Raw genomic sequence first — 57,395 nt, forward strand, 5'->3', positions numbered from 1 at the left:
TGGGTGCTCAACTGGATCACGGCAAATGGCGCCTATACCGCCCAGATCGACAATGCGCCGATCCAGCGGCAATTGCGCGCCGCCTTCGCCGCCGATGCGAATTTCGTGCAACTGACCGATCAGCGTCGCCAGCGGCTGGCCGAAAACTACATGCTCAATTTCCTGATCGAGCACGCGGCGCTCAATCAGGCCGTCGCCGCGCGCGATCTCGACCTCTTGAACAAGCTGGCGGCGGCGGCCGTGACCCGCTTCCAGCGCAATATGGGCGTGAACCTTTTGGCGCTGATGCCGAGCGCGGAAGGCTTTGCCCCCCGCCCTCGCGACTGATCAGCTGGATTTGCCGCTGACGGCGGCACTATCGAAGGTCGCCATATTGTCGTGCAGATGCAGCGCGGTCTTGGCCATTACCGCCGCCAGTGCCGCGCCGCTGCCCTCGCCCAGCCGCATGCCGAAATCGAGCAGGCCGGTCTGGCCCATGCGCTCGAGCACACGCGCATGCGCACCCTCCGCCGATACATGGGCGAACAGGCAATGGTTGATCGAGGCCGGGTTGACCGCATGGGCGATGGCGGCAGCTGCGCTGGCCACATAACCATCGATGATCACCGGCACTTTCTGGTGCCGCGCTGCCGTCAGCGCGCCCAGCATGGCGGCGATTTCCCGCCCGCCCAGGCGGGCCAGAATGGCCAGCGGATGATCCAGTTTCCCGTCGTGATGCGCCAGCGCCCGATTGACCGCGTCAGCCTTGCGCGCGAGCCCCGCATCATCGAGCCCGGTGCCCCGGCCCACCCAGTCCTCGCCCTTGCCGCCATAGAGCGCAGCATAGATCGCAGCGGCAATCGTGGTGTTACCGATACCCATTTCCCCGATGCAGATCAGGTCCGGCTTGCCGGCGACCGCTTCCATGCCATAGGCGATGGTGGCGGCGCACATCTGATCGTCCAGCGCCGGCTCCTTGGTAATGTCGCCGGTGGGCAATTCCAGCGCCAGCTCGAACACCCGCAGATTGATTTCGTGCAGCCCGCAGATTTGCGAAATCGCCGCACCGCCATTGGTGAAATTGGCGACCATCTGCGCGGTGACCTCACGCGGAAAAGCCGAGACGCCCTGATCGGTCACGCCGTGATTGCCGGCGAAAATGGTAACCATGGGATTGCCGAGGCGCGGCTTGGCGCGATGCTGCCAGCGCGCGAGAAATTCCACCAATTCTTCCATCCGGCCCAGCGAGCCGGGCGGCTTGGTCAATTGCGCGTCCCGCTGGCGTACGGCGGCAACGGCTGCTTCGTCCCCATCCGGTACGGCCACGAGAAGTTCGACGATGTCGGAAAAGGCAGGGTTGAGTGCGGGCATGGAAAATCCAGCATGCTATGATAGGGAGGGGCGCGACCTTGTTGCCCATTACGGAGCGAATTGCAATTGACGCAAAAGGCGCAGGAAGCCGCCCCCGAGGACAAGATCGACCCCGCCCTGCGGGATGAGTATCGCCCGTCGCCGCTCCCGCCGGGAATGGGGCTCAAGGACGATCTGGTCATGGCCCTGCGCTTCTTTTCGCGCTTGCCCAGCGGTGGATCGGCCCACGAAAAACCCGATCTGGGCCGCATGGCCATGGCCCTGCCCCTCGCCTCGGCGATCATGGGCATCCTCCCGGTCCTGCTCCTCGTCGGCGGCGTCTGGGCGGGCCTGCCGCCCTATTTCGCCGCCGCGCTCGCTGTCGCCGCCATGGTGCTGGTGGGTGGGGCAATGATGGAAGATGCGCTGGCCGACGCGGCGGATGGCCTGTTCGGCGGATCGACCCCCGAGCGCCGGCTCGACATTCTCAAGGACAGCCGTCATGGCACCTATGGGGTCGCCGCGCTCTGCCTGTTTCTCTTGTTGCGTGTCACTGCCCTGGGCAGCGTGGCGACGATCAATCCGCTTGCCGCCGCCGGGCTGTGGCTGGCGGCCAATATAGCCGGGCGCTCGGGCGGTCTCTGGGTGGCTTTGGCGCTGCCGCCAGCCCGCAAGGACGGCGCTTCGGCGGCAGCAGGCACCCTCCCCACCTCCAGATTTTGGGTCGGGGCCGCGCTGGCGAGCTTGCTCGCTTTGCTCATCGGCGGGCCGGCATCGAGCCTGCTTGCCATTGTTGCCGCGCTGGTCGCGGTGATGCTGGTGGCGCTGGGCTGGAGCGCCTTGTGCCGGCGTCTCGTCGGCGGGCAAACCGGCGACCTCATCGGCGCGGCGGGGGCGCTGGGCGAAATCGCGGCGCTCGCCCTGTTGCTTATCTTCAGCTAACGCCTTGAATTAGCCGTTCCCTCTTCCTTAATCGAAGGCTTGAGGACGGTGCGGAAGGACTGGGACAGCATGATTTTCATCGGCATCGCGCTGCTCATCGCCATTGGCATCGCCCTGATGATCAATGCCGATGCGGGCAGCCTTGTCGGGCTCAGCCAGGCGCAGACGGCGCAATTGGTGCCACTGGTCATCATTCTCATCATCTTTGCCGGCGGCATGTTCGCGCGGCGCCATCGCGCTTCCGAACTGGTTGGGGGGCTAGCGCTCTGGGTTGGCATCTTTGCCGTGATCATGGTCTCCTATGCCTATCGCGACGAGATCATGGGCGTGGTGGGGCGCGTCGCCGGAGAAATGCAGCCCGGCGTGGCGCTGGTGGACAGCGAGGCGGGCACGGCGACTTTCCGGCGCGGCATGAACGGCCATTTCGAAGTCCGGGCCAGCCTCAACGGCCACGATACGCCGATGGTGTTCGATACCGGCGCCAGCGCCGTGGTGCTGACGCTGGGCGACGCCGCTGCGGCGGGCATAGACACCGAAGGGCTGCGCTATGTGGTGCCGGTCTCTACCGCCAATGGGCGGGGCCTCGCAGCGCGGATCAGGCTCGACAGCATCGTCGTGGGCGGTATCGAGCGGCGCAACATCACCGCTTTCGTCACTGCGGAAGGCAATCTCGAAACGAGCCTGCTCGGCATGACCTTTCTTGAAACGCTGAGCCGCTATTCGGTAACGCAGAACGCGCTGGAACTGGTGGATTAGTGCGTTTCCAGCAAAAGTGAAAACGGTTTTGCGGTTCGGAAACGCGAAAAAACAAGGGCCTAGATCATTTCACCGTTTCCATGAAACGGTGAAATGATCTAAACGGCTTCGGCGCGGTCTTCCACCGCCGCCAGCGCCCGCATGAACACTTCCGGCCCGGCCTGCGGGCGGCAGGCATCGACACTCATGATCTGGCGGAAAATCCGCGCGCCGGGACGGCCATTGGCGAGGCCCAGCATGTGACGGGCGATGCCGTTGAGCCGCACGCCGCGCCCCAATTGTCCCTCGGCATATTCGGCCATCGTCGCCATGATCGCGGCGAGATCGGGCACAGGGCGATCATCGCCGAAAATGCGCGCATCGACCTCGGCCATCAGCATGGGATTGTGATAGGCGGCGCGACCCAGCATCACCCCATCCATCTGCGCCAGATGCGCCTCGGCCTGGTCCAGCGTCTCGATGCCGCCATTGATCATCATCGACAAAGGCGAAAGCCGCTGGCGCAAACGATAGACGCGCGGATAGTCGAGCGGCGGGATGGTGCGGTTTTCCTTGGGGCTCAGCCCCTGCAACCAGGCCTTGCGCGCATGCACGTAAAGCGCGGCGACACCGGCCTCCACCATGGCGTCGGCGAAGCGGTCGAGGCTTTCCTCGATGTCCTGATCGTCGATGCCGATGCGGCATTTGACCGTGACCGGCATGTCCGTCGCCCCGCGCATGGCGCGCACGCATTCGGCCACCAGTTCCGGCTCGGCCATCAGGCAGGCGCCGAACTTGCCCGATTGCACCCGGTCGGACGGGCAGCCGACATTGAGATTGATTTCGTCATAACCGAAGCCCGAGGCAATGCGCGCCGCCTCGGCCAGTTCCGCCGGATTGGAGCCCCCGACCTGTAACGCAATGGGGTGCTCCACCGCATCGAACCGCAAATGCCGCTCGGCATCGCCATGCACGATCGCCCCGCTATTGACCATTTCGGTGAAGAGCAGGCCATGGCGGGTCAACAGGCGATGAAGGACACGGCAATGGCTATCGGTCCAGTCCATCATCGGCGCGACGGAAAAACGGCGCGATGCGGCGAGGCCGGGACGCATCTGCGTTCCACCGGCGGTCACGTCACCAAGAGATGCCTGTCGCTGCGCTTCTGTGTTCATCGGAGCCTGTTCGCCATGGCCCATAGGCGGCCATGGGCCTATCTGGCGCAGAACAATCAGGGGTGCAAGGGCCGGCAGCGCCGGGCAACCATGCGCGATTAGCTGGCGAACACGCCGACAAAGCCGATGGACGTCGCCAGGGCAATGGCGACGATCAGCGCCCAGAGGGTGATTTTTTCCGCATCCATGGCCGTGCTTTAGGTCGATACAAGCCCGCCGGCAATTGCGGGAAACGTCGCACCTCTCCTCACCCCGACCGGTTCCTGCGCCGCATCAGCAGAATGAAGAACAGCCCGCCGACCAATCCGGTAATGATGCCGATGGGAACGTCGAGCGGGGGAATGATCACCCGCGCCACCATGTCGGCGGCGACGATGAAGATCGCCCCGACCAGCGCCGATAGCGGCAGCACCCGCCGGTAATCGCCGCCCACCGCCATGCGCACCAGATGCGGGATCATCAGGCCGACAAAGGAGATGATGCCGGAAAAGGCCACGGCCGCGCCGGTCAGCAGGGCGCAGACGACAAAGACTACGGTGCGGAAGCGCGCCGCTGGCAGACCGAGGGTCGTCGCCGATTCATCGCCCAGCGTCATGGCGTTGAAATTGCGGGCATTGAAAATGAGATAGGCGCCGCACAGGATCAGCGCCAGCAGCGGATAGGGCAATTGCGCCCATTGGGCGAGCCCCAGCCCGCCCAGCATCCAGAACACCACCGTATGGGTGGCGCGCGGATCGCCGAGGAAAATGCCCAGACTGCCAAGCGAAGTGATGACGAAGGAAATGGCCACGCCGGTCAGCACCAGCCGGCTGGCATCGCTGGAATGGGTAAAGCTGGCGACACCGACGACGATTGCCGTAGTCAGCAGCGCCCCGCCAAAGGCAAAGAGCGGCACGGTGATGAGGCCGAGGAACATGCCAGTATGCAGCAGCACGATGATGGCACCGAAGGCCGCGCCCGAGGAAATGCCCAGCAGGTGCGGGTCGGCCAGTGCATTGCGCGTCACCGATTGCAGCGCCGCCCCGACCAACGCCAGGCTGGCCCCCACGATGGCCCCCAGCACCACGCGCGGCAATCGCACTTCCCACACGATATTGTCCCGGCCCGGCGACCAGGTCTGTTCGACACTGCCCGGCGCAAGATGATTGACGATGACGCTCCAGACGATGTCGAGCGGAATGCCCACCGCGCCAACGCTGACCGCCATGATGCAGACGAGACCGAGGACGATTACCAATCCGGCCATGAGCAGCGGCATGGCGTGGATCAGCGCATGGCGCGGTTCGCCGACGAGATGCTTGTGGGACATGAGCTTTCAGGGACCGGCAAATCCGATCCCCTCCGTTAAAGATTGAACAATTCGGCTCGGCCTCGCCGCAGAAGCGGGCTCGATGGCTCCCTGATGGCGTTCAGATCGTCACCTTCTGGCAACCGCCCCAACTAGTCGCGAAACGCGGCGGCGAGGGCCTTGATGGCACCGATATTGCGGGGACCGGGCGTGGCCTCGACATAGGGCAAGACCACGAAGCGGTCGTTCTGCACCGCCGGAATATCCTTGAAGGCCGGGTTGTTGCGCATGAAATCGGCCTTCTCCCCGGCCGTGACGCTGCCATAGTCGACAATGACGATCACATCGGGATTGCGCTCGATCACCGGCTCCCAGCCGATCTCGACCCAGCTCGAATCCACATCGTCCATGATATTGACGCCACCTGCGGCCTCGATCAGGGCGCTGGGCATGGCATAGCGCCCGGCGGTGAAGGGCTTGGCTTCGCCCGAGTCATAGACGAAAACCGTCACCTCGTCGGCGATTGCCGGCAGGCTGGCGGTGAAATCGGCCAGTTCCTGCTTATATCCGTCCACCAGCGCCTGCGCCTTTTCCTCGACGCCGAAAATGCGCCCCAGATTGAGCAGGTCGGCATACATATCGTCGATGGAAGCCTTGGGCTTGGTCATGACATGGATGCAGCTCTCGGTCAGTTCATAGACCTTGATGCCGAATTCGCCGAGGGTTTCGGGGGTGACTTCGCCACCCACCCGCATGCCGTAATTCCAGCCGGCAAAGTAGAAATCGGCATCGGCGCCGAGCAGCACTTCCTTGGTCGGATAATTGTTCGACAATTCCGGCAATTGGCCGATGCCCTCGCGCAATTGCGCATCCAGCGTCTTCCAGTCCGAGACGCCCGTATAGCCGGCCATGCTCTCATTGAGCCCCAGCGCCAGCATCATTTCGGTGAGGTTGACGTCGTTGGAAATGGCGCGGGTCGGCGCCGCCTCGAAGGTGACCTCGCGGTCGCAGCTCTGGATGGTGACGGGAAAACCCGAGGCCGAGGCCGCGCTGGTCAGCACGGCGGTCGAGATGGCGATGATCGGCAATAGACGCATGGATAAGCTCCTCATGATTTGGAAGGGTCGAGATGAAAGGAAAAGCGTGGACGCCCCGTCGCCGGATGCGCGTCGATCAAAGCCTCGACCGCAAAGGTCCGGCGGATATTTTCGGGGGTCAGCGCGGCGAGCGGCGGGCCGAATTGCACGCTGCGTCCGCCTTCGAGCACCAGCACGCAATCGGCATGCGCCGAGGCCAGGGCGAGATCGTGCAGCGAGACGATGATCGTGGTCGGCAGCCCGGCCAGCAGGTGCAGCACTTCCAATTGATGGCGGATGTCGAGATGATTGGTGGGCTCGTCGAGAATGAGCAGGTCCGGCTTCTGCACCAGCGCCCGGGCGATCATCACCCTCTGCTTTTCCCCGCCGGAGAGCGAGGCGAAATCGCGGGAGGCGAAGGCGGTGAGGTTCATCAATTCCAGCGCATCTTCGACCGGGCCATAGGCCGGACCGCTCCATTGATCGAGATGAGGGGTCAGACCCAGTTCGACGATCTCGGCGACGGAAAGGCCGAAATCGGACGCCGATTCCTGCAACACCGTAGCGACGCGCCGCGCCAGCGCCCTGGATTGCATCCCCCTAATATCGACGCCATCGAGCGCCACCGAGCCCGAGGACGGGCGGTGGAAACGGTAGAGGCATCGCAACAGGCTGGATTTGCCGGCGCCATTGGGGCCGACCACGGCCAGCATCTGGCCGGGCTCCACCGAGAAATCGAGGTCGTGAATGATGCGCGGGCCGCCCGGCGGTCCCCAGCTCAGGCCGGAGACGGCAATGCGGGCCGGATTAGTGCCGACAAGACGCCGTGCAAGCTCCATCGGGGCCTCCGCCAAAAAGGCACGGAGGCGCGGAAGAACCGTTGAGGCAATATGCTGCGATGTGGTCGTCGAGCGCCATCTTCGTTCCCCTCGGCACACCCCGGCCGGGTTTCGTGGATGTCGCGGGCAGGTCTCCTGGCTCGCGGGTCATGGCGCTTCCGACCTTCCCGGCCTTGAGGCCAGTGGTATTCCGGAAGAACTCACCGCTTACAGTTGCGGGGGCAGCCACGGTCTTGGTCCCTGTTGGGTACGCCTCACCGTGTTCCCTTTTGATCCCTTAAAGCTGCCGCTCGCCGGGAACCTTCGACACCGCCTTATGGCCGCGAGTCATCGGCGATGTCAATCTCGGTGCGCCGGCGCGAGAAAAATCCGGGTTCGGGATTGCCGCCGTCCGGCATTGGGTATCTGCTGCAATAATGATCTGGATCAAAGCGCTTTGCGGCGCTTTGCTTCATGATCGGCAGGATTTCAGCTCAGCGGGGAAAACATCAAAATGTACGACATTATCGTTTGCGCCATCGACGGTTCGGAGCTCAGCAACAAGGCGCTGAAGCAGGCATTGGCGCTCGCTGCCAAGACAGGTGGCAAGATCACCGCCGTCACCGTCACCGAGCCCTCCGTCATCGTCTCGCCCGGCGCCGAAATGATGATGATAGATACCAGCGAAATCATCGCCAATCTCGACGCCGCCAAGGCCGAATCCGCCAAGACGACCTTGGCGGAAGCCGAGGCCCTGGCCTCTGCCACGGGCGCGACCATTGCCAAGCTGCATGTCGCCAACAGCACAGCCGCCGACGGCATCCTGCATGCCGCCAAGGAAATCAAGGCCGACCTCATCGTCATGGGCTCGCATGGCCGCCGCGGTCTGGGCCGCCTGCTCCTGGGCAGCCAGGCCGCCGAAGTGCTGTCCCATTCCGACCTACCCGTGCTGATCGTCAAATAGACGGAGGCCGTTGCCCCCGCAAACTCGATATCCTCCCTCCCCCATCGAGGGGAGGGCCGCGGGTGCCCAGCCCCAGACCCAACTAACATGTCAGTTCTGGCGCATTGCGCCGAAATCCGCTAAATCCCGGTCCGAACCATTCGGGCCCGGACATGACGCATTCTCTCCCCCGCCATATCGCCGTCATCGACATCGGCAAGACCAATGCCAAGGTGGTGCTGATCGACAGCGGCACCCGCCAGCAGCTTGCCGCCGAGGGCATGCCCAACCTCGTGCGGCGCGAGGAGCCCTATCCGCATGCCGATGTCGAACGTTTATGGAGCTTCATTTCGGGCTGCCTGAAACGCCTTCATGCCGCGCATGGGATCGAGGGCATTTCCATCACCACCCATGGCGCAACCGGCGCGCTGCTCTCCGAAACCGGCCTGGTTCTGCCGATCCTCGACTATGAAAGCGACGCGCCCACGGCGTCGGAGGAAGCCTATGACCGGGTGCGCCCAGCGTTCTCTGAAACGCTGTCGCCGCGCCTGCCCAATGGCCTCAATTGGGGCGCGCAGCTCTTCTGGCAATCGCGCGCCTTCCCCGAGGATTTCGGCGAGGTCAGGGCCATCGTGCCCTATCCGCAATATTGGGCCTGGCGGCTGACCGGGGTGCTGGCCAGCGAAGTCACCTCGCTGGGTTGCCATACCGATCTATGGTCGCCCGATAGCGGCGATTTTTCCAGCATGGTCGATGAACTGGGCTGGCGACACCTCTTCCCCCCGATCCGGCCCGCCGCCTCGATCATCGGCACCCTTTTGCCCGCGATTGCCGCCGAAACCGGCTTGCCGCAAGACACGCCCGTCACCTGCGGCATCCATGATTCCAATGCCTCGCTGCTGCCGCATCTTGGGCGGCGCGAAACGCCCTTCACCATCATTTCCACCGGCACCTGGTCCATCCTGATGTCGGTTGGCGGCGATACCGGCGCGCTCGATCCGGCCCGCGACAGCCTTGCCAATGTCGATGCCAATGGAAACCCGGTCCCCACGGCGCGCTTCATGGGCGGACGCGAATTCGATGCTCTGGTGCCCGAAATCGTCGAGCCCAGCGCGGCCGATATTGCCCATGTCATCGCCCATGACATTCAGGCCCTGCCCAGTTTTACGCCGGGCACCGGCCCCTTTCCCGGCAAGAAAGGCCGCTGGACCTGCGATCCCGAGCGCCTGACGCCGGGCCAGCGCAATGCCGCCGCCTCGCTCTATCTGGCCCTGACGGCGCGGGCCTGTCTTGACCTCTGCACGATAGGCCGCCCGATCATCATCGAGGGACCGCTGGCGCGCAATCGGCTTGTCGGCGCGGCGCTGGCGCGGCTGACCGGCGTGCCGGTCCATGCCTCGGGGGATGCGACCGGAACCAGTCTGGGCGCCAGCCTGTTGTTCGGGGGCAGCCTGCCCGCAGCGGAGGGCAGCCTTGCATTCGCCCCTCTCGATGTTCCGGGGCTCGACGCCTATATTGAGAACTGGCGCCAGCGGGTCGAGAACTAGCCGCGCCCGGCGCCTACCGGGAGAGCGCCATGGCCGTCCGCAAGCACCGCATCGTCATCGTGGGTGGCGGGTTCGGCGGCTTGGCGGCGGCAAAGGCGCTGCGGCACGCGGATGCCGACATCGTGCTCATCGACCGGCGCAATCATCACCTCTTCCAGCCCCTGCTCTATCAGGTCGCCACCGCCGCGCTCGGCCCCTCGGAAATCGCCTGGCCCATCCGCCATCTGCTGCGCAAGCAGAGCAATGTCCGCGTATTGATGGCAACAATCGTTGGCGTGGATACGGACAAGCAGGACGTATTGCTCGAAGACGGCAGCGCCGAGCCCTATGACAGCCTCGTCCTCGCCACCGGCGCCCAGCACGCCTATTTCGGTCACGACGAATGGGAAGCCTTCGCGCCCGGCCTCAAGACGGTGGAGGACGCCACTGCCATTCGCCGCAAATTGCTGCTGGCGCTGGAGGCCGCCGAGCGCGAGGCCGACCCGGCGCGGCGGCGGGCCCTGCTCACCTTCGCCATTATCGGGGCGGGCCCGACCGGCGTCGAAATGGCTGGGGCTATTGTTGAACTGGGCCATGCCAGCATCAGGGGCCAGTTCAACACCATTGCCCCCCACGACCTGCGCGTGGTGCTGATCGAGGGCGGCGAGCGGGTCTTGCCCAATTTCGACCCCGAACTGTCCCGGTACACGCTCGAAGCGCTCCGCCGCACCGGCATCGAGGTGGAAATGGGCCGGATGGTGTCGTCCATCGACGCCGATGGGGTGAGTTTCGGCGACCGGCGCGTGGACGCCAGAACCATCATCTGGGCCGCCGGAGTTGCTGCCTCGCCGGTGGCACGCTGGCTCGGCATCGAGGGTGACCGGGCGGGGCGCATCAGGGTCGCGCCGGATCTTTCAGTGCCCGGTCTTCCGAATATTTTCGTCATCGGCGATGTGGCCAGCATCATTCAGGCCAATGGCAGGCCGGTGCCCGGCGTCGCACCCGCCGCCAAGCAGGCGGGCCGGCATGTCGCCCACGTCCTCCGGGACCGGCTCGCAGGCAAGGACGCATCCCTGCCCTTCCGCTACCAGCATGCCGGCGATCTGGCCACGATCGGCAGGAGTTCGGCGGTGATCGATTTCGGCCGCGTCAAGCTCAAAGGCTGGATCGCCTGGTGGGTCTGGGGCTTTGCCCATATCTATTTTCTGGTCGAGACGCGCACCCGCATCTTCATCACCCTGAGCTGGCTCTGGATTTACCTCACCGGCCAGCGCAGCGCCCGGCTGATCACCCATGGCATGGTGCCCGAGAACAAGCCGCTCGAAGCGGGCGATGAGACCTGACGATCATCGGGTTTGATTGGAGACCGCTCTCTCCCCTTGCGTCACCACCCGGCTCGTTCGGGTGGTCCATACGATTTACCGGCACACTGGATTGCCCCGACAAGCCGGGCAATGAAGATGGAGTGAAGGCCCGTCGCGGCCCCTTCGAATAGCCGAAACCGCCTAGTGCTCAGTCGCAACTGCGTTGAGGGGCCGGGCCAATTGCCGCTCGCGCAGCCAGATATAGAGGCCGCTGGCGATGACGATGGGCGCACCGATATAGAGCCACATATCGGGCGGCTGGTTGAAGATCAGCCAGCTTGAGCCGGCGAGGAAGAAGATCTGGAAATAGGCGAAGGGGGCCAGCACCGTGGCCGGGGCGAAACCGGCGGCGACGGTGATCAATTGGTGGCCGACAAAGCCGAACAGACCGACGGCGAAAAACGCGATCCAGCCATCCGTGCTGCTCGGCCAGGACCAGAAGAACGGCACGATGGGCAAAAGGCAGATCGTGGCGAAGATGCCGACATAGAACTGGCTGGTCGCGGCGCTGTCGATGCCAGAGACACGCCGTGTCAGCAGCATGTAGAAAGCGGTGCTCAGCGCCGCCAGCAGGCAGAGCAGCGTGGCGGGATGGAAGGCGTCGGTGCCGGGCCGCACGATGACGAGGATGCCGATCAGCCCAACGCCGATCGCCACCCAGCGCCGCCAGCCGACATGTTCGCCCAGCAGCGGCACCGACAGCGCACAGATCAGCAGCGGCACAGTAAAACCTATCGCCCCGGTGACGGTCAGCGGCAGATATTGCACGGCGAGGAAATTGCAGGCCGTCGCCCCCATCAGCGCCAATGCCCGCAGTGCCTGCAATTTGACATTGCCGCTGCGCACCAGCGCCCGCCCATGGCGCGGCAGATGAATGGCCGCGACCAGCAGCAGGTGGAGAAAATAGCGCAGGAAAACGATCTGGATGAAGGAAATGCCGACCAGACCCAGCCATTTGGCGGAGCTGTCGATGCCCGTAAACATGAAATAGCCGATAAGCGTCAGGCCGATGCCGAGAAGGCGGCGTTCGGCCGGCGGAACGAAAGGAGCAGGCATTGACGATCCACAACCACAGGGACGAGCGGCCCGATGAGGGTCGGGGAAAGCCGGGCCGAAGTCAACACTTGTATGGAAGCTGGACCGCTATCAGGCTTCGCCTCGCCGCATCGCGATCTTTCAGCTTCGCCCCCTGCGCGTAACCCCTTGTTTTGGCGCCGGTCTTTGTCCCGAAACCGGGGCCACTTTCGGAAGACAAGCGCTAGAATGTCTCCGCCAGATGCCGCAGGGTCAGTGAATCCGCCAATGCCGCCACGCTCACCTCGGCGCCATGCCGGGGCTGGAATGTCAGTTCCACCGGCCGGCCCGGCAAGAGGGTCAGCGCATTGTCCGAGAAATAGCCCGGCACATCGACTGAAGCCGTCGCGAAGAAGACCGGCTTGTCCGTCTCCAGCTTCAGCACCGCCTGCCCGCCCCGCTCCGACCAGCTGGTCGAAATCCGCGCGTCCACCAATTCATAGGCCTTGTAGGGTTTCGGGAAATAATCATTCTCGCCCAGAGCATTGCCGCTCATATCGGTCCAGGCGAAGAACAGGAATTCATCGGGCGCAAGATCGGCGACTGCAATTTCGGTCGCCGTCAATGCCGCGTCCGGGCCCACATCGGCATGTCCTGAAAACAGCACCCGGCTTCCGCCCGCGACCTTCACCGCCTTCACCTCCAGGGTGATGGCTACCTGACTGCCTGTATCGTTGATGGCCCGGAGCGCGATGGTGGAATTCTCCACATCGGGCACGGCGACCACATTGACCAGCTTATAGAAGCGTCGCGCCATGTAATGCATCAGCTTCCACTGCCCGCCATAGTCGAGGCTCGACCAGCTCGCCACCGGCCAGATGTCATTGATCTGCCAATATAGGGTGCCCATGCAGCGCGGCTTGGTCGAGCGCCAATATTCGATGGCGGTCTTGATGGCCAGCCCCTGCTGGATCTGGCTGAGAAAGACCATCTGGTCGAAATCGCGCGGGAAGCGGAAATAGCGGTTCATCGTCTCGATGATGCGCGCATTGCCGCCATTGTTGCGCTGGTGGTTTTCCATTACCGGCGATGAGGGATTGCGGTCCTTTTCCTCGGTAAAAGTCTCGATGACATTCATCGAGGTGAAAGACTGGAAACCGAATTCGGAGGCGAAGCGCGGATTGATGCTGCGATAGGCGTCAAAGCTCTTGGCCGAATGCCAGACGTCCCAATAATGCAGGTCGCCGCGCGTATCCGAATGCCAGCCATCGGAAAAATCGAGATAGCCGAGCGATGGCGAGGACGGCCAGAAGCGGCGCACCGGGTCTTCGTCTTCCACGATGCGCTGCAGCAGGGAATTGAGGCGGTCGTAATTGGCGATATAGCGTCCCATATCGGCCCGCGTCTCGGGATACCAGGTGAGCGAGCCGATGACCTCGTTATCGCCGCACCACAGGGCGATCGAGGCATGGTGGCTGAGGCGGCGCACCTGCTGGGTGATTTCGGTCTCGACGGAAGCCAGGAATTTCCGGTCCGAAGGATAGCTCATGCACGAGAACATGAAATCGTGCCAAATCAGGATGCCCAGCTCGTCGCAGAGGTCATAGAACCAGTCCGGCTCATATTGGCCGCCGCCCCAGATGCGCAGCATGTTCATATTGGCGGCCTTGGCGCTTTCCAGCAGGTCGCGGACGATCGCGGGCGTCGCGCGCGAGGGAATGGCGTCGGCGGGAATCCAGTTGGCGCCCATCATGGTAATGTCGCGGCCATTGATCCGGCATTTGAAGGAATGGTCGATCTCGTCCTTTTCGATCACCCATTCCAGCTTGCGCAGCCCGATCTTGCGGGTCGTGACCTCGCCGTCGAGATTGGTGATCAGTTCATAGAGCGGCTGCGCCCCCTGCCCCGATGGCCACCAGATTTGCGGATCGCTAATGGTGATGGAATGGGTGACGACATTTTCGCCCTTCTGCACTTCGATCCGCTCGCCGACGACCTGCCCGCCGATCCGGTGCTCAAGCGCCACCTCGCCGACAGCAAAGGCGAACAGCCTTGTCCTGATCGAAAGCTCGACCCCATTTTCACCGTGAACCTGATCGACCTGCACGCTGTCCTGCCGGGCGATCCGCGACCTGCGCAGGCGCATCGTGCCATAGATGCCGATGGGCATGGTGCAGATGCCCCAGTCCCAGCCCGCATGGCAGGCCGCTTTGCGGATGAAGTTCATATGGATGCCCTTCAGCCCATTGGTCTGGTAATTATAGGTGAAGGGAATGGGGAATGGATGGGCCTCGGCGCGGGCCTTGGCCACGTCCGGCGCAATGTCGAAGTCCACGCGCAGCGAATTCTCGCCCACGCGCACTTTGCCGGTCACGTCGATATCGTTGCGCACGAAACTGTTGTCGGTGCTCGCGACCTCCTCGCCATTGAGGAAAATAGTGGCGATGCAATCCACTTCGGCAAGGGTCAGGGTCAGATAGCCCTCGACGTCCTGGGCACTCGCGGTGAAGCCGCGCTCCATCGTCCAGGCCGTTTCGTTCACCCACATCACCATCTTTTCGTTCTCGCCGAAATAGGGATCGGGGATCAGGTCCGCCGCCAGCAATGCGCCATGCACGTCGCCCGGGAGATCGATATTGGCGGCGAGGTCGCGGCCCGGCGCGCGAAGACTGTAGACGCCGCTCAGATCAAGGGCGGAATTGCCGGAAACATTGGCCATGAATACTTCTCCTCAGCCGGATCCCTCCGGCGCACCTGATCCGAAAAGAACCAGCGAAATCGATTTCAATGCTCCTTCTAGCGGGAATGAGCGACACTTCCAATGGGTAGGAGCCGCTTGAAATCGTTGCCCGGAGGCAAATTCATCGTGTCAAAAGGCTAGAGAAAGCCGAAAATCTTTTACGACTCTATTAGTGTATTTGCCCCTACGGTCGCTTGGGGGAAGGAGTCCGCGTTGCATGTCTGTGCGCCGGTACATTCGGGACTTGTTTACGCGCCAGCCAGACGGGCCCGAACTGGCAATGGCACAATGGCGCGCGCTCAGCCGGCAGATACCGCTGCTTTACGCCATGCTGGTCGCGAACACGCTGATCGTGGCCTGGACCCATGTGCATGTCGCGCCGGCAGAGCTCACCATCTATATTCCGGCCGTGCTGACCTTTCTCTGCGTGGTGCGCACCATAGGCTGGTGGCGCAGCCGCAACGCACAACTCTCGGTGGGCCAGGCGCGCAGCCGCCTTCTCGCCATGGTATGGATGGCGGCGGGTCTGGCGGTAGGCTTCACCGCCTGGAGCCTCAGCCTCTTCCCCTTCGGCGATGCCTATATGCGGTCTCAGATCGCGTTCTACATGGGCATTACCACCATTGGTTGCATGTTCTGCCTCATGCATGTGCGCGCTGCCGCACTGGTCGTGGGCATTTTGGTTTTGTTCCCCTTCACCCTGTTCTTCATCACGTCAGGCCAGCCGACCTTTATCGCCATAGCGATCAATATGGCGCTGGTGATCACGGCGCTGCTCATCATCCTCTTGGGAAACAACAAGGATTTCGCCGAATTGGTGGAATCGCGCAATGCGATGGTGCAGCGCCAGCTCGAAACGCAGCGCCTGCTCGACGAGAACCATCGCCTCGCCAATATTGACAGCCTGACCGGCCTGCCCAATCGGCGCAACTTCGATCAGCGCCTGGCTGCCGCCCTGGCCGAAGCGGAAATCACCCATTGCCCCATTGCAGTAGCCCGGTTCGATCTCGATGACTTCAAATCGGTGAACCAGATTTTCGGACATTCTACCGGCGACCGCGTGTTGATCGAAGTGGCACGGCGCATCAATGCTCTGCGCCGGCCCGACACATTCGTCGCCCGTCTCGACAGCAATAGTTTCGCGCTGGTCATGCAGGGACCGGTCGATGAGACCAGCATGGCCGATTGTGGGGAGAAATTGTGCGCCGCGATGCGCAAGCCCTTCGACATGCCCGCCGGGCCGATCCGGCTGTCCGCTTCGGCGGGCTTTGCCGCCTCCTGCCCGGGAGACACCGCTCATAGTCTTTTCGACCGCGCCGATTACGCAAATTCGGCAGCCAAACGCAATGCACGGGGCGATGCGGTAGTATTTCTGGATCAGCATGCCAGCGAGATCACCAAGGTGCGCCGCATGGAGCATCTGCTGCACACGGCAAAGCTGGACGACGAAATCTATATCCTGCTGCAACCGCAATTCGATGTGGCGCTGGGCGTTACGACCGGCTTCGAGGCTCTGGCGCGCTGGCGCAGCCCGGTTCTGGGCGAGGTTTCGCCCGCCGAATTCATCCCCATGGCCGAGCGGACCGGGCAGATTTGCAGGATCACCCAGATCGTTCTGGGCAAGGCCCTCGCCGTCAGCGAGCTGTTGCCGGCAAAAATGCGGCTATCGGTCAATCTCTCGGCCAATGATATCGGCTCGGCCACCGCCATCGAACAGATCGTCGCGCGGGTCAGTGCGCATTCCAAGCCCTGCCGGCTCGATTTCGAGATCACCGAAACCGCCGTCATGCGCGATCTGGACCAGGCCAATCGGTCGCTGCTGGCGCTCTTGAACCTCGGTGCGCGCATCGCGCTCGACGATTTCGGCACCGGCCATTCCAGTCTCACCCATGTGCAGAAACTGCCGCTGCACCGGATCAAGATCGACCGCTCCTTCGTCATGGAGGTCACCAGCGATCCGGCCAGCCGCGCCATCGTCAAGACCATGGTGGACCTGTGCCGGAACCTGGGCATTTCCTGCGTCTTCGAAGGCATCGAGACCGAGCAGCAATTGGAGGCCCTGGTCTCGCTCGGCGGGCAGGTCATGCAGGGTTATCTGTTCGGCCGCCCGATGCCGCCCGAGGAGATCGAGGCCTATCTCGCCCGCGAAACCAAGCTTCGCCAGCTCGAAGCCCGCGCGGTGGGCTGAGGCCGGCGCGCGTCGCCGGGCCGTCACCCCAAACCTGCCTTCGTCCCCCAAATTCACTGCCCGTCCCCCTCGGGCTCGACCCGAGGGTGTTTGCGACAAATGCCATAAACAAGGAACCCTCGGGGCTTGCCCCGAGGGTGACGACTTGTTGGCGATGAAAGGGCAGACCGCTCGGTCCGCCTCCCCTTGATCAATGCGCGGATTCAAGATCGAGGAAACCGCCGGACTGGCGTTCCCAGAGCATGGCGTAATGCCCGCCCGTGGCGAGGAGCTGGGCATGGGTGCCCTCTTCCACGATCCGGCCTTTTTCCAGCACGACCAGCCGGTCCATCGCTGCGATGGTGGAGAGACGGTGAGCGATGGCGATCACCGTTTTGCCGGCCATCAATTGCGTCAATTGCTCCTGAATGGCCGCCTCGACCTCCGAATCCAGCGCCGACGTCGCTTCGTCCAGCACCAGGATCGGCGCATTCTTGAGCAGCACCCTGGCGATGGCGACGCGCTGGCGCTGGCCGCCGGAAAGCTTCACGCCCCGCTCGCCGACATGGGCATCGTAGCCCCTGCGGCCCTGCGGGTCGGAAAGCCCCATGATGACGTCATGGATATTGGCCTGTTCGGCGGCGCGGATCATCTCCGCATCCGTCGCGTCATGGCGGCCATATTTGAGGTTTTCCCGCACCGAGCGGTGCAGGAGCGAGGTATCCTGGCTGACCAGCCCGATAGCGGCCCGCAGGCTTTCCTGCGTCACCTCCCTTACATCGTGCCCGTCGATGCGGATCGATCCTTCCTGCACGTCGAACATGCGCAGGGCCAGGTTCACCAGCGTCGATTTGCCGGAGCCGGACCGTCCGACCAGCCCGATCTTCTCGCCCGGCCGGATCGCCAGGCTGAACTCGTCGATGACCGAGCCCTCTTGGCCGCGCCAGTAATTGAAGCTGACCTTGTCATAGTCCAGCGCACCGGCCTTGACCGGCAAGGGCTCGGCGCCCGGTGCATCGAGCATGGTGAGGGGCTGGGCGATCGTATCCATCGAATCCCGCGTCGTGCCGATCTGGCGGAAGATGTTGGAGCCGATCTCGAGGATCCAGCCGCTCATATTCATGATCTGGAGGGCAAACGGAATGGCCGTCGCCACCGCCGCGGCGCTGAGCGTGCCATTGTTCCAGCCGGCCAGAGCCAGCCAGGTGACCGATACGACCAGACCCGCATTGAGCAGGAACAGCACCGACCACATCGAGGTAAAAACCCGCATCAATTTGCGGAACTCGATGGCGTGGTCCATGACGCTGTCGGCGACATATTTGTCCTCATGCCCGCCGGTGGCGAAGGTCTTGAGCGTCTGGATATTGGTGTAGCTGTCCACGATCCGCCCGGTCATCACCGACTTGGCTTCCGAGAGCGTTTCGGAATAGCGGGCGATGAGCGGCATGGTCATGGTGAACAGCACCGCATAGAGCAGCATCCACACCCCAATGGGCACCAGCAGCACCGGATCGAGCCCGGCCAGCACGATCACCGCCACCACCACGAAGACCAGCGCATACCAGGCAGCGTCGATGGTCAGGTTCACCCCGATCTCGATGGCCTCGCCGGCCTGGATGATCTTGTTGGCGATGCGCCCGGCAAAGTCGTTCTGGAAGAAGGTCCAGCTTTGGCGGATCACGTGCCAATGGCTTTGCCAGCGGATGAGGTCCACCAGATTGGGCACGATGCCGTGATTGCGGATCAGCGTATCCATGAGGAAGGCCGCGGGCCGCACCAATACGACGACGACGATCATCCAGAGCAGGGTCGTGCCGTGCTGGTCGAAAATGGCGCCGGGATTGGTCGTCGCCAGCATGCCCACGATCAGCCCGACAAAGACGGGCATCAGCGCATCGGCGACCGAGCCGATGGCGACGAGGACGATCCGCAGCGCGAAAGCGAGGCGGAACTGGCCGACAAAGTAGGAAACGAAGGCTTTGAGGCCCATTGGCGGCTGGCCGTTCTCGGCCAGTGCAACGGGCGAATAGAGATTGTCGAAATAGGAAACGACGCGGTTGAACATGGTTCTGCTCTTTGAGTGAGCCGCGCCTGACGCTGTCTTTTGGTTCGTCAGGTTCGGTATCGGTCCGATTGGGTGCATTTGGCGGCCATGGCGGCGCCGGGCTGGGAAGTGGTTCGGATCGTGATGATGTCACCCATCTGGGTTCTCCTTGGTTGGTCTGTTGTTCCCCTCCCCCGAGGGGAGGGAATTGATCGAATAGGGGCGATGTTCGCCCTATTCCGCCGCGTTCTCGCTTTCGTCGGCGTCGATGAAGCCGCCGGACTGGCGGTGCCAGAGCTGGCTGTAGATGCCGCCGCTATCGACGAGCTGGGCATGGCTGCCCTGCTCCACGATCCGACCCTTGTCGAGCACCACCAGCCTGTCCATCATGGCCATGGTGGACAGGCGATGGGCGATGGCGATCACGGTCTTGCCATGCATCAGCATCTGCAACTGGCCCTGGATGGCGGCCTCGACCTCTGAATCCAGCGCCGACGTGGCTTCGTCCAGCACCAGGATCGGCGCATTCTTGAGCAGCACCCGCGCGATGGCGATGCGCTGCCGCTGCCCGCCCGAGAGTTTCACCCCCCGCTCGCCGACATGGGCGTCGAACCCCTTGCGGCCCTGCAGATCGGTCAGCGTCGCGATGAAATCGGACGCTTCGGCCTGCTCGGCGGCGGCAAGCATCATCGCGTCAGTCGCATCGGGGCGGCCATAGATGATGTTCTCGCGCACCGAGCGGTGGAGAAGCGAGGTATCCTGCGTCACCACGCCGATATTGGCGCGCAGGCTGTCCTGCGTCACCCCGGCAATGTCATGCCCATCGATCAGGATGCGCCCGTCGGCCCGATCATAGAAGCGCAGAAGCAGGTTGACGATAGTGGATTTGCCGGCGCCCGAACGCCCGACCAGCCCGATCTTCTCGCCCGGCTGCACATGCAGGTTGAGCCCTTCGATCACGCCCTTGTCCCTGCCATAATGGAAGGAGACGTTTTCGAACCTGATGTCGCCATTGACCTTGGGCAGCGCCTTGGCCTCGGGCTTGTCGGCGACGACACGCGGCAGCGAAATCGAGGAAATGCCGTCCTTGACGGTGCCGATATTCTCGAACAGCGAGGACATTTCCCACATCACCCACTGGCTCATGCCCTGGAAGCGCATGACCAGGCCCAGCGACACGGCGAGCGAGCCGGGGCTCATCAATCCGCCCATCCACAGCCAGATGCCGGTCGCGCCCACCGAGAACAGCAGCAGCGCATTGGACCACAGCACCAGCATGTTGAGCACGGTGAACAGCCGCATCTGCCGGTAGACCGTATCGAGGAAGCCATCCATGGCCTCCTTGGCGTAGGTTTCCTCGCGATTGGAATGGCTGAACAGCTTGACCGTGGCAATATTGGTGTACGAATCCACGATCCGCCCGGTCATCATCGAGCGGGCATCGGCCTGTGCTTGTGAAATCCGGCCCATGCGCGGGATGAAATAGATCATCATCGACACATAGGCAGCGAGCCAGACCAGGAAGGGGATGGCCAGCCGCCAGTCCGCCGACGCCGCCAGGATCACCGCGCCGGTGAAATAGACGACGACATAGACCAGCATGTCGAGCAGCTTCATCACCACTTCGCGCACGGCGAGCGAGGTTTGCATCAGCTTGGCGCCGATGCGGCCGGCGAACTCGTCCTGGAAATAGCTCATCGACTGGCGGATCAGGTAGCGATGGGCCATCCAGCGGATGCGCTGGGGGAAATTGCCCAGCAGCGTCTGGTGCATGGTCAGCGTCGAGATCAGCGCGATGCCCGGCACGATGAAGACGATCATCGCCCCCATCATGGCGAGCTTCCAGCCGTCGGTCGCGAGGAAGGTATCGGGGTCCGCCCCTGCCAGCCAATTCACCACGTCGCCGATAAAGCCGAAGATGATGATTTCGCCAATGGCCACGCCGGCGGCGGCGGCCGCCATCAGCCCCAGCCAGCGCTTGGCCCCGTGGCTGTAGTGCAGGCAGAAGTCCAGAAGCCCCTTGGGCGGCTCGACGGGATCGCCCTTGGGGTAAGGGTCAAGCCGGGATTCAAACCAACGCAACATTACAATCATCCTTGTTCAGTCGGGCAACGGGTGCTCCGGGGCCACGACCATGCTCGCGCCCACAAGGGCGGAAAGCTGGCTTTCGGGCCGACGGGCACAGCCGTGCGGAAATTCTGGAACCGACGCTCATGCAGGCCCTTGGGGCGCAGAGGAGCATCGCGCAGACAGCTTCACAGCGACTCCTCCCCCACACCGTCGCAAGTGACGGCAAAGAGTCAGGCCATGCAGCCAACAGCCGCACAGAATACACGAGAACGACGAATCTGCTGTTACCGGACAGACACAGGTCGGCTTGATTGCTGCACTCGTCCCGTCCCCCAAAACTCCCCTCCTCACATACCCCCACGGCCCCCATCCCCCACAGTCCCATCCCCCACAGCCCCACCCCCTCCATCGTCATTGCCCGGCTTGTCCGGGCAATCCACCTCTCCCCGCCCGTCCCAACTCCCCGTGGATCACCCGGACAAGCCGGGTGATGACGTTCGGGGGAGAGATCGCACGTCCAACCGCCCCCAAAGCTCCCGCCTCCCCAAATCACCTCCCCCCCACGGCCCCCTCCCCTCCACGGCCCCCTCCCCTCCATCGTCATTGCCCGGCTCGTCCGGGCAATCCATTTCCCTCCGCCATCGTGACACCGCACTTTCCGTGATAGCTTTCGCCCGCCGCGCAGGAATGGCAGTGTGGCGTCCAAATCGCTCCACGATGCGCCTAACCACTCTTATTGGACCAATTGATGCGTACCGAATCCGAACAGACCATCCACCTCAAGGACTATGCCCCGACCCCGTACAGGATCGTGTCAGTAGATCTGGATTTCCGCATCCTTGAAGAAAACACCCGCGTGCGGGCGCAATTGACCATCGAGCCGCGCGAGGGCACCGCGCCGGGCACGGCGCTGGTTCTGGACGGCGACGAACTCAAGCTCGATTCCATCGCCATCGACGGTGCGCCGCTGGCCCTTGCCGCCTATCTCGCCGATGCAGATAGCCTGACCGTGGTGGAGCCGCCGTTGCGCCGTTTCGTGCTCGACACCGAGGTGACGCTGCTGCCGGCGTCCAATACCAAGCTCATGGGCCTTTATCGCTCCAGCGGCACCTGGTGCACACAATGCGAGCCGGAGGGCTTCCGCCGCATCACCTATTATCTCGACCGGCCCGACATTCTGGCCCCCTTCACCGTGCGGATGACGGCGCCCGTGGCGCTGGCCCCGGTGCTGCTCGCCAACGGCAATCCGATCGAGAGGGGCGATGCCGGAGACGGCATGCATTATGCCGTCTGGCACGACCCCTTCCCCAAGCCGGCCTATCTCTTCGCGCTGGTCGCAGGCGATCTCGGCTCGATCAATGACCATTTCACCACAATGAGCGGTCGCCGCATCGATCTGGCGATCTACGCGACCCATGGCAAGGAAGGCGAATGTCATTACGCCATGGACAGCCTCAAGCGCTCAATGGCCTGGGATGAGCGCCGCTTCGGGCGCGAATACGATCTCGACATCTTCAACATCGTCGCCGTTTCCGATTTCAATTTCGGCGCCATGGAGAACAAGGGCCTCAACATCTTCAATGACCGGCTGGTCTTCGCCAAGCCCGAGACCGCCACAGACGCCAATTATCACGGCATCGAGCGGGTCATCGCCCACGAATATTTCCATAACTGGACCGGCAATCGCATCACCTGCCGCGACTGGTTCCAGCTCTGCCTCAAGGAAGGGCTGACCGTTTATCGCGATCAGGAATTCACTTCTGACGAGCGCAGCCGCCCGGTGCAGCGCATCCATGACGTACAAAATCTGCGCACCAGCCAATTTCCCGAAGATGGCGGCCCCCTGGCCCACCCGCCCCGGCCCGACCAATATCGCGAGATCAACAACTTCTATACGACGACCATCTATGAGAAGGGCGCCGAGATCGTGCGCATGCTGGCCACGCTTCTGGGCGAAGCCGGCTTCCGCAAGGGCATGGACCTCTATTTCGAGCGCCATGACGGCGAGGCGACCACGATCGAAGCCTTCATCAAGGTGTTCGAAGACGCGAGCGGAACCGATCTCAGCCAGTTCATTACCTGGTATCTGCAAGCCGGCACGCCACAGGTCAGCGTGTCCGACCATTATGACGAAGCCAGCCAGACCTATAGCCTGACCCTCACCCAGAAAGTCGATCCCACGCCCGGCCAGACGGAGAAGCAGCCCTTGCTCATTCCGGTCCGCTTTGGCCTGATCGGCCCCAATGGCAGCCCGATGGGCTGGAGCGGCGTCACCGGCGGCAGCGTCCGGGACGATCTGATCATTCTCGATGCGCCAAGCATGACCCTCACCTTCAGCGGGGTCGCCAACCGGCCCGTGCCGTCGCTGTTCCGGGAGTTTTCCGCCCCGGTCAAGGTTTCGACCGGCCTGACCCAGGACGATCTGCTGTTCCTGGCCCGCCATGACAGCGATCCGTTCAACCGCTGGGATGCGTTGCAGACCGTTTCCACCACCTTGATCGCCGAGGCGGCACAGGGCCGGCGCTGGGCGGAAGCCGACGCTGATGCGCTGCGTCAGGCTTTGATCGATACGCTGAACAATCCCGATCTCGACCACGCCTTCAAGGCGCTGGCCATCGCCATGCCCAGCGAACCGGTTGTGGGCCGTCATATCGGCAAGGACGTCGATCCCGATGCAGTGGCCCGGGCCCGCCACGACCTGCTCACCACGCTGATCGGCCCCATCGTCGAACAGCTGGAACGTCATTACGACGCCCTGACCGTTCCCGAGCCCTATAGTCCCGATGCGGCGCAAGCCGGTCGCCGGTCGCTGCGCAATGGCCTGCTCAGCCTGTTGACCGCCGGTTCGGATCGCGGGGCGGCCCTGGCCGCAGCCCAATACAGTGCCGCAGCCAACATGACCGACCGTTATGCCGCCATGGCTATTTCGGCGCATTACTGGACCGACCAGGCTCAAGCCCTGCTCGGGGACTTCCGCACCAGCTTTGCCGGCGACCCGCTGGTTTTCGACAAATGGCTCACAGCCTCGGCCCAGGCGCCCGACGATGGCATCATCGAGCGGATGCGCGCCATCCTCGCGGCCCCGGATTTCCCCCGGACCAATCCGAACCGGCTGCGCTCCCTGCTCGGCGCCTTCGTGATGAGCAATCCAGTGCAGTTCGCCCGCAAGGACGGCGCCGGCTTCCGTTTCGTCACCGAAGCCGTTGCGGAAATCGACAAGGTCAATCCGCAGGTCGCCTCGCGCATCCTCACCGGCTTCCGCATCCTGCCCACGCTCGAGGCCGCCCGCCGCGATACCGGCAAGGCGGCGCTCGAAGCACTCAAGTCGCAGCATCAGCTCAGCCGCAATGTGGGCGAAATTCTCGACCGTATCCTGGCGGGCTGATCATCTGTTCGGGGGGAGCCTGATCGGCTCCTCCCGATCCGCATTCCGGCAGCGGCAAATGTTAGCGATGCGCTGGCGAATTTGCACGAGATGCGAACACATCGTGGACAGGGCGGCATGTCCAAAAGATTGGAAGAATTTTTCTTCACCGCTAAGTGATTCAGCCGACTCCGCTTTTTGCCGTCGCCGCCCGACCCGGCAAAAAGTGCCTATGGACAGGCGCACCCGACCTGATTCATATCTCGTTAAGAGCTGAATGGTTCGAGGCTAAACCTCTACCCAAACTGGAGATTTTTATGCGGTCGTCGGGGGCATCCGGCGCCGGCGCGCTTGGATTGCGCTCTGGCAAAGGTCACGCAATAGGGCGCTTCTCCCAGGTGAGCGTCAGTGTCGCCTTCACCGCCTTTCTCGCCGCCACCCTCTTTGTCGTTTATGACGCCGTACGCAGCTTCGAACAGGTCACGCATTTGGTGGCGGACACAAAATTCATACCAGTCAGCGCTTTAGGTGGATTTGACCTCGTTTCACGCGCCAGCCTGATCGGTGAAAATTTTGCGGAGAGTGGCGCGGCATCCGGCGAGCAGAATTTCATTCCCGAGGCGCATGCAGCAACGATTGCCAGCATTGCCGGGCGCGGGGCTCTCGCCTTTGCACTGGCGGGCTTCATCACCATCTCCGCCTCGCGCCGCCGTGGCAATGCCGCACCGGACGCGGACTTTCTTGAAAATATCAAGCAGGAACAAAGGCTTCTGGCTCGCCAATATCATGAAGAAAAACTCAAGGCCGAGGCGGCGAGCCGCGCCAAGACCAATTTTCTCGCTCATGTCAGCCATGACATCCGCACGCCGCTCAACCACATTATCGGTTTTGCCGAGCTCATGGAGCATGAAGCCTACGGCGCCTTGGGCGATCCGCGCTATCGCGACTATATTCAGTCGATCAAAACCTCCGGCCAGCACCTGCTGAATTCCTTCGCCACCATTCTCGACCTCGTCGAGATGGAGAGCGGACAGAAATCCTTGAGGAATGACATAGTCTTACTGGACGAAGTCATGGAAGGCGTGGCGCAACGCTTCCGCGGCCAGATGCAGCGCGCCGGGCTCGATTTCCGCATGGGCGCCCCCACCGGCGCCGTCCTGCGCGGCGACCGCCTGGGCCTCACCCGCATGATCGGCAACATGATGGACAACGCCATCCGCTTCACTCATGCTGGCGGCACCATCACTTTATCGACCTATGCCGCCGACGATGGCGTGGTGATCGAGATCAGCGATACCGGCATCGGCATGAGCGAGGAGCGTCTGGCCAGCCTCAGCCAGCCCTTCGCCCTTGGCGACGCCACGTTCAGCCGCGATGGGCAAGGTCCCGGGCTCGGCATCTCCATCGCCCGCGCCATCGCGGCGTTGAGCGGGGGGGCACTGGCCATCGATTCCGCGCCTTCGCTGGGCACCACCGTCGCTATTTCGCTCCCGACCGAGCCAGCAGCGGCCGATCTGGCAGCCTGACTACATCTGGGCCAGCTTGGCATACCAATCCCGCGCCGCCGCCTCGACCTCGCCCTGCATCTGCACGACATCCAGTTCCAGTCGCGCGAAATCGGGATAGTGCGACAATTGCGCCAGCAAGTCCTTGAAGGCAGGCGTCCATGCCTCCTCCCGGAATGGGCTGATCAGCGCAGAACTCATCACCTGCAATATCGTCGAATAGAGGCCATGGATTTCGGCGAGCCGCTGCCCGGTCGCAACCAGACCGATTTCGCCCAGACGAGAGAGCACATGCGCCGTTGACGCCTGCGGCCGCCCGATCTGCTCGCCAACGATCAATTGCGCGGACTGGGCGATGAATTCGAGATCAACAAGCCCGCCATTGGCCAGTTTGAGATCGAAGGCATGGCGCGGTTTGCGTTCACGAGCCATCAATTCGCGCATGGAAACAACGTCTTCCACCGTCTTGGCAGCATCGCGACGGCGGACCATGACTTCGGCGATTTTTGCATTCACCTTGTCGCCGAGCGATCCGGTCGCCGCCAAGACCCGCGCCCGACTGAGCGCCAGATGCTCCCAGGTCCAGGCATTGTCCTTGTGATAGGCCTTGAAGCCCGCAAAGCTGGTTGCCAAGGGCCCGGCATTGCCCGAGGGCCGCAACCGCATGTCGGCTTCATAGAGGACGCCCTCGGCCGTAGGAGCCGAGACGGCGGCAATAAGGCGCTGCGTCAGCCGGGCGAAATAATGTGACGTGGAGAGGGGCCGCTCACCATCGGACTCGGTTTCGGGCGCATCATAGAGCAGGAAAAAGTCGAGATCGGAGGTGAAGGTCATCTCGCCGCTGGCCATCTTACCGAAGGCCAGGAGGGCCATTTCCGCGTCGGGAATGCGGCCATGCCGGAGAGCGAATTCTTCCTGAACCTTGTCGAACAGGCGGTGCAGCAGGGTTTCGGCCAGGGCGGTAAACTGCTCCCCTGCCCCGATAGCGCTGACCGTGCCCGAGAGCAGGCCTGCCGCGATGAGGAATTTCTGCTCCTGCCCGATGATGCGGGCGCGGTCGATCAGTTCTTCATAGGAGCGTGCATCGGCGAGGAAGGCATCGACCTTGGCCACCAGAATATTGCGATGGGTAACATCATTGGCAAAGGCCGGATCGATCAGGCCATCCATGACATGGGCCCGGTGGATGACCGCCTCGGCCATGCGCGGCGCCGAAGCCATGAACTGCACCAAGAGTGTGCGCAATTGCTCATGATTGCGCAGCAGCGCGAAAAGCTGCACCCCGGCTGGCAGACGAGAGAGAAAATCATCCATGCGCGCCAGCGCTTCGTCGGCATTGCCCGCCCGGCCAAGCGTTTTCAGCAAGGATGGCAGCAATTCGGTGAGATGGGCGCGGGCGACCGCGCTGCGGGTCGCGGCATAACTGCCGTAATGCCATTTGCGTACGGTCTCTATGACCCGATGCGCATCGGCAAAGCCCATGGCCGTCAGCGTCTCTAGGGTTCCCGGATCGTCGTCGCTGCCGGTGAAAACCAGATTGCCCTCGCCCGAGCCGAGCGTTTCGCCCTCGGTGAACAATTCGGCATAATAGCGCGCCACCAATTCGAGCGCCGCACGGTAGTCGCGCTTGAACCGGCTCGGGTTGGACTGGCCCATCAAGCGACCGATGGCGGCCACGCCTTCCGCACTGTCGGGCATGACATGGGTCTGCTCGTCGCGCAGCATCTGCAGGCGATTTTCCACCGCGCGCAAATACCAATAGGTTCGCGTCAATTCTTCGGCCGTTTGCGGGCTGATCCAATTGGCTTCGGCCAAGGCAGCGAGCGCCTGGGCAGTGGGGCGCACACGCAGCGATTTATCGCGGCCGCCGGCGATCAATTGCTGGGTCTGGGCAAAAAACTCGATCTCGCGGATACCACCGCGGCCGAGTTTGACATTGTGCCCCTCGACGCGAATATCGCCGACCTTCTTGGACACATTGATCTGCCGCTTCATCGCCTGAATATCGGCAATGGTGGCGAAATCGAGATGCTTGCGCCAGATATAGGGCGCCAGTTCCTTGATGAAGGCGTCACCAACCGCCTTGTCCCCGGCACAAGGCCGCGCCTTGATCCAGGCGGCGCGCTCCCAGTTCTGGCCACGCACTTCATAATAGGCGATGGCGGCATCGACGGACAACGCCACCGGGGTCGAGCCCGGATCGGGGCGCAGGCGCAGATCGGTGCGAAACACATAGCCGCCCAGTTGCTGATCCTGCATCAGTCCGACCAGCTTCTGCACCAGGCGGGAATAGAACCGCGTGGCTTCGCTCGGATCGGCCAGCATGGGCTTTTGCGGATCGAAGAAGGCGACGATGTCGATGTCTGAGGAATAATTGAGCTCGCGGCCCCCATGCTTTCCGAGCGCGAAGAGGGCAAGGCCGGAATTGGCCGGGCGCGCTTCATCCAAGGGAATGCTCAATTGCCCCTTCCCGGCGGCCTGCCGCATCAGGAAGGTCACGCAGGCATCCAGCGCGGAATCGGCCAGGTCGGACAGGGCCTCGGTGGTGCGCGCGGTAGTCCAGGCGCCGCCGGTTTCTGCTATGGCCGCCAGCAGCGCCGTGCGGCCCTTGGCCATGCGAAGGGCCTGACCGATTGTGATTTCATCCTCGGCCCTGCCGGCTGCGGCCACCCCCTCCAGAAGCGCCGCGAATCCTCGGTCCATATCGCCGCCCAGCAGGTCCGCCAGCCAGATGGAATGGTCGCGAGCCAAGCCGAGCAGATAGGGCGCGGCCTCCAGCAGCGGCCCGAGCAGCGGTGCGCCGGCCCGGAAGGTCGTGGCGGTCTCGGCGGGCAATTCCGCCAGAAGCGCATCGAAATGCGGATGATCGACACGCGGCAGGGGCGACAGAATGATGCTCATTTCCGAGGCATAGCTTGGCGTGGGAAGGCCCGCAAGACTCGTCCGCTAGGCGGCGGGAAGTTCCAGCGCGGCCCGCACACCGGGCCCATTGTCCTGGATGCGAAGCTCCCCCCCATGTAGGCGCGCCACGGCATTGACCAGCGACAGACCAAGCCCCGAACCGGGCTCGGAGCGGCTTTGTTCCAGCCGCACGAAGCGCTCAAGCACCCGTTTCCGATCCGGCTCGGGAATACCGGCGCCATTATCGGCGACAACAATGCGCACCAAATTTTTGTCGCGGCGGAGTTCGACGTCGATTCGACCGGCACCACTTCCCTCGGGCTGCGCATATTTCACCGCATTTTCGAGAAGATTGACCATGGCCTGGCCGATCAGTTCCCGATTGGCCTTGAGCATCACATTCGGTTCGATCGTGGTGGCAATCTCGATATTGGCATCTTCGGCCACCGGACCATAAAGCTCGGCCAGATCGGCAACGACATCACTGACATTGACTTCGGACAGCATTCCCGAAGGCGTGCCGGCCTCGACGCGGGCGATCAGCAGCAGCGCATTGAAGGTCTGGATCAGCCGGTCGCTTTCACCGATGACGGCCTCGAGCGCATCCTTGCGCATCTCGTCGGTGGCGGTGTCGCGCAAAGCGGATTCGGCCTTGTTGCGCAGACGGGTCAGCGGGGTTTTGAGGTCGTGCGCGACATTGTCGGTCACTTCCTTGAGGCCCTGAAGCAATTGTTCGATCCGGTCGAGCATAGCGTTGAGATTGGTCGCCAGTCCGTCGAATTCATCATTGCGGCTGGTGACGGGAACACGTTCGGACAGATTGCCCGACATGATCTTGGTCGAGGTATCACGGATCGTATCGATCCGGCGCAGCACGCGCCGCGCAGTTATGCCGCCGGCGATGACGGAGAACAGAATGATGCCCACAACGCCAGCCAGAAAACTCTGGAGAATGATGGCGGAATAGCCGCGCCGCTCGACCACGTCGCGGCCGACAACCAGCCGCATTCCATTGCTTAATTCGATTGAGCGCACCACGGCGACACCGGAGCGCTGCGGCATGTCGGCGTTGGCCTCGTCCCCTCCCCAGGGATCAGGCCGCTCATAGTCGAAGCTATAGACACCAGGATCAATCAAGACCTCAGCCGGCACGTCGTTGAGATTACCCAGCAGCATCAGCCCCGAGGAATCGCCCAGAAAATAAAGGCCCGGCCCAGGCTGGGAGGATACGCGGTCGACGGCAAATGCCAGCGCCCTTATGCCTTGGCGCGCCTCGATGCGTTGAAACTGGGCCACTTCACGCTCGATGTCGTTCGCCTGCTGACGCTGGATCGACAGGCTCGACTGCCAGCCGATAAAGGCAAGCAGCAGGATGGCGAAAACGACGAAGATAGCGATAAAGGTGACGGTCAGGCGAACGGTGGACGTGCGCCAGACCTGGACAAGCTGGCTCATGGCCTAGTCCCGGATCATATAGCCGGCGCCGCGCACCGTATGCAGGAGCGGTACGGCATAGCCCTTGTCGATCTTGGACCGCAGGCGCGACATATGCACGTCGATGACATTGGTCTGCGGATCGAAATGATAATCCCAGACATTTTCCAGCAGCATGGTGCGGGTCACCACCTTGCCTGCATGCTTCATCAGATATTCGAGCAGTCTGAATTCGCGGGGCTGTAACAGGATGTTCTCGCCATCGCGCTCCACCTTACGGCTGAGCCGGTCCAATGACAGCCCGCCCACAATGTAGCTGGTGGCCGCTTCGGAAGGGCTGGAGCGGCGAGCCAGAACCTCGACACGCGCCAGCAATTCGGTGAAGGCATAGGGCTTGGTCAGGTAGTCGTCACCGCCGGCGCGCAGGCCGGTGACGCGGTCATCCACCTCGCCCAGAGCCGACAGGATCAGCACTGGCGTCTTGTCGCCCTCGGCTCGCAGGCTTTCGACAATCGAGAGCCCGTCGCGGCGGGGCAACATGCGATCCACGATCAGCACGTCGTAATCCATGCCAGAGGCCATGGCATAGCCGGTCTCGCCGTCGGCAGCATGGTGGCTTATATGGCCCGCCTCATCGAGCGCCTGCACGAGATAGCTGGCCGCTTCGCGGTCGTCCTCGATCAGCAGAATTTTCAATGCCGGACGCTCCAGTTGAAACGGCCCCGGAACCATGGCTCCGGGGCCGACGCATATTACTCGGTGATCGGCAGTCCGATGAAGCGGGCTTCACCGTTGCGGGCCACCTTGACCAAGGCCGTATTGAGGCCCTTTTCCTGCACTGCAGCAATGGCCTGATCGAAGTCGCCGGCGGTCTGCACCACCTTGTTGTCGACTTCCAGAACCACATCGCCGGTGGCGATGCCGCGCTGGCTGGCAGCGCTGTCGGCCTCGACATTCTGGACCAGCAGGCCGCCCGATCCGTCACCGTTTGGCACCAGGGTCAACCCGAGGCTGGTCGTGGCTTCCGGCAATACCTCAGGAGGCATCGGGGATTGCGGATTGGCCTGCGCCGTCTCATCGAGCTGGACGAGCTGCACCGAAATGGTCGTTTCGGCCCCATCACGCCACAGCGTCAGTTCCACGGTCGAGTTCGGAGCCTTGCCGGCAATAGTGCGGCTGAGATCGAGCGCATCGTCGATCTGATCGCCATCGACCTTGAGGATGATGTCGCCCGACTTGACGCCGGCAGCACCGGCAGGGCCATCTTCGGTCGGCTCACGCACAATGGCGCCACGGGCATTGGGCAGGCCGACACCAGCGGCAATGTCCTTGCTGACGTCCTGAATGGAGACGCCAAGATAGCCGCGCGTTACCGTGCCGTCCTCGATCAGCTGGCCGATGATCTGCTTGACCGTGTGGGCTGGGATGGCGAAGGCAATACCGACATTGCCGCCATTGGGCGAGTAGATGGCGGTATTCACGCCCACCACTTCACCATTGGTATTGAACGCCGGACCGCCCGAATTGCCGGTATTGACCGCCGCGTCGATCTGCAGGAAATCGCCATAGCTGGAGCCGCCAATATTGCGGCCGGAACCGGAAATGACGCCGACAGTGACGGTGCCACCGAGACCGAATGGATTGCCGACGGCAACCACCCAATCGCCCACGCGGCTGGCTTCTTCCTCAAAGGTCACGAACGGCAGATCCTGCCCATCGATCTTGAGCACGGCCAGGTCGGTACGCTCGTCAGTGCCGACGATTTTCGCCACCTGCTCACTGCCGTCCTCGAACACCACTGTGACCTTCACCGCATCTTCGACGACGTGATTGTTAGTCACGACATAGCCGTCTTGAGATATGATGAAGCCGGAGCCCGCAGCCATGAACTGGCGCGGCTCGCGCTCACCGCCTTGCGAGCCCTGCCCGCCAGGTCCGCTATTGCCGAACTGGTCGAAGAAATCTCGGAAGGGATGATCGTCCGGCAGATCGGGAAAGTTGAACTCGAAGTTGAAATCGCGGCCGCCGCGCTGAACCGTGTTGCGCCCGGGCGCTTCGGCTTCGACGCGGATGGAGACCACCGCGGGCTTCACGGCCTCGACAAGGTCGGCAAAGCCCTGCTGGACCGAGGTTTGCGGAACGATGATCTGCGCAGCGTTCTGCACCTGCGCATTGGCGGCCTGGCCGGTCATGACGAATGCGGTGGACACACCGCCAATGCCGACCAGCAGCGCCAGCGCCGAGGCGCCGAGCCAGCGACTTGTACGCGAGATTAGAGTCGAACGCATAGGAAAGGGTCTCCTTCGTTTAAGCTCTCAACAGCTTGTGGCCATAGATATGGAACAGCGCGCCTTGCTGTGAAGTTGCGTCCACATTAAGCTTTGGCAATGTTGCTGGCGAGATTGCGGCTGCGTTATTGCCGATCTTCGCCGCGCTGCAATTCTGCCAGCGCAGCTTCTTCTTCACCCGTCAGCGGGCGCACCGCCGATATTGCATTGCTCCGCCGCGCCACAAACAGCGCGCCGAGCCCGATCAGCAGCAGGATGGGCGCTGCTATCCACAGCAGGATCGTGTGTCCGCCGAGACGCGGATTGAGCAGCACATATTCGCCGTAGCGGTCGACGATATATTGCTCGACTTCGGCATTGCTGTCGCCGGCCACCAGGCGCTCGCGGACCAGAAGACGCAGATCGCGCGCCAGGTCGGCATCGCTGTCATCGATGGACTGATTCTGGCAGACCAGGCATCTCAGGCCCGCCGAAAGGTCGCGCGCCCGCGCTTCGAGCGCCGGGTCGGACAGAATTTCGTCCGGCCCCACGGCCAGAACCGGCGTTGAAAAAGCGAGAAGAACGCAGAGTAAAAGCGCCCGCAATCTCATTGCGCGGCCTCTGGCACCGCCTTGCGGGCCTGCTGCGGCGCACCGATGCGCAGTTTTCGGTCTGTAAGAGAGAGAACTCCCGCGCCGGCCATGACGAGGCAACCGATCCAGATGAGCAGGATATAGGGCTTGTGCCAGACGCGGATCACATGCGTGTCGTCCAGCGGCTCGCCAAGCTGGAGATAGAGCTGGGAAAGGCCATAGGTCTGTATGGCCGCTTCGGTGGTTGGCATGCCATTGGACACATAGGTGCGCCGCTCGGCTTCAAGCCGCGCAACTCCCCCACCGGGAGCGGTGACGGTGAAAATGCCGGTATCGGCGAGATAGTTCGGCCCCGCGATCTGCTCGAAGCTGGTCATGGCGATGACATAGCCGGAGAGTTCGGTGCTTTGACCGGGATTGAGCGTGGTGACCGTCTCGGTTTCCCAGGCGGAAACCGAGACGATGCCGAGAACGGTTAGGCCCAGCCCCAGATGGCCGATAGCAGTGGACCAGATGCTGCGCGGCAGGCCCGCCAGCCGCCGCAGACTGTCCCGCAAGGGAATACGGCCCAGCTTAGCGCGCTCGATCAGTTCGGCGATCGAGCCGAGGCTCACCCAGAAGCCCAGCAATAGCCCGATCGGCGCCAGCGAGATCGACACCCCGCCCAGCGCCGAAATCAGCACCGTGAGAAACACGGCGAGCGCCGCCATGCCCACGAGGCGCTGCCCCGCCGCAACCAGGTCGGCCCTTTTCCAGGCCAGCAAGGGCCCGAAGGGCAGGACCAGCAGCAGCGGCGCCATCAAGGCTCCAAATGTGAAGTCGAAAAAGGGCGCGCCGACCGAAATCGTGGTGCCGGTCAGTGCATCGAGCAGCAACGGATAGAGCGTTCCCACCAACACGGCTCCCACGGCAGTGGCGAGGAACAGATTGTTGAGGATGAGGGCGCCTTCGCGGCTGATCGGGGCAAACAGGCCGCCCTGGCGCAGCGATGGCGCTCGCATTGCGAACAGCAGGAAAGCGCCGCCGATCAGCACGGCGAGCATGGACAGGATGACCAGGCCGCGCGTCGGGTCGCTGGCAAAGGTATGCACCGAGGTCAGGATGCCCGAGCGCACCAGGAACGTGCCGAGCAGGGACAGCGAGAAGGTAATGATGGCGAGAAAGACGGTCCAGATTTTCAGCGCATTGCGCTTTTCCATCACAAGCGCCGAGTGCAAGAGCGCGGTGCCGGCCAGCCAGGGCATGAAACTGGCATTTTCCACCGGATCCCAGAACCACCAGCCACCCCAGCCCAACTCGTAATAGGCCCAATAGGAGCCCATGGCGATACCGAGCGTCAGGAAGGTCCAGCTCAGCATGGTCCAGGGGCGCACCCAGCGCGCCCACGTCTGGTCGATGCGGCCCGATATCAGCGCGGCAATGGCGAAGGAGAAACAAACCGAGAAGCCGACATAGCCCGAATAAAGCAGCGGCGGATGGATGGCGAGGCCGATATCCTGAAGGATCGGGTTGAGATCGGCCCCTTCCAGCGGCGGCGGGCTCAGACGCTCGAACGGGTTGGAGGTGAGCAGCGTGAACCCGGCAAAGCAGGCGGTCAGCAGGCTCTGCGTGCCCAGAACCAGATTGGCGAGATCGGATGGCAGGCGGCGGCCGAATGCGGCAACCAGCGCTCCGAACAGCACAAGAATGAGGATCCACAGCAACATGGACCCTTCGTGATTGCCCCAGACGCCGGAAATCTTGAAAATCAGCGGCTTGAGCGAATGGGAATGGTTGGCCGCCAGCTTGAGGCTGAAATCGGAGACGACGAAAGCCTGCACCAGAGCCAAAAAAGCCAGCGCCACCAAAACGAATTGCAGCACCGACGCATGGCTCAAGACCCGCGCCAGTGTTTCGCCCCGCCGCCACAGCAACAGGCCGCCCACGGCGGAAACCGAGGCGATGGCGAAAGCCAGGATCAGCGCGAAATGGCCAAGTTCGATGCTCACTGGCCGCCGGCCTCCGGCCGCCATTCGCCCTGCGCCTTCAGCGCCTCAACCACTTCCTTGGGGATGTAGTTTTCGTCATGCTTGGCCAGCACATTGGTGGCGATGAAGACGCCATCCGGCCCCATGCTGCCTTCGGCGACAACGCCCTGTCCTTCGCGGAACAGGTCCGGCAGAATGCCGTCGTAGTGGGCCAATATGTCCATGCCGCCATCGGTGATGGCGAAAGTGTTGCGCTGCCCCTCGCGGATCCAGCTTGCTTCCTTCACCAGACCGCCCAGCCTTATGGGCTGGCCGACAGCCACTTCGCGTGCCGCGACGTCGCTGGGCGAATAGAAAAACACGATCTGGTCGCGCAGCGCGACCAGAACCAGCGTGGTGGCAATGGCAAGCACCACGGCAAGGCCGGCGATGATCGCCAGGCGCTTCTGCTTGCGGGTCATGCCCTTGCGGCGAACGTTGGCCTGCATGGTCATGGCGCACCTCCATTGAGCTTCAATCCCGCGCCCAGCGCGAGCGTATCGAGTTCACCGCGATCAAACGCGGCCGGATAGGCCACGACCGCCGCATCATAGGCGGTCTGGGCATTGTCCAGATCACCGAGCACGATATAGGAGCGGAGCAGTTGCATCCATTCCTCAACCGTGCCGCCCTCCTGGGCCAGACGGTCGGCTAGCCCGCCAACCATCATCTGGATCATCTCCGCCTGTTGCTCGGCGGCGGAATCGACGCCATCTGCTTCGGCGACGGCAAGACCCTGCTGTGCCGCTGGCAGCCAGGCTTCGTCGCCACTGGCCAGCGCAATGGCCTCGCGCCAATAGTCCGCGGCGATTTCATAGTCTTCCAAGCGCATCGACTCCGCCGCGAGATAGAGCCGCGAGCGGACATGAGATGGATCGCCCTCAGCCGCAGCCCGCAATTGCTCCATCGCCTCGACCGATCCGGCATTGCCGGCCTCCAGCAGCAAGGCCTCTGCCAAATTGGTCTGCAATTCCGGCGTCGCTTCGGACAGCACAATGATCTGCCGATAGGCATTGGCCGCGTCGGTAAATCGGCCAAGTTCCAGATAGGCCGGCGCGATGACGGTCCAGCCGCGCAGATCGTCCGGCGCCTGCGCCAGTCGGGCTTCGATCTGGAGGATGGCGTCATCAAGGCTGATATTCTGGGCCGCCAATTCGGGCCGGCCGGCCAGCGGCTGGGCCGGCAGATCCGGGCTGCCTAGCATGGCGTAGAGGCCCAGCCCCACCAGCGCCACGGCGCCAAGCCCAGCAAACAGGGCGCCGCGCCCGAGTTCGGTCTGCGGCGGCGCCGATTCCTTGCGAGCGCGGATCATTTCGCGCGCCAGTTCGCCCTTGGCCGCATCGGCCTGTTCGGAATCCAGCTTGCCATTGGCCAGATCGGTTTCGATACCGGCGAGCAACAGGCGGAAATGGTCATTGGAATCGGCCATTTCGGGGCCGCTCACGTTGACCACGCGCCCGGCAGCCGCGTAAAATAACGCAGCGCAGGCAATGGCGGTAATGGCAATGGCGATCGACCAGAAAATCATCGGCCCCAGATGCGTCCATGCTTGGCGTGACAAGGCTGCGTTCTCTATAAGCCGAATGCGGCGAAAAACCACCAAAACAGCGCATCGCGGGGCGGACGCATTGCCACAGGGACCGCTCGCCGCAGGTCAGTTGGCCGCATGAGCGGAACTGTCGTCGACTTCGCCGTTTTTGGTTCGACGCCGCTGGCGCGCCTGCTGGCGGGCCTGCTCGCGGACATGCATGGAAGGCAGGTCGTTCATATCGGCGACAGCCCCTCGATCTATAGGCTGACGCGGAGTATCGACCTCTCCGTCGCTCCGATCACCCGGCCCGAAAGCTGGGCCCTATTGGGCCGATCCGTCGATGAGACCCTGAAACTCATTGCGCGCCTAGCGGGCCGAAATGCCTGGGGCCATGCCGATCCGGTCTTTTTCGCCGACGATCCGCGCGCCGAAGAGGCCCTCTCGCATATGCGCCATATGGCGCAGGGCTTCGGAATTGCGACTGAGCCGACCCCACCCTCGCTGCTCGGCGGAAACCGTAGCGGCATCTGCCTTCGAGATGCGGTTCGGCTCAATCGGGCGGTTCTGGAGCCGGGGATCGAGACGTGGCTGAAACGGGCGGGCGTATTACATCTCAAGCCCCAAACTGTGACAACAGAGCCCGGCGGCAGCGCAGAACTCGTCGCTGGCGGCTCGGTCTTTCACGCCAGGCAGGCTATTCTGGCGGATGATGACGCCATCATCGCCCATTTGCCGCGCCGCCAATGGCCTGCCTTGCTGCGCCAGCAGCAGGCTGCGTCCATCCTTGCTTTTTCGGCCCCGAAACTGGTCGCCCCAATCATGTTGAACATCCAATCCGGCCTGACGCTGATACAACAGGAAAACGGCCTCGCCGCCATCGGCCTGGGGGAAATGGCTCAGGTTTCCAGCCAGACAAGGGCGCTCCTCGATCAGAATCGCCCAGTCGAGCAGACGGGCCAGACCAATTTCGCCGTGCTCACCACCAGCGACGGCGCGCCAGCAATGGGCCGCGTAGCCGGAACTGGCGTCGACATCGTCGCCGCCATGGGCATGATTGGCGCCTTCCTCGCGCCAGCCCTGGCGCGCTGGCTCTGCGGGGAGAGCGACGGGCCCGATGAAGCGGCATGGTTCGGGGCGAGGCTGGTGTCCCGTGAGGCAAAGCCGGCTTTGGTTGGCGATTTCGTGCCCATTGCCGCGGGTGTGTCGGCATGAGGGTGCAGGTCAACCGCCTGCCGGCCGAGATTGGCGAAAGTTTCACCGACGCTCTCATCGACCGAAATCGTCCCCTGCGCTTCCGGCTGAACGGGCGGGTGATTGCCGGATTTGTTGGAGACAGTGTGCTCAGCGCCACCATGGCGTCGGGCATCGATACATTGGGCCGCTACGCAGGCCAACCGCTGGGGCTGACGCCGAGCGCTCACCCCGCAATCAGCCTGGCCCGCCATGAAAAAGATGCCCGCCACGCCCTCTCTATGGCCCGCATGCCGGCCATGGACGGCGCCGATTTCGTCACCCTAGGCGGACAGGTGGTCTATCCATTGGCCCGCATGCTCCGCTCCCGCCGTTCCCTGGGGATGGTTTTCGACAATTCTTCCGCGCTCGATCGCCCCTGGCGCGGTCTGGCCGGAGCCTCAAAAGATGGCGGAGACCTGGTCATTGTCGGGGGCGGCGTTGCCGGCATGGAGGCTGCATTGGCCGCCTCGGGCAGCGGACTGAGCGTCACTCTGGTGGAGTCAGGTCCGGTGTTGGGCGGGCATTCCGGCCTATTCGGTACGCAGGATGGAGAAGCGGCGCCCGAAGCGGACATGGCGCAGTTGCGCGCCGCCATAGCCGCCCAAGACGCCATCACGGTTTTCACCCATAGCCATGCCTTCGCCCTACGACCGGGTCTGGTGCGGGTCCATCGCGTCGGGATTGCGGATGGCCAGCCGGCCGCCAGCGTCATCGACCTTGCCGCCCGCTTCATCATCATCGCCACTGGCGCACAGGAGCGGCTTCCTATCTTTTCCGGCAACCGCCTGCCGGGCGCAATCGGCACGCGCGACGCCTATGAACTGGCCAGCCGCTACCATGTGTGGCCCGGCAGAACCGCGCTTTTCGCCACGTCCAGCAATATTGCCTATCGTCTCGCCATGCTGGCTAGCGACGCCGGCATCAAAATCGAGCGCATTCTGGACAGCCGGTCCGGACCCAGTTCTCGCTTCATCGCCTTCAGCCGTGCCTATGGCCTGATCCAGACGCAGGGCGCGATTCCAGAGCGGGTCAGCATGACCAGTTCGGGTCTCGCGATGCGAACCAATGAGACCATTGACCAAGCCTTGGAGACCGAACGGCTGCTAGTCTGCGGCGGCTGGCAGCCCGATCTGACCCTCTGGCACATTGCCGGCGGGCGCAGCCGCTGGAGCAGCGAACGCCATAGGCTTGAGCCCGAAGGCGTGGTTGAAGGCATTGCGCTGGCTGGCAGCACCGCCGGCTATCTGACCCGGCGCGGCTGCATTGGGAGCGGACGGGACGCGGTCAACCTGCTGCTGGGCCGCCCACGCAAACCCGTGCCGGACTCGCTGATCGACCCCTTGCACGAAACTCCCGACGCGCCGCCCGGCATCGGCACTGCGCACCAGAATGCGGCGTCTGCTTTTCTCGATGCAGGCCCGGAATTTCAGGCCCGCCCCGCGCCCGCCGGCCGTTCTTGGAGCACCATCTTCCGGGGGCCAACAAAGGGCGAATTGCCGGCTCTCTCCGAAGCATCCCAGCCCCTCACCATCGGCGCCGTGGCCGCCGGAGTGGAACTTGGGCTCATACCCGCCGACGCTGCCGGGATCGTGGCGCAGGAGCGCGTTGCGCTGGTCGGCCTCGCCCATGCCGAGCCTGAACGTCCGCCTTTGGAGGATAACATGCCCGGCCCAGAGGAGGTCCCCTCCTATTTGGAAGGCCGTTTTGGCATCGATGCGAAACTGGTCAGTCTCGTGCCGGAAGAGCCCCGCCAATTCAGCAGCGGCGCACTGATCTATCGCAATTCAGATCCGGCCAGCCCGCTGGACGCGATCGGAATCGTGCTGCGTCCTGCCGGCGCGACCGCCCTGGCGCTGACACGAGGAAATATCGCTCACGGACTCATCGTCAGCGTCCGCGATCAGGGCCGCCCGATTGCCGCACGGGTCGATACCGGGGTCACGCCGAACTAGCCACGACGCTCTGCGGCGATACGGGCGCGCTTGAGTGTTTCGGCATATTCGGCGTTGAAGCGAATTTCCGCCATCTTGATCGCGGCATCGAGCCGCAATCCGGTTGCCGCGTCGCCCGGCATCTGGCGCATCACGTCCAGATTGCGCTGGATATGCAATTCCAGCGCCTGACCGGTCTGGCTCCAGGCCTGGTCGAAAACCGCGTTGAGTGCCAGAGAATCCCGGCAATCCCGCACGGCGGACAAGAGATAGACGCCGTTGATGGCGGCGAGCATGCGGTCATTGTCGATGCGGTCTGCGCCTTCGCGAGGCCGGCGCATCGCCTGGTTGAGATCGGTCACCACTTCCTTGAGGCGCGGCTCGACACGGTCGGAGACCAATTTGGTCACATTGGACAGAACCTGCGTGGCGCGGCTGCCCCGCTCGAATTCGACATAACCGCTCAGCGCCCGCACCAGGCGATGGAAACGGTCCAGGCTCCGGCACACCAGATCAATATCGGCAAAAGGCCCGGCCATTTGCAGATTATGCAACTGGTTCTGCGCATGGGCGAGGCAGGCATCGATCAGCGGCGAAAAGCCGTTGCGGGCGAGACTGGCTTCCTTGGCATTGCCTGAGAGCTTGACGACGGCGACGATCAGGCGGGTCGGGTTGGCTATCTGCCCCACGGCCGCATGAAACATCAGCGCGGCCATTTGCGGGTCGCCCAAGGGCATGGATTGCAGCGCCACCCCGAGCGCCCCATCCTCGCCAATGGCGTTGACCGCCTTGCCGAAGCTCTGCGCCTTGCCGAGCAGGGCGCGGGCGCGCAATGCCGCCATCACCACATTGAGTTCTTCGCGGGCATGCTCGCGGCCAAGTTGGGCGCGGAAACGGCGCATGGCCTCATTATCCGCATCGATTTTGTCCAGCGCCCTTTTGGCGCGGAGCAGGATTTCAGCCATGACAAGTTCGAGATCAGCGGCCCTGAGCGTGCCGTTCTCGATGGCCTGCGCAGAAATCAGGTCGGGGCAAAGATCGCGCGACACCCAGGTCCAGGCCGCCATGGCGCCGTCGCGCACCACCGAACCGGCAAAAGCAAAATGCACTGGCTCTTCAACCAGCACGGCATCGATCAGGCCGCAAAAGGGCGTCCGTGCCGCCGCGCCGGTCCGGTTGGACGGTCGCGGGGCATGGTCAGCGGCGGCTTTGCTTTGTGCAGGCTGGCTCATCAAGGCTCAAAACAGGGTCAGTTCAGAACCAATCCTATTACGACCCTGTTAAACAATCCTTGTCAGGAGCGCGGGAAAAGGCTCAGGCCGCGCCCTGAACCACGTTCCAATTGCCGTTCTGCTCGCGACAGGCCGTGCCCTTGCGGACATAATCGGTGCCATTGAGCTTCACGGTGTGGGTAAAGTCCCGGCAATCGAGATTGTTGACCCGGACATAGGGCCCAACGGCGACCGAGCCGGTCGTGCCCTTGTCGCCGGCCCATTGGCGCGGCGCGCCGGGACGGCCGAATTGCAGCGCGTAGAACTGCGCGCTGTTGGCTTCGGTGGAATCCTTGGCGGTCATCAGCGCCAGGGCCGCCGGATCGACGAAGCCATTGGCGATGGACGTGGTCAGCCGCGCCGTCTGCACCGTCTGGGCCGAGGTCGGCACCAAGGGCTGGACCACGACCGGCTGGGCCTGCACCGGAGCCTGAACCGTACGCGTCGTGCCGGTGCTGGAGCAACCGGCCAGCGCCAGGGCAAGAAGCGGGAGAGCGAGAAGCGTCGAACGATTCATCTGTGTGGCCTTATCCGTGCATTCAAGTTGTACTTGTTGGCGTATTGCGGCGAAAGTGCGTCAAGGCCCGGAGGGGCGGGCGATACTGCCCAGCCGCGCGGTGGGAAGGCGCAATTCCACGAGCAGCCCGCCCAATTGCGATCGCTTGAGGTCGAGGCTACCGCCATAGACATCGACCAGTTCCTTGACAATATCCAGTCCCAAGCCGGTTCCGGGCGTTTTCTCGTCCAATCTGACGCCACGGCGCAACACTTTCTCGGCGTCGCTTTCCGACAGGCCCGGTCCATTGTCGTCGATGCACAAGAGCAATTGGGTGCTCTTGGAGCCTGGCTCCGCCGAAAGGCGAACGTCCACCTGGCCCTTGGACCATTTGCAGGCATTATCGAGCAGATTGCCTGCCATTTCCTCGAGGTCCGCCTCGTCGCCTCGGAACCAGGGCAGCGTCGCATCGGGCTGGTGGAAGGCGAGATTCACGTCGGGATGGATCTTGCCCATCACCCGGGTCAGCCGCTGCATGATCGAATTGGCGTCGGCCTTTTTGCCCACCACCGAAGTGCGCGCCGCCAGCCGCGCCCGCTCGAGATAGGTCGAGACCATATTGCTCATTTTCTCGGTTTCGCCGGCGACCACATCGGCCAGCGCGCCCTTGCGCGTCCCGGCCTCGTTGCGCAGCACAGCAAGGGGTGTCTTGAGGCCATGGGCGAGGTTGCCGACCTGATTGCGCGCGCGCTCGATGATCTGCGCGTTGGAACGCAGCAATTCGTTGACCTCCTCGGCCAGCGGCGCGATTTCCGTGGGATAGGTGCCCGAAACCTCGGCACTGTCGCCTTCGCGCACGGCCTCCACAGCGACGCGCAATTGCGCGATTGGCCGAAGGGCGATGCGTGCGAGAATGGCGCTCATCCCCGCCAGCATGACGCCCACCGCCCCCAGCACGATGAAGGCCTGGCCGCGAAATTCGTCCACCAGTTCGAGGATTTCCGTGAGATTGCCGGCAACGGTGATGCGATAATTGTCCGCGCCCAGCGTCACGCTGCGCTCCACCAGCCGCATCGTGGTGCCGAAAGGATCGTCGATCACTTCCGTGCTGCGGCCCAGCGCATCGGCGGTCGCGACGACGCCCCGCAAGTCGATCCCGACTACCGAGGTGGAAAGATTGACCAGATTCCCCTCGCCGTCGCGGATGATCCAGTACCAGCCCGAGCGCGGCCGCTCGAAACGCGGGTCCGCCAGGGCGATGTCGGGGTCCTGCGGGTCGCGGGTGTCCAGCAGCGCGCCAGCCAGGCTTTCGACGTGAAAATCCAGCGTCTGGGTCAAGGTGGTGTCGAGCGCGCGGGAATAGAGGTCGGTCAGCAGGAAACCGGTCGTCACCAGCGCCACGACCAGCCATCCGGCGGAGAGCCAGAACAAAGATGCGGAAATGGAGCCCTTACGCAGCATGCCCCAACCTTACGAAATGCCGCGCCGGCGCATCAATCCTCGAGGATCTGATAGCCCAGCCCCCGCACGGTCTGGATGCAGGTATCGGGCAGCTTCTTGCGCAGCCGGCCGACGAAAACCTCGATCGTATTGCTGTCGCGGTCGAAATCCTGATCGTAAAGATGTTCGGTCAGCTCGGTGCGCGAGATCACCTTGCCCTTGTGGTGCATGAGGTAGCTCAACAGGCGCAGTTCGTGGCTGGTCAGCTTGATCGCCTGTCCGTCCACGGTCACCTTGCCCGAACGGGCGTCGAGCCGCACGGAGCCGGCAACAATCTCGTTGCTGGCGTGGCCGGCGGCGCGACGCACCAAAGCGCGCAGCCGGGCCAGCACTTCTTCCATATGGAACGGCTTGGCGACATAATCGTCGGCGCCGGCATCTATGCCCTGCACCTTGTCGCTCCAGCGGTCGCGGGCCGTCAGCAGCAGCACCGGCGTGGTCTTGCCGGCGCGCCGCCATTCCTCCAGCACCGAAAGCCCGTCCATCTGCGGTAGGCCGATATCGAGGATGATTGCATCATAGGGCTCGGTATCGCCCAGGAAATGGCCTTCCTCGCCATCAAAGGCCACATCGACCGCGTAACCGGCCTCGCTCAAGGCTTCCTTGAGCTGCCGATTGAGATTGGCATCGTCTTCCACAATCAGAATACGCATCGCTGTGCCCCCCGCAAGGCTCTCGTTATCGTGCGTTCAAAGTCAGATTCCGGGCCGCGCCATCCGGCGCCAGCACACCGATGACATATACCAACGTTCCGCCTTGATCACAGACCTGAACATTGAGAATTTCGGCATTGGCATCGACGCCGGCCGACGCCAGCACGGCGTCGAGCGACAATATCTGGCCGGAAGCAACGGCTTCCTGAATCTGCCGCTTGTCGAGGCAGGCCTGCGCCTGTGCGGCGCCGGTGCCCGAGACGGCAAGCATCAGGGCCAGCGCCAGGGCAATGGAGGCAGGGGGGTTGGGGGCGTTCGTTTTCATATCCGGATCAATATGCGGTGCTTGCTGAATGGGACATGAATGAGGCAGGTGTCCATGTTTTTTAGTGGGTCGATCCGCGACCGGGCACGAAATCGGCACCTTCAGGCCTTGCCGATATCGCCCTTCAAGCCCCGCCGCAGGAAGAGGATGGCCAGCGCCTCCAGCATCAGGCCACCGCCCGAATTGCCTTCCATGGCAGGGAGATCGATCCCCAGCATCTGCGCGATGGCGGCCAGCAGCATCATGGCGGCGACGATATAGGTCTTGTAGCCCGACAGAATGTCCATTTTCGTTTCTCCTGCTTGTGATGAGGTGGATTTGGGGGCGGCGGCGAGCGCCACTGCCCTGATCGAAGCGACCCGGCTGGTCCAGCCGTTCCCGAAAGTGGCGAAGGTTGAAAGCCCTCGCAGAAAGCCCAGCCGCCGGTCGCAGATTGCATTGATCACCGCCCGCGCATCGGCCTTGGCCGCCGCGCCGATGGTCAGAGGCCCGACCAGCCCGTCCACCACCACGCCCAAAACGGCCTGCAAGGTGCGGATCGCCCTTTCGGGGCCGGAATTAACGGCATAGTCGAATATTGCCAGATCGATTCCGGGCGGCAGATTTTCCGCCCGGCAGAGGTTCCAATAGCCGGCGCGATAGATCCGCGCCGCTTCCGTCCGCGTGAGGCTCCGCACCGCGCTCTTGGGCAGGTTCCACCAGGGCGAGACCTCGCGCCAGCGGGCCAGCGTCTTGTGGGTTATGCCCATATTGGTGGCCCCGCCGGGATCGGCGGGATGATCGGCATAACCCCCTTCGTGCCGCAAGATCTCGGCCAAGCAAAGTTCGAACCGCGTCTCAGCCATGACATTCTCCCTTTGCTTCATGGCCGGGTCCGAGAACCGGGCTCATCTGCGCGATGGTGAAGGTGAAGGCGTCCGCAGGGCCGCCAAAATCGGCGATTTGCTCACCCGGGCCATAGGTGGCGGAAGCGCTGCCGGTCTCGATCGTCCGTATCGGCGTTGCGCCGTCGAACAGCCGCAGGCGCCAGCGCTCCTGTGCATATTCCAGCGGCGGTTCGGCGAGACCCCAGCCATCGCCATCGGCGCGGCTGCGGCGCGTCCAGCCGAACAGGATGGCTCCATCCGCCTGAAGCGAAGCGCGCAGATGCACCGGGGCGAGCGGCAAAGCCGGACTGGCATCGGGCGAGACCATCTTGGCCTGCCCAGAAGCATCATTCGGCCCGGCATGAAAGCGCAGCATGCGGCTTTCGCCGATCCGGTGTGCATCGATGGGCAGCACCGCCGCGCGTCCATCCAGCACCAGAACCCGCCGCCCGCTGGCGACGGGCCCCATTGCCGCGTCGGTGCCGTCGAGCCCGCGCAGCAATCCGGTCAATCGGTAGCTTTTAGGAGCAATCAGTTCCGCTCCCGCAAACCCGATCACCTCCCAAAACCCGGCGTCACTCTCCACCGCGATCCTGTTGCTGCCGGCCAATGCCGATTGATCGGACACATCGGCCAGATGGCCGGAGACCAGTTCGACCACCAGGACATTGCCGCGATCCCACACCGCCAATGGTCCCGCACCAAGCGGAGCGATGGTTTCGCCCATCACCACCGGCCGGGTCAGATGCACCAGTGCGCTGCCGCTGCTTTCTTCGCTGATCCGCACCGATCCCGGCCAGGGCTTGGTATAGGCGCCGATCAGCAAGCGGCTCCGTCCCGGATCGTCCGGCACGGGCGGCAGATGCGCGCTTACCAGAACTGGCGTCACCAGCAGCATTGGCGTTCCCGCCCCGCCTCGCGGGCGATCGACGCCCGTCGCCACCGCGTCCCGTCGCGGCAAGGCCGTGGCGGCGATACGCCGCGTAGCGCCATCGCGGATTTCGGTGATTTCGAATGGCCCCTCCACCAGTTCGGGAAGGGCGATGCGGTCGCCCGGTTCCAGCTCCACCCGTCCCGGCGGCAATGCCAGTTCCACCCGATCCGCCGCCATGACGCGGTGATCGAGCAGCCGCTCGGCGGCCCGCCGCGCCCCGGCGCCATCCAACACGACAGGCAGGGTTTCGGACAGGAACGGGCCGTCGCCCGGTCGCATGGCAGTGGCATTGGCCGAGAGGTAATCGCGCTCGCGGTCGAAATGGCCGAGAGAAAGCCGCCCCGGCTTTTCGGCTGCATCGCCGCGCCGGCGCGACAGAACCGGCCCCTCGCCGGCGGCCAGCTCTTCGGTTTGCAGCGCCGTGACCGGCCCCCGCCCCTGCACCAGTGCCACCAGTTCGCCATTGCGTGCCGTCAACACCTGCCCGGACATGTTCAGCACCGGCTCGATGGCCTGTCGCGCCGTGCCCGGACCGTTGAGCAGCAATCCCGCGATCAATGGCCCGGCGCTCGCCGCCTCCATCACGCAGCCATGGTCCGTGGCGATGGCTTTGATCAATTCATCGCTGGCCAGCGCCCCGAGCCGACCGGTCAGCCAATGGCCGTTGCGGTGATTGGGGCCATCGGCCCAGACATCGTCCAGCGCCGGAAAGCTGGGGAAGGGCCGCGCGTCCCAGGTCCAGCAATAGAGCCGATCCGGGTCCACCATTCCGGGGGGATTGCGCGCCGGATCGCGCCAGTAATTGTGATGCGCCCGCAGGAATTGCCGCTGGATCAATCCATCTGGCGTACCGCTGGAAAAATAGGGCCGCCCACCCTCGGCGCTCTTGTCGTCGCCGAAAATATTGGGCTGGTTAGCCCCCTTGTCCACCGCGCCGCAGCCCAGTTCGGTCAGCCAGATCGGCTTCGATCCCGGCACCCAGGGCGTCGGCGTCGCGTTGCGCACCCCGCCGGGGCGATCATGATGCGGCTGGCTCCAGAAGGCATGCAAATCCTTGTGGCGCCAGATCCAGGGCTCGCCATGCGCGCCATCGGTGATGGCTTTGCGAAGCTGCGCACGCCGGTCGGCATCGCTGACATAGTACCAGTCGAAGCCCTCGCCGCCGGCAATATTGGCTTCGAGATAATCCAGCGCATATTCCGATGCCGCCAGGGCCGCATCGTCATGGTTTTCGCCATCGCGCCAGTCGCTGAGCGGCATGTAATTGTCGATGCCGATGGCGTCGATATGCGGCGAGGCCCAGAGCGGATCGAGATGAAAGAACTTCTCGCCCCCGGCCTGAAGACCGGAATACTCGCTCCAATCGGCCGCATAGGTGAGCTTGGTGCCGGGGCCGGTTATGGCCCGCACATCCCCCGCCAACGCCACCAGCGCAGAAACGAAGGGAAAGCTGTTGCCTGCCCCGCGCACCTGGGTCAGCCCGCGCATTTCCGAACCGATCAGCAGCGCATCGACGCCGCCCGCCGCCTGCGCCAGATTGGCATAATGCAGCACCATGGCGCGATAGCCCGGCACGAACGCAGCCACCTGCGCCGCGGCGCCCGCGCTGCCATCGGGCGAGCCCGGCTGGCCGGGGGCGGGATGGCAGGTGATGCGCCCGCGCCAGGGATAAGCTCCCTGCTCCGCCCCGCCATGGGGATCGGCCATTCCATTGCCGGCAGGCACGTCCATCAGCATCAGCGGATAGAGCGTCACCTTGAGCCCACGCACCTTGAGATCGGCGATCGCCGCCAGCACCGAAGCATCGGACGGCGTGCCGCCATAGGCCGGGCCGCCGCCATGGCTGGATACAACGGGCACGCTGCCGCGCCCCAGCCCGGCGACACTCCAGATGGTCCCTTCGATGACCCGTCCCGCACCCTCGACACGCGGCGAGATTGCACAGGAGCCGCAGCGCAAGTCATTGCCGAACCAGCTCACCACCAGCGCCACATGCTTGAGATTGGGGCAAAGCGCCACGAGCTCGTCGATGGACCAGGTCCAGTTGCTGACGCCGGCCATCAAGTGGGCATTTTCGCTCACTCCCTCGCCCGCGCCGAGCACGCGGACGCGCGGCGTCGGGTCATAGCCAAATTCGGTGGCGCCGGGGATCACCGTAACCGCCCTGATCGCCGGTTCCAGCTCGCCGGCCAGCCGGCACACTTCCACCGACAATTGCGGAAGGCGATTGCCGAAGCGGCTGAGCGGCAGGTTCTCGACCACGAGATAGCACAGCCCGCGATAGGCCGGGGCATTGCCAACGCCCTGCACCGCCTCGATCAGGCTATCGGGAAGTTGATCCTCGTCGCCAGCATAAAAGCGCAGATTGAGCCCGCGCGTATCGAGCAATTGCCCGTCGGCCCAGATGCGCCCCATGCGCGCCACCTGTCCTTCGCAGAGCCCGATGGCGAAGCTGGCGAGGATTTCCTCTTCCTGTTCCGGCGGGGGCGCAAATCCTTTCGAACCCGCCGTTTCGGTGACGTGGCGGAGCAATTCCCGCGCCCAGATGATATTGCCCGAAAGCCGGCCCCAGCCATAGAGCCGGGGAATGGGCGCGCCTTCGCTCGATCCGCCCAGCCGCACGTCGAACAAGGGAGCTTCGACGCTGCGTTTTTCGCTGAACAGCATATTGTCCAGCGCATTGCCCGCCAGCGCCCCCAATGCCCGCCCGATGGTCGCGCCGATTGGCCCGCCGACCAGTCCGCCCGCGAACTGTCCGGCCACCGAAAGTGCCAGAGTGGCCATGGATTTATCCTTGTTTGTCGGGGAACCGGAACCGCCCGCTGACCCGTCGGGCCCAGCCGGCGCTGAAATTGGCCTCGACCACGCCCAGATGTTCCTGCGCGTGGATGAAGCGGTGCGGGCTGACCATGATGCCGCAATGGCGCGCCTCTTCCAGCCCGCCGAGCCGGAACAGCACCACCTGCCCCGCCGCAACCGGCCCCGTTTCCGGCAACAAGAAGCTTTGCGCCGCTTCGTTCAGCGCCCCGTCATGGCCGCCATGGCGCCAGTCGGCGCGATAGGGCGGCACCCTGACCGGTTCGGCGCCGTAAAGCGCCCGCCACACGCCGCGCAGCAGGCCCAGGCAATCGCAACCGGCGCCCGGCGTCGAGGCCAGGTGCCGATAGGGCGTGCCCAGCCATTGCCGCGCCGCTTCGACCACGCTGTCGGGGTTCATTTCACCACCGCCCTGCCATCCATGGCGTCGCCGCGCCGTGGATGGCGCAATAGATAATCGCTGCCCGGCACATGCGGAAAACCGCGGAAATTGGCGGCATTGGCGAAGCGCGCCTTGCAGGTGGAAAAACGCCGGTCGCAACCGACGCTCACTTCGAGCACGTCGTCGGCGTCGACCCATTCTCCCACCTGTTCGGCGAAGCCGAGCACGTCGCCCTCCGGCACCCGCCGATGGGTCAGCACGGCGTCGGCGAGGCCGTCGCGCCGGCCGCTGCCCCAATGCGCCATGCCGAAGGCGAACCAGCCCTCGTCGAACCCGGACAGCCCGCTGACCAGCACCTGAAACGGATCGACAATAGCCAATATTGTCGCCGCGCCCCTATGCGCAGGCCGGTCGAGTTTCACCCCGCAGCGCCCGTCCCCGACCTGAGCGTCGCACAATCCCTGATAGAGCCGGCCGCGCGTCACGTTCAGCGCCTGTTGCGGCGAGCGCAATTCGGCGCGGAAAACCCCGTCCTCGCGGACAATTTCGCCGATAATATCCACCCGCAGCAGCAGGCATTGCTCCGGCTCGGCCCAGTTGACCAGCCAGGTTTCCACCCGCGCCCCGTCATAGCGCCCGAGCAGGATGTCATCCTCGCTGATTGCGGCGCTGTCGAGAATGCCCAGCACCTCGCCGGTTTCCACCTGTGCGCCCAGCCGCGCCGGCACGTCGCCGCCATCCAGCCCGAAAGCGGGACTGCATGCCGTACCCGCCACGTCCAGAACGCGATCATGCTCGGTAAAGCCCAGAACCTGCCCATCGCGCCGCAGCACACGCCAGCAATGGGCGATAGTGGTCTCGCCCTGCGCCAGATGCGCCGCCAAAGCCTCCGGCACCGCCTTCATGGCAGGATCTCCAGCAGGGGAATAGAGGGGATTTCAGCGCCGTCGAAGCCATTGAGCTCGACATCGAGCCGGTCAGTGTCGAAGCGCACCGGCACGTCGAACAAAAATCCCGCGCTGACGCTTGCCCCCAGCGCCGGGGCCGCCGAAAAGCCGATCATGCCCGTGGTGACATCCACGCTCCAACCGGTCAGCACTTCGCTGCCATTGACGGCAACCCGCACACTGCCGGCAATTGGCTTGGCGATGATCCTCAGATAGGGATCGAAGGCCGCGCCATAGCGCTTGGTCAGCTGAAACTGTGTCCTTACACCATCACCAGTGCCAATGGCCTGATCAGTGGGTCCGGGCGCGATTCCGCCCGAGGAATGGTCCAGCCCGTCACGCCACAAAAAGCCATGCAGCCGGCCGCGCCTTTCCTCGAAAAAGGCCAGCACCGCCTGCATGTCGGCGCGCGATTTGACACCATAGCCGGCATTGTAGCGCCGCCGCGACTGCGCCCAGCGCCCATTGCGGCTTTCGCCGCCGCCCGCCAGCGTCACGACATCGGTCCTGCGCTCCGGCCCGCCCCGCGCCCCCAGCGCAATGTCGAGCGGAAAGCGGATATGATGAAAAGCCATTTTTGATCTTTCGTTGTGGCACCACAGCGCGTGGAGATTCAGGTCAGGCCGAGCCGAAAGGGGTAGGCTTCGAGAACCGGAGCGCAGCGTACGTTCGGGTACGTGAGCACCGGAAGCGCAGAAACCTGCCACTTGCAGGCCGGCATCACCTGAATATCAAGCGCTGCGTGTGCCGCGCCGCACCGCCCGGAGCAGCATGGCGCTCACCTCCGCCTCGCTGGCGGCAAAACTGCGGGCATCGCTGGCGGTGACGTTGAAGGTCACGTTGACACTGCCGCCAGCGCCGCCCACGCCCAGCCGCCCGTCGGGCCCGCGCTGCAGCGGCATGATGGCTTCCGGTCCGGCCTCTCCGGCGAGGCCCATGCCGCGCCCGAGCGGAAAATAGGCGGGGCTGGCGATCACCCCGCCCTTGGCGAAAGGCGTCACCCCGCCAAGGGCCGGATTGGTCGCGGTAAATATGTTCTCGACCAGCCCGCCGACCAGCGAGCCCAAAGGCTTGAACGCGGCCTTGAGCGCAATATCGGCGAAGGAGCGGGCAATATCGCCCAATACCGCGCGGAAGCTCTTTCCATCGAGCACCGCGCCGCGAAAGGCCCGGCTGACCGAAGTGGCGACGCCATCGGCCAGATCGCCGATGCGCCGCAATTCCACCGAGACATCGCTCAATTCACCGCGAAATTCCTCGCCGAACAGATCACTGGCCATCGGGGAAATGCTCCATGAGATTTTCGAGACCGCGCCGGTCCAGCGGCCCGCTGCGCTCCCCCATCACCGCCCCCCAGGCCGAAGCCAGTTCGCGCGGCGTCATCTTCCAGAACGCCTCGGGCGAGAGGCGCAGCACGCCCAGCCCGAAACGCATGGCATCCTTCCAGGGAAAGGGGTTCATTGCGCCTCTCCGAAGGTCGCGCGGAGCAGGCGCACCGCAATATCGGCAGCGCCACGCAGCCCGCCCTCGACGCTCATCCGCGCAAGATCGTCATCGCTGATCTCATTGCCGCCCCCGCGCAAACCCGCGCCCAAAATGGCCGTCAGATCCCGCGCCGACACCCGTCCCTCGCCGAAGCGCTCGGCCAGCCCGGCGAGGTCACCCGCCCCCAGCCGCGCCTCCAGCTCCGCCAGCGCCCCCAGCGTCAGGCACAAAACCCGCGTCTCGCCCCCGATCTCGGCGGCGATCTCACCACGATGAATGTTTGTCATGATTGTCCTCAAGACCCCTCCCCCTCCCCAGAGGGGCGAGAGTGCGCAGGAGCCGATGTTTTAGTTTGAGTGACGAGCCCGTGCCCATCGTCCCCTCGCCCCTCCGGGGAGAGGGCCAGGGTGAGGGGTGCTGCTCTAATGGAGACAGCGACGCCTACACCGCCGTGAACGTCACCTCCCCCGCGCTTTCCAGCGCCAGATCAAACGTCACTTCCCCGGCATGATCAGCGGAAAACTCCAGCGCCACGATCTGGAACGGCCCCTGCACCTCGCCGAAATGTGGCAGGATCAATTGCCAGTTGCAGATGGTGCCGGCGAAGAACAGGCTGCGGATCGTGGCGTCCGAGGACTGGTCCTTGAACACGCCCGAACCGGCGACCGAGGCGCGTTTCACCCCGCCGCCCGCCAGCAATTCCCGCCAGCGCCCGGCGCTTTCCTGGTCGGTCGTATCGACGCTGGCCGCATTGAAATTGAGGCTCCGCGTGCGCAGCCCCGCCACCGTCAGAAAACTGCCCGACCCGGTCTGGTCGAGCTTCAAAAGCATATCCTTGCCGCTCTGGGCTGCCATTCAAATTCTCCTGTTGGGCGTGCGTGAGCACCCCTCCCCAGCCCTCCCCGTCAAGGGGAGGGTGCCGCATCCAGTTCGTCGCACTACCCTGCTCCAAGCACCGGCCAGACACCTCCCCCTTGACGGGGGAGGCTGGGAGGGGGTGCGCAAAGCGCACGAAGACAAGTCACTCACTCAAAAACCGCAGCAGGACCGCCGCCCGCGCCTGCCCGGTCGCATTGTCGATCAATGTCTCGGTGCGCAGATGCTCGGCATGGGTCACCACCAGCCCAGAAGGCGCAGGGTCCAATCCCACCGCCACCACGCGCGCGGCGATGTCCAGCGCCGCCTTGCGGCTGGGCTGGTCGCTCCAGCAATGGAGCAGCACGCGATGCTCCTGTCCCGGCGTGTCGTCGCCGTCGCGCTGGCGCATGTCATGCCGGTCGATCACCACATAGGGCGCGGGGCGGCTGCGGGGCGGCGCGTCGAATATGCCGCCTGCCCCGATCAGCGCCGAAAGCGCGCCATCGGCGCCCAGCGCCTCGACCAAGGCCGCCTGCAAAGCTGCAATCGGGTGCATCGCCTACCCCGTGACGCTGGTTTCGCTACAGGCGCAGGCCAGATAGGCCCGCCGCCCGTTGATGTCGGCCGTGCTCACCACGTCGAGATTGCGGCCGCGATAGACGATACGGTCGCCCGGCGAGATGTCGCTGCGAAAGCGCAGCACCACCGAATGCGAAATCGCCACCGCGCGGCCATCGGCATTATTGCCCTGCCGCCCGGTGAGGCTGCGCACCCGCGCCCAGACGCTGCTCATCGGCACATAGACCCGTTCATGCCCGCCCCCGCCATCGCCCAGGCTGTCGCGGCGGCGTAGCTGCACCCTATCGGTCAGCGTGCCGATTGGTGGAATACGCTCGCTCACAGCCGCACCCTCTTATAGCCCGCCAAGGCCCGGTCGAAGCCGGAGGGGACCACGGAGCCCGATCCGGCGATCAGCACCGCGTCGCGATGCTCATACCAATGCGCCACCAGCCCCAGCAGCGCCTGCCGGAGATCGGCGGGGACGTTGTCGGGCTCGCTGCCGTACCCGGCGACATAGTCGATTTCGATGCCGCCCAACTCCCGCAGCAGTGGCATGCCGATGACGGTGCGCGGCACGATCAGCCGGTCCGGTTCGGAGCGGAACTGACCGAGGCCGATATCGTGGCTGCCGCCATTATCGTCGCTGGCGGCGATGGCTGTCACCGAGATCAGCGGCGCAACCGGCAGCTTCACCACGCCGCTTTCCGGCCAATGATCGAGCACGATGCGCCAGCTCTGCGCCAGAAGCGCCCTGCCGGTGACGCTTTCCACATGCAGCCTGGCCGCGCCGATCAGCGTCGTGATCAAACCGTCCTCGGCATTGTCGTCCACCTTGAGAAACGCCTTGGCCTCGGCAAGCGAAACCGGCTCCTCGGCGGGGCCCGCCAGAAGATAGGAGGTCATTGTTGATGTCCTTATGTTCGCGTTTGACGCCTATCCGCCCACCATCGTCATTGCCCGGCCTGTCCGGGCAATCCATCCCGCCACGGGCATGGACCACCGGGCCAAGCCGGGTGGTGACGACGGCGAGGAAATGGCTCAGCTGGCGCCGAATTTCAGCAACTTGATCGCGTCATAGTCGGCAATGCCGCCGCCGACGCGCTTGGTGGTGTAGAACAGCACATAGGGCTTGGAGCTGAACGGGTCGCGCAGTACCGAGACGCCCTGACGGTCGACAATCAGATAGCCGCGCTTGAAATCGCCGAAAGCGATGGAGAAGGAATTGGCCGCGATATTGGGCATGTCCTCGGCCTCGACCAGCGGGAAACCCATGAAGCTGGCGCGGCCATCGGCGCTGGCCGCCGGCTGCCAGAGATAATTGCCGTCGATATCCTTGAGCTTGCGCAGCGCGCCCTGCGTCCTGCGGTTCATCACCCAATTGGCGTTCTGACGGTACCCGGCCTTGAGCGCATAGACGAGGTCGATGAGGATGTCGGAGGCATGGCTGGCGGGCAGAGCCGCCGAGGTGCCGGTGGCGAGATAGCCCAGGCTGCCCCAGGCCCAGCTGGTCTCGGCCACCTTGGTGCCGTTGAGAAAGCCGCTGGGCTTGTTGACGCCATCGCCATTGACAAAGGCCGTGGTTTCCTGCGCCGCGAAGGCCGCATTGACCTCGTCGGCGATCCACTGGCCCACATCCACCGCCGCATCGTCGAGAAAGGCGGTGGTGGCTGCTGGCATGGCATAGAGTTCGGTCGTGGGATAGCTCAGCTCGGCCAGTACCTGGCTGCTGGTGGTGGGCCGGGCCGCCGTCTCGCCGACCCAGCCGGTCTGCGGCCCGGTCACCGTGATCGGGCGCTTGTAGACCGCGCCCGAAACCTGCCGCAGCCCGGCAATGGCACGGATGGGCGAGATATGGGTCATGAGCCTCGTGATCTCGGTCTCGACCTCGGCCGGCACCACATAGCCGCCATCGGCGGGCACGCCGATCTGCAGGGTCTTTTCCTCGCCGCGCTTCACATAGGCGGAGAAGGCTTCCTTGTATTCGCTCTCGGCGATCTGCCCCTTGCCCTCGATGGCGGGGCGGGCGCGTTCGGCCTTGGCGCGGTCCAGCGCCGCCTTCTGGCCGTCCAGCACGGCGTTGAGGCGGTCCAGCTTGCCTTCGAGCAGCCCGTCGGCCGTGCCGCGCTTTTCAATTTCGCCCAGGCGCTGGTCATTGGTGCGCTTGAATTCCTCGAACGCGGTGGAAAATTCAGCGAAGAGCGCGGCAATATCGCTCCCCGCGCCTGCCTTGGTTTCGAGGCCGTCGGTCATCCGATCCATGTCGGTATCCTTCTATCGGTTGCGGATTTGTCTCGTGGCCGCGGCAATGGCCGCGCCGGCGGTGAGGGGGGAGGCGATGCGCGCATCCTCCATCATCGGAAAGGTGACGATGGAAATCTCGTAGAGGTCGATTTCACTGAGGCGGCGATGCCCGGTTCCCGCTTCGCGGCTGGCCTTGACGGTGCGAAAGCCGATGGACAGGCCATCGAGCGCCCGGTTTTCGATCAGCCGCCGCAGTGCCTCGGCGCGCGGCACGCCGGGCACAAGCCGTCCGGCGACGAACAGGCCATGGCCGTCCTCACCAAGACTTTCCCATATGCCTACCGGCTCCTTGGGGTCGTGCTGAAATAACAGCCGAATGCGCCCGCGCCTCTTGGCGAGCGATTTGACGAACGCCCCGGGCAGGACGATGTCGCCGCCGCTATCGAGCCGGTTGAAGACGCTGGCATAGCCGGCGAACCGGCCCTCCGCGTCGATGGGAATGGCACTCATCGGCGTTTGGCTCCGCCGGTCTTCGGCGGCGTCGGCCCGCGCTGCTTGTCGGCAAGCGTTCCCGCCAGGTTCCAGGCGAATTGCCGAAACGTCTGCTGCGCGCTCTCCCGGTTCTGCTTGTTTGCCATAGGCTCAATCCTCCTTGCGGAACAATCGGTTCAGCGCGGCGATCTCCCGCACGAAATCGTTGAAGTGCTGGTTCGCCCTCGCCATTTCCTTGAGGCTCCACACCAGCAAAGCACTCGCACCGCTGGCCCAGAGAAACAGCGCCAGATGAGCGAGATCGCCCCGCTCGATAATGGTCGTGGTCAGGTTGTCCATGCCGGTGCTCCTTGCCGTCGGCTGACGATGCTTTGCCCCCAGACGAAGGCGCTAAAGCCCCACCATTGCCCGCTTTTCCTCGTCGCAGAGGAAACCGGCATTGCCCACCCGCTCCCAGAGTGCGGCGCGGTCCTCCGCCAGGGCCTCGACCTTGTCGAAGTCCGGCACGATCTCAGCCCCTTCGAAGGCTGGTCCCAGCCAGAGGCTCAGTTCCTGGGCCACCCGCACCACCAGCGGCACCAGCGTCTGCCGCCACAGGATCCGATTGGCTTCGGCGAGATTGGCATAGGTATTGTCGCCGGGAATGCCGAGCAGCATGGGGGGCACGCCGAAGGCCAGCGCAATGTCGCGCGCCGCCGCATGGCGGGATTCGATGAAGTCCATGTCGCGCGGGCTCATGGCCAGCGCCTTCCAGTCGAGCCCGCCATCGAGCACCATGGGCCGGCCGGCATTGCCGGAGCCGGAAAACTGCTCTTCCAGCTCCGCCTTGAGCCGGCTGAACTGGTCTTCGGTGAGGCTCCCATTGCCTGCCGAATAAACCAGTGCTCCGCTGGGCCGAGCCGCATTGTCGAGCAAGGCCTTGTTCCATTGGGCGCTGGCATTGTGAATATCGAGACTGGTCTGGGCGGCCTCCAGCGGCGCCATGCCGTAATGATCGTCCAGCGGATGGAACAGGGCCATATGCAGGACGGATGGAATGGGCAGCGCCTCCTGGCTCAGCCGCACCGCCTTGCCCCCGGCCTTGTAGTCATAGGCTAGTGGCCAGCCATCGCGCCCGGCGACCACGCTCATGCGGTCGGGCCGCAGCACGAACAAAGTGCGCACCGCGCCATCGACGATGCCGGCCTGCACATAGGCATTGCCGGAGGTTTGCAGATAGGCATAGACCGCTTCCAGCAATTCCGGTCCCGATTGCCGTCCATTGGGCTGGGCCAGCAATTGCGCCAGCGGATGACTGCTCGCCGCCTTGCCATCCACCAGCACATTGAGCGGCACCCTGTTCGCCGTTTCCGCGATCAGCCGCACACAGCGATAGACGACCGGATTGCGCATGAAACCCTGATTGACCAGGCTGGCATAGCCCCGCCCGCTCCATTGCGCCGGCCCGAGCTGGCTGAGGGTCAGCATGGTCTGCCCGGCAAAGCTCTTGGTTTCGCCGGGCGTGTTCGTCCGCCCGCCAAGCAGACGGTTCATCCAATTGGGCATGTGTTCCTGTCCTCGTTCCGGCT

Annotated in this window: 50 protein-coding genes and 1 riboswitch (1 of these 51 running past the window's edge); of the genes, 11 read left to right on the forward strand and 39 right to left on the reverse strand. The window is 63.9% G+C overall.

Going from position 1 to position 57,395, the window contains the following annotated elements; translation table 11 throughout:
• Positions 1–327, forward strand: the 3' portion of a protein-coding gene (locus H0482_RS11110) for a DUF6683 family protein (RefSeq protein WP_193730121.1). 345 nt of this gene lie to the left of the window's left edge; 327 of the gene's 672 nt are visible here — the last part of the coding sequence; the start codon falls outside the window, past its left edge; it ends in the stop codon at positions 325–327.
• Here the strand turns inward: H0482_RS11110 and cobT are convergent, their stop codons facing one another.
• On the reverse strand, positions 328–1,350 hold the full coding sequence (gene cobT / locus H0482_RS11115; RefSeq protein WP_193730122.1) for a nicotinate-nucleotide--dimethylbenzimidazole phosphoribosyltransferase: 1,023 nt from the start codon (positions 1,348–1,350) through the stop codon (positions 328–330).
• Positions 1,351–1,416: 66 nt separating this feature from the next.
• Here cobT and H0482_RS11120 point away from each other — a divergent pair, with 66 nt between their 5' ends.
• Positions 1,417–2,271: an adenosylcobinamide-GDP ribazoletransferase gene (locus H0482_RS11120; protein WP_193730123.1), complete on the forward strand. Its 855-nt coding sequence runs from the start codon at positions 1,417–1,419 to the stop codon at positions 2,269–2,271.
• Positions 2,272–2,340: 69 nt separating this feature from the next.
• Entirely contained in the window at positions 2,341–3,027 is a 687-nt protein-coding gene (locus H0482_RS11125) for a retropepsin-like aspartic protease family protein (protein ID WP_193730124.1), read from the forward strand.
• Positions 3,028–3,125: 98 nt separating this feature from the next.
• On the opposite strand, the gene dusA is transcribed toward H0482_RS11125, so the two are convergent.
• From dusA to H0482_RS11145, 4 genes are all read right to left on the reverse strand, one after another.
• Positions 3,126–4,121 (reverse strand): tRNA dihydrouridine(20/20a) synthase DusA, encoded by a 996-nt coding sequence (dusA, locus tag H0482_RS11130; protein WP_193730264.1) that lies wholly within the window; start codon positions 4,119–4,121, stop codon positions 3,126–3,128.
• 307 nt (positions 4,122–4,428) lie between these two features.
• Entirely contained in the window at positions 4,429–5,490 is a 1,062-nt protein-coding gene (locus H0482_RS11135; protein ID WP_407925716.1) for a FecCD family ABC transporter permease, read from the reverse strand.
• Between the two features lie 131 nt (positions 5,491–5,621).
• A complete protein-coding gene (locus H0482_RS11140) occupies positions 5,622–6,566 on the reverse strand; it encodes an ABC transporter substrate-binding protein (RefSeq protein WP_193730125.1) in 945 nt (314 codons plus the stop codon).
• 11 nt (positions 6,567–6,577) lie between these two features.
• On the reverse strand, positions 6,578–7,384 hold the full coding sequence (locus H0482_RS11145) for an ABC transporter ATP-binding protein (RefSeq protein WP_193730126.1): 807 nt from the start codon (positions 7,382–7,384) through the stop codon (positions 6,578–6,580).
• Positions 7,385–7,492: 108 nt separating this feature from the next.
• Positions 7,493–7,704: riboswitch (cobalamin riboswitch) on the reverse strand.
• Positions 7,705–7,877: 173 nt separating this feature from the next.
• Here H0482_RS11145 and H0482_RS11150 point away from each other — a divergent pair.
• The 3 genes from H0482_RS11150 (at position 7,878) to H0482_RS11160 (ending at position 11,175) form a co-directional block, all read left to right on the forward strand.
• Complete coding sequence (locus H0482_RS11150) at positions 7,878–8,327, forward strand: universal stress protein (protein WP_193730127.1); 450 nt, start codon at positions 7,878–7,880, stop codon at positions 8,325–8,327.
• A gap of 152 nt (positions 8,328–8,479) precedes the next feature.
• Positions 8,480–9,853 (forward strand): FGGY-family carbohydrate kinase, encoded by a 1,374-nt coding sequence (locus tag H0482_RS11155; RefSeq protein ID WP_193730128.1) that lies wholly within the window; start codon positions 8,480–8,482, stop codon positions 9,851–9,853.
• 29 nt (positions 9,854–9,882) lie between these two features.
• Positions 9,883–11,175: an NAD(P)/FAD-dependent oxidoreductase gene (locus H0482_RS11160; RefSeq protein ID WP_193730129.1), complete on the forward strand. Its 1,293-nt coding sequence runs from the start codon at positions 9,883–9,885 to the stop codon at positions 11,173–11,175.
• 162 nt (positions 11,176–11,337) lie between these two features.
• On the opposite strand, the gene H0482_RS11165 is transcribed toward H0482_RS11160, so the two are convergent.
• Positions 11,338–12,252: a DMT family transporter gene (locus H0482_RS11165; protein WP_193730130.1), complete on the reverse strand. Its 915-nt coding sequence runs from the start codon at positions 12,250–12,252 to the stop codon at positions 11,338–11,340.
• Positions 12,253–12,454: 202 nt separating this feature from the next.
• Positions 12,455–14,929 carry a beta-mannosidase gene (locus tag H0482_RS11170; protein ID WP_193730131.1) on the reverse strand — a complete coding sequence of 825 codons (2,475 nt, stop codon included), beginning with the start codon at positions 14,927–14,929 and terminating at the stop codon, positions 12,455–12,457.
• 238 nt (positions 14,930–15,167) lie between these two features.
• Between H0482_RS11170 and H0482_RS11175 the strand changes: the two genes are divergently transcribed.
• Positions 15,168–17,138: a putative bifunctional diguanylate cyclase/phosphodiesterase gene (locus H0482_RS11175; protein WP_193730132.1), complete on the forward strand. Its 1,971-nt coding sequence runs from the start codon at positions 15,168–15,170 to the stop codon at positions 17,136–17,138.
• 190 nt (positions 17,139–17,328) lie between these two features.
• On the opposite strand, the gene H0482_RS11180 is transcribed toward H0482_RS11175, so the two are convergent.
• On the reverse strand, positions 17,329–19,185 hold the full coding sequence (locus H0482_RS11180; protein WP_193730133.1) for an ABC transporter ATP-binding protein: 1,857 nt from the start codon (positions 19,183–19,185) through the stop codon (positions 17,329–17,331).
• Positions 19,186–19,398: 213 nt separating this feature from the next.
• Entirely contained in the window at positions 19,399–21,249 is a 1,851-nt protein-coding gene (locus H0482_RS11185; protein WP_193730134.1) for an ABC transporter ATP-binding protein, read from the reverse strand.
• Between the two features lie 733 nt (positions 21,250–21,982).
• On the opposite strand from H0482_RS11185, the gene pepN reads away from it, so the two are divergent.
• A complete protein-coding gene (pepN, locus tag H0482_RS11190) occupies positions 21,983–24,619 on the forward strand; it encodes an aminopeptidase N (protein ID WP_193730135.1) in 2,637 nt (878 codons plus the stop codon).
• Positions 24,620–24,915: 296 nt separating this feature from the next.
• Positions 24,916–26,124 carry a sensor histidine kinase gene (locus tag H0482_RS11195; RefSeq protein ID WP_193730136.1) on the forward strand — a complete coding sequence of 403 codons (1,209 nt, stop codon included), beginning with the start codon at positions 24,916–24,918 and terminating at the stop codon, positions 26,122–26,124.
• Here the strand turns inward: H0482_RS11195 and H0482_RS11200 are convergent, their stop codons facing one another.
• The 8 genes from H0482_RS11200 to ccmI all read right to left on the reverse strand — a co-directional run bounded on the left by H0482_RS11200 (position 26,125) and on the right by ccmI (position 36,865).
• Positions 26,125–29,004, reverse strand: a complete 2,880-nt coding sequence (locus H0482_RS11200) for a bifunctional [glutamine synthetase] adenylyltransferase/[glutamine synthetase]-adenylyl-L-tyrosine phosphorylase (protein ID WP_193730137.1) — start codon at positions 29,002–29,004, stop codon at positions 26,125–26,127.
• Positions 29,005–29,049: 45 nt separating this feature from the next.
• Positions 29,050–30,459, reverse strand: coding sequence for a sensor histidine kinase (locus tag H0482_RS11205; protein WP_193730138.1), 1,410 nt, complete (start codon positions 30,457–30,459; stop codon positions 29,050–29,052).
• A gap of 3 nt (positions 30,460–30,462) precedes the next feature.
• A complete protein-coding gene (locus H0482_RS11210; protein WP_193730139.1) occupies positions 30,463–31,134 on the reverse strand; it encodes a response regulator transcription factor in 672 nt (223 codons plus the stop codon).
• Between the two features lie 56 nt (positions 31,135–31,190).
• On the reverse strand, positions 31,191–32,726 hold the full coding sequence (locus tag H0482_RS11215) for a Do family serine endopeptidase (protein ID WP_193730140.1): 1,536 nt from the start codon (positions 32,724–32,726) through the stop codon (positions 31,191–31,193).
• Between the two features lie 125 nt (positions 32,727–32,851).
• Positions 32,852–33,316: a cytochrome c-type biogenesis protein gene (locus H0482_RS11220; RefSeq protein WP_193730141.1), complete on the reverse strand. Its 465-nt coding sequence runs from the start codon at positions 33,314–33,316 to the stop codon at positions 32,852–32,854.
• Positions 33,313–35,286, reverse strand: a complete 1,974-nt coding sequence (locus H0482_RS11225; RefSeq protein WP_193730142.1) for a heme lyase CcmF/NrfE family subunit — start codon at positions 35,284–35,286, stop codon at positions 33,313–33,315. The genes H0482_RS11220 and H0482_RS11225 overlap by 4 nt, the downstream gene beginning before the upstream one ends.
• A complete protein-coding gene (gene ccmE / locus H0482_RS11230) occupies positions 35,283–35,759 on the reverse strand; it encodes a cytochrome c maturation protein CcmE (protein ID WP_230989589.1) in 477 nt (158 codons plus the stop codon). The genes H0482_RS11225 and ccmE overlap by 4 nt, the downstream gene beginning before the upstream one ends.
• Positions 35,756–36,865 (reverse strand): c-type cytochrome biogenesis protein CcmI, encoded by a 1,110-nt coding sequence (gene ccmI / locus H0482_RS11235; RefSeq protein ID WP_193730143.1) that lies wholly within the window; start codon positions 36,863–36,865, stop codon positions 35,756–35,758. Before ccmI ends, ccmE begins: the two co-directional genes overlap by 4 nt.
• A gap of 105 nt (positions 36,866–36,970) precedes the next feature.
• Between ccmI and H0482_RS11240 the strand changes: the two genes are divergently transcribed.
• Both H0482_RS11240 and H0482_RS11245 read left to right on the forward strand, forming a co-directional pair.
• The gene (locus H0482_RS11240; RefSeq protein WP_193730144.1) at positions 36,971–38,047 is read left to right on the forward strand and encodes a hypothetical protein; all 1,077 of its coding nucleotides are present in this window, start codon (positions 36,971–36,973) and stop codon (positions 38,045–38,047) included.
• Positions 38,044–40,020 (forward strand): FAD-dependent oxidoreductase, encoded by a 1,977-nt coding sequence (locus H0482_RS11245; RefSeq protein WP_193730145.1) that lies wholly within the window; start codon positions 38,044–38,046, stop codon positions 40,018–40,020. The genes H0482_RS11240 and H0482_RS11245 overlap by 4 nt, the downstream gene beginning before the upstream one ends.
• On the opposite strand, the gene H0482_RS11250 is transcribed toward H0482_RS11245, so the two are convergent.
• From H0482_RS11250 to H0482_RS11350, 22 genes are all read right to left on the reverse strand, one after another.
• Positions 40,017–41,231, reverse strand: coding sequence for a hypothetical protein (locus tag H0482_RS11250; protein WP_193730146.1), 1,215 nt, complete (start codon positions 41,229–41,231; stop codon positions 40,017–40,019). The genes H0482_RS11245 and H0482_RS11250 overlap by 4 nt on opposite strands.
• Positions 41,232–41,313: 82 nt before the next feature.
• A complete protein-coding gene (locus H0482_RS11255; protein ID WP_193730147.1) occupies positions 41,314–41,787 on the reverse strand; it encodes an RT0821/Lpp0805 family surface protein in 474 nt (157 codons plus the stop codon).
• 60 nt (positions 41,788–41,847) lie between these two features.
• On the reverse strand, positions 41,848–43,227 hold the full coding sequence (locus H0482_RS11260) for a sensor histidine kinase (RefSeq protein ID WP_193730148.1): 1,380 nt from the start codon (positions 43,225–43,227) through the stop codon (positions 41,848–41,850).
• Positions 43,228–43,259: 32 nt separating this feature from the next.
• Complete coding sequence (locus H0482_RS11265) at positions 43,260–43,919, reverse strand: response regulator transcription factor (RefSeq protein WP_193730149.1); 660 nt, start codon at positions 43,917–43,919, stop codon at positions 43,260–43,262.
• Positions 43,920–43,944: 25 nt separating this feature from the next.
• The gene (locus H0482_RS11270) at positions 43,945–44,244 is read right to left on the reverse strand and encodes a PepSY domain-containing protein (RefSeq protein ID WP_193730150.1); all 300 of its coding nucleotides are present in this window, start codon (positions 44,242–44,244) and stop codon (positions 43,945–43,947) included.
• Positions 44,245–44,345: 101 nt separating this feature from the next.
• The gene (locus H0482_RS11275) at positions 44,346–45,089 is read right to left on the reverse strand and encodes a glycoside hydrolase family 108 protein (protein ID WP_193730151.1); all 744 of its coding nucleotides are present in this window, start codon (positions 45,087–45,089) and stop codon (positions 44,346–44,348) included.
• The gene (locus tag H0482_RS11280) at positions 45,082–48,828 is read right to left on the reverse strand and encodes a baseplate multidomain protein megatron (protein ID WP_193730152.1); all 3,747 of its coding nucleotides are present in this window, start codon (positions 48,826–48,828) and stop codon (positions 45,082–45,084) included. Before H0482_RS11280 ends, H0482_RS11275 begins: the two co-directional genes overlap by 8 nt.
• 4 nt (positions 48,829–48,832) lie before the next feature.
• The gene (locus H0482_RS11285) at positions 48,833–49,261 is read right to left on the reverse strand and encodes an NlpC/P60 family protein (protein WP_193730153.1); all 429 of its coding nucleotides are present in this window, start codon (positions 49,259–49,261) and stop codon (positions 48,833–48,835) included.
• Positions 49,258–50,148, reverse strand: coding sequence for a DUF2163 domain-containing protein (locus H0482_RS11290; protein WP_193730154.1), 891 nt, complete (start codon positions 50,146–50,148; stop codon positions 49,258–49,260). Before H0482_RS11290 ends, H0482_RS11285 begins: the two co-directional genes overlap by 4 nt.
• Positions 50,145–50,765 (reverse strand): DUF2460 domain-containing protein, encoded by a 621-nt coding sequence (locus tag H0482_RS11295; RefSeq protein WP_193730155.1) that lies wholly within the window; start codon positions 50,763–50,765, stop codon positions 50,145–50,147. Before H0482_RS11295 ends, H0482_RS11290 begins: the two co-directional genes overlap by 4 nt.
• Positions 50,766–50,921: 156 nt before the next feature.
• Positions 50,922–51,470, reverse strand: a complete 549-nt coding sequence (locus tag H0482_RS11300; protein WP_193730156.1) for a phage tail tape measure protein — start codon at positions 51,468–51,470, stop codon at positions 50,922–50,924.
• Positions 51,460–51,651, reverse strand: coding sequence for a rcc01693 family protein (locus H0482_RS11305; RefSeq protein WP_193730157.1), 192 nt, complete (start codon positions 51,649–51,651; stop codon positions 51,460–51,462). The genes H0482_RS11300 and H0482_RS11305 overlap by 11 nt, the downstream gene beginning before the upstream one ends.
• The gene (locus tag H0482_RS11310) at positions 51,648–51,962 is read right to left on the reverse strand and encodes a gene transfer agent family protein (protein ID WP_193730158.1); all 315 of its coding nucleotides are present in this window, start codon (positions 51,960–51,962) and stop codon (positions 51,648–51,650) included. Before H0482_RS11310 ends, H0482_RS11305 begins: the two co-directional genes overlap by 4 nt.
• Before the next feature lie 154 nt (positions 51,963–52,116).
• Positions 52,117–52,530, reverse strand: coding sequence for a phage major tail protein, TP901-1 family (locus H0482_RS11315; RefSeq protein ID WP_193730159.1), 414 nt, complete (start codon positions 52,528–52,530; stop codon positions 52,117–52,119).
• Between the two features lie 166 nt (positions 52,531–52,696).
• Positions 52,697–53,089: a DUF3168 domain-containing protein gene (locus tag H0482_RS11320; protein WP_193730160.1), complete on the reverse strand. Its 393-nt coding sequence runs from the start codon at positions 53,087–53,089 to the stop codon at positions 52,697–52,699.
• A gap of 3 nt (positions 53,090–53,092) precedes the next feature.
• Positions 53,093–53,434, reverse strand: coding sequence for a phage head closure protein (locus H0482_RS11325; RefSeq protein ID WP_193730161.1), 342 nt, complete (start codon positions 53,432–53,434; stop codon positions 53,093–53,095).
• Positions 53,431–53,997, reverse strand: coding sequence for a head-tail connector protein (locus H0482_RS11330; protein WP_193730162.1), 567 nt, complete (start codon positions 53,995–53,997; stop codon positions 53,431–53,433). The genes H0482_RS11325 and H0482_RS11330 overlap by 4 nt, the downstream gene beginning before the upstream one ends.
• A 135-nt stretch (positions 53,998–54,132) precedes the next feature.
• Positions 54,133–55,353 carry a phage major capsid protein gene (locus tag H0482_RS11335; RefSeq protein ID WP_193730163.1) on the reverse strand — a complete coding sequence of 407 codons (1,221 nt, stop codon included), beginning with the start codon at positions 55,351–55,353 and terminating at the stop codon, positions 54,133–54,135.
• 12 nt (positions 55,354–55,365) lie between these two features.
• Complete coding sequence (locus H0482_RS11340) at positions 55,366–55,845, reverse strand: HK97 family phage prohead protease (protein WP_193730164.1); 480 nt, start codon at positions 55,843–55,845, stop codon at positions 55,366–55,368.
• Positions 55,842–55,973 carry a hypothetical protein gene (locus tag H0482_RS16775; protein ID WP_269144683.1) on the reverse strand — a complete coding sequence of 44 codons (132 nt, stop codon included), beginning with the start codon at positions 55,971–55,973 and terminating at the stop codon, positions 55,842–55,844. The genes H0482_RS11340 and H0482_RS16775 overlap by 4 nt, the downstream gene beginning before the upstream one ends.
• A gap of 4 nt (positions 55,974–55,977) precedes the next feature.
• A complete protein-coding gene (locus tag H0482_RS11345; RefSeq protein WP_193730165.1) occupies positions 55,978–56,166 on the reverse strand; it encodes a hypothetical protein in 189 nt (62 codons plus the stop codon).
• A gap of 51 nt (positions 56,167–56,217) precedes the next feature.
• Positions 56,218–57,372, reverse strand: coding sequence for a phage portal protein (locus tag H0482_RS11350; RefSeq protein WP_193730166.1), 1,155 nt, complete (start codon positions 57,370–57,372; stop codon positions 56,218–56,220).
• Positions 57,373–57,395 lie beyond the last annotated feature (23 nt).

Origin of the sequence: Devosia faecipullorum, assembly GCF_015158295.1 — a bacterium.
Classification (GTDB): Bacteria; Pseudomonadota; Alphaproteobacteria; order Rhizobiales; family Devosiaceae; genus Devosia; species Devosia faecipullorum.

Excerpts from the sequence above, each read along its gene's own strand:
- H0482_RS11200 (WP_193730137.1), bottom strand. The coding sequence starts at position 29,004 with ATGAGCATCATTCTGTCGCCCCTGCCGCGTGTCGATCATCCGCATTTC.
- H0482_RS11195 (WP_193730136.1), top strand. The coding sequence starts at position 24,916 with ATGCGGTCGTCGGGGGCATCCGGCGCCGGCGCGCTTGGATTGCGCTCT.
- H0482_RS16775 (WP_269144683.1), bottom strand. The coding sequence starts at position 55,973 with ATGGCAAACAAGCAGAACCGGGAGAGCGCGCAGCAGACGTTTCGGCAA.
- H0482_RS11170 (WP_193730131.1), bottom strand. The coding sequence starts at position 14,929 with ATGGCCAATGTTTCCGGCAATTCCGCCCTTGATCTGAGCGGCGTCTAC.
- H0482_RS11350 (WP_193730166.1), bottom strand. The coding sequence starts at position 57,372 with ATGCCCAATTGGATGAACCGTCTGCTTGGCGGGCGGACGAACACGCCC.
- H0482_RS11220 (WP_193730141.1), bottom strand. The coding sequence starts at position 33,316 with ATGAGATTGCGGGCGCTTTTACTCTGCGTTCTTCTCGCTTTTTCAACG.
- H0482_RS11265 (WP_193730149.1), bottom strand. The coding sequence starts at position 43,919 with ATGCGTATTCTGATTGTGGAAGACGATGCCAATCTCAATCGGCAGCTC.
- cobT (WP_193730122.1), bottom strand. The coding sequence starts at position 1,350 with ATGCCCGCACTCAACCCTGCCTTTTCCGACATCGTCGAACTTCTCGTG.
- H0482_RS11260 (WP_193730148.1), bottom strand. The coding sequence starts at position 43,227 with ATGCTGCGTAAGGGCTCCATTTCCGCATCTTTGTTCTGGCTCTCCGCC.
- ccmE (WP_230989589.1), bottom strand. The coding sequence starts at position 35,759 with ATGACCATGCAGGCCAACGTTCGCCGCAAGGGCATGACCCGCAAGCAG.
- H0482_RS11335 (WP_193730163.1), bottom strand. The coding sequence starts at position 55,353 with ATGGATCGGATGACCGACGGCCTCGAAACCAAGGCAGGCGCGGGGAGC.
- H0482_RS11205 (WP_193730138.1), bottom strand. The coding sequence starts at position 30,459 with ATGAGCCAGCTTGTCCAGGTCTGGCGCACGTCCACCGTTCGCCTGACC.
- H0482_RS11250 (WP_193730146.1), bottom strand. The coding sequence starts at position 41,231 with ATGAGCCAGCCTGCACAAAGCAAAGCCGCCGCTGACCATGCCCCGCGA.
- H0482_RS11125 (WP_193730124.1), top strand. The coding sequence starts at position 2,341 with ATGATTTTCATCGGCATCGCGCTGCTCATCGCCATTGGCATCGCCCTG.
- H0482_RS11340 (WP_193730164.1), bottom strand. The coding sequence starts at position 55,845 with ATGAGTGCCATTCCCATCGACGCGGAGGGCCGGTTCGCCGGCTATGCC.
- H0482_RS11155 (WP_193730128.1), top strand. The coding sequence starts at position 8,480 with ATGACGCATTCTCTCCCCCGCCATATCGCCGTCATCGACATCGGCAAG.
- H0482_RS11245 (WP_193730145.1), top strand. The coding sequence starts at position 38,044 with ATGAGGGTGCAGGTCAACCGCCTGCCGGCCGAGATTGGCGAAAGTTTC.
- H0482_RS11345 (WP_193730165.1), bottom strand. The coding sequence starts at position 56,166 with ATGGACAACCTGACCACGACCATTATCGAGCGGGGCGATCTCGCTCAT.
- H0482_RS11165 (WP_193730130.1), bottom strand. The coding sequence starts at position 12,252 with ATGCCTGCTCCTTTCGTTCCGCCGGCCGAACGCCGCCTTCTCGGCATC.
- H0482_RS11180 (WP_193730133.1), bottom strand. The coding sequence starts at position 19,185 with ATGTTCAACCGCGTCGTTTCCTATTTCGACAATCTCTATTCGCCCGTT.
- H0482_RS11160 (WP_193730129.1), top strand. The coding sequence starts at position 9,883 with ATGGCCGTCCGCAAGCACCGCATCGTCATCGTGGGTGGCGGGTTCGGC.
- H0482_RS11140 (WP_193730125.1), bottom strand. The coding sequence starts at position 6,566 with ATGCGTCTATTGCCGATCATCGCCATCTCGACCGCCGTGCTGACCAGC.
- H0482_RS11255 (WP_193730147.1), bottom strand. The coding sequence starts at position 41,787 with ATGAATCGTTCGACGCTTCTCGCTCTCCCGCTTCTTGCCCTGGCGCTG.
- H0482_RS11285 (WP_193730153.1), bottom strand. The coding sequence starts at position 49,261 with ATGAACCCCGACAGCGTGGTCGAAGCGGCGCGGCAATGGCTGGGCACG.
- H0482_RS11240 (WP_193730144.1), top strand. The coding sequence starts at position 36,971 with ATGAGCGGAACTGTCGTCGACTTCGCCGTTTTTGGTTCGACGCCGCTG.
- H0482_RS11270 (WP_193730150.1), bottom strand. The coding sequence starts at position 44,244 with ATGAAAACGAACGCCCCCAACCCCCCTGCCTCCATTGCCCTGGCGCTG.
- H0482_RS11185 (WP_193730134.1), bottom strand. The coding sequence starts at position 21,249 with ATGTTGCGTTGGTTTGAATCCCGGCTTGACCCTTACCCCAAGGGCGAT.
- H0482_RS11320 (WP_193730160.1), bottom strand. The coding sequence starts at position 53,089 with ATGCACCCGATTGCAGCTTTGCAGGCGGCCTTGGTCGAGGCGCTGGGC.
- H0482_RS11145 (WP_193730126.1), bottom strand. The coding sequence starts at position 7,384 with ATGGAGCTTGCACGGCGTCTTGTCGGCACTAATCCGGCCCGCATTGCC.
- H0482_RS11215 (WP_193730140.1), bottom strand. The coding sequence starts at position 32,726 with ATGCGTTCGACTCTAATCTCGCGTACAAGTCGCTGGCTCGGCGCCTCG.
- H0482_RS11135 (WP_407925716.1), bottom strand. The coding sequence starts at position 5,490 with ATGTCCCACAAGCATCTCGTCGGCGAACCGCGCCATGCGCTGATCCAC.
- H0482_RS11275 (WP_193730151.1), bottom strand. The coding sequence starts at position 45,089 with ATGGCTGAGACGCGGTTCGAACTTTGCTTGGCCGAGATCTTGCGGCAC.
- dusA (WP_193730264.1), bottom strand. The coding sequence starts at position 4,121 with ATGCGTCCCGGCCTCGCCGCATCGCGCCGTTTTTCCGTCGCGCCGATG.
- H0482_RS11300 (WP_193730156.1), bottom strand. The coding sequence starts at position 51,470 with ATGGCCAGTGATCTGTTCGGCGAGGAATTTCGCGGTGAATTGAGCGAT.
- H0482_RS11290 (WP_193730154.1), bottom strand. The coding sequence starts at position 50,148 with ATGAAGGCGGTGCCGGAGGCTTTGGCGGCGCATCTGGCGCAGGGCGAG.
- H0482_RS11150 (WP_193730127.1), top strand. The coding sequence starts at position 7,878 with ATGTACGACATTATCGTTTGCGCCATCGACGGTTCGGAGCTCAGCAAC.
- H0482_RS11310 (WP_193730158.1), bottom strand. The coding sequence starts at position 51,962 with ATGACAAACATTCATCGTGGTGAGATCGCCGCCGAGATCGGGGGCGAG.
- H0482_RS11280 (WP_193730152.1), bottom strand. The coding sequence starts at position 48,828 with ATGGCCACTCTGGCACTTTCGGTGGCCGGACAGTTCGCGGGCGGACTG.
- pepN (WP_193730135.1), top strand. The coding sequence starts at position 21,983 with ATGCGTACCGAATCCGAACAGACCATCCACCTCAAGGACTATGCCCCG.
- H0482_RS11305 (WP_193730157.1), bottom strand. The coding sequence starts at position 51,651 with ATGAACCCCTTTCCCTGGAAGGATGCCATGCGTTTCGGGCTGGGCGTG.
- H0482_RS11315 (WP_193730159.1), bottom strand. The coding sequence starts at position 52,530 with ATGGCAGCCCAGAGCGGCAAGGATATGCTTTTGAAGCTCGACCAGACC.
- H0482_RS11330 (WP_193730162.1), bottom strand. The coding sequence starts at position 53,997 with ATGACCTCCTATCTTCTGGCGGGCCCCGCCGAGGAGCCGGTTTCGCTT.
- H0482_RS11295 (WP_193730155.1), bottom strand. The coding sequence starts at position 50,765 with ATGGCTTTTCATCATATCCGCTTTCCGCTCGACATTGCGCTGGGGGCG.
- H0482_RS11175 (WP_193730132.1), top strand. The coding sequence starts at position 15,168 with ATGTCTGTGCGCCGGTACATTCGGGACTTGTTTACGCGCCAGCCAGAC.